The sequence below is a fragment of the Candidatus Thiothrix phosphatis genome, from assembly GCF_035668035.1.
GTDB lineage: Bacteria > Pseudomonadota > Gammaproteobacteria > Thiotrichales > Thiotrichaceae > Thiothrix > Thiothrix phosphatis.
This window is the reverse complement of record NZ_JAYMYJ010000129.1, coordinates 1-54,787: the sequence shown is the minus strand read 5'-3', so window position 1 is coordinate 54,787 and position 54,787 is coordinate 1. Positions and strand designations below refer to the sequence as shown.

49 protein-coding genes and 1 tRNA gene are annotated in these 54,787 nt (G+C 55.5%); 28 read left to right on the top strand and 22 right to left on the bottom strand.

Going from position 1 to position 54,787, the window contains the following annotated elements:
- The 4 genes from VSS37_RS15085 to VSS37_RS15070 form a co-directional block, all read left to right on the top strand.
- Positions 1-1,866: efflux RND transporter permease subunit (locus tag VSS37_RS15085; protein WP_324696535.1), on the top strand; the 1,866-nt coding region annotated here is incomplete at its 5' end.
- 61 nt (positions 1,867-1,927) lie between these two features.
- Positions 1,928-2,572: a TetR/AcrR family transcriptional regulator gene (locus VSS37_RS15080; RefSeq protein WP_324696533.1), complete on the top strand. Its 645-nt coding sequence runs from the start codon at positions 1,928-1,930 to the stop codon at positions 2,570-2,572.
- Positions 2,569-3,669: an efflux RND transporter periplasmic adaptor subunit gene (locus tag VSS37_RS15075; protein ID WP_324696531.1), complete on the top strand. Its 1,101-nt coding sequence runs from the start codon at positions 2,569-2,571 to the stop codon at positions 3,667-3,669. Before VSS37_RS15080 ends, VSS37_RS15075 begins: the two co-directional genes overlap by 4 nt.
- Complete coding sequence (locus VSS37_RS15070; RefSeq protein WP_324696529.1) at positions 3,666-6,809, top strand: efflux RND transporter permease subunit; 3,144 nt, start codon at positions 3,666-3,668, stop codon at positions 6,807-6,809. The genes VSS37_RS15075 and VSS37_RS15070 overlap by 4 nt, the downstream gene beginning before the upstream one ends.
- Here VSS37_RS15070 and folK read toward each other — a convergent pair.
- From folK to VSS37_RS15035, 7 genes are all read right to left on the bottom strand, one after another.
- Complete coding sequence (folK, locus tag VSS37_RS15065) at positions 6,794-7,285, bottom strand: 2-amino-4-hydroxy-6-hydroxymethyldihydropteridine diphosphokinase (protein WP_324696527.1); 492 nt, start codon at positions 7,283-7,285, stop codon at positions 6,794-6,796. The two genes, VSS37_RS15070 and folK, sit on opposite strands and share 16 nt — an antisense overlap.
- Complete coding sequence (gene pcnB, locus VSS37_RS15060; protein WP_324696526.1) at positions 7,282-8,604, bottom strand: polynucleotide adenylyltransferase PcnB; 1,323 nt, start codon at positions 8,602-8,604, stop codon at positions 7,282-7,284. Before pcnB ends, folK begins: the two co-directional genes overlap by 4 nt.
- A 124-nt stretch (positions 8,605-8,728) precedes the next feature.
- Positions 8,729-9,202, bottom strand: coding sequence for a ribosomal protein S18-alanine N-acetyltransferase (gene rimI / locus VSS37_RS15055; RefSeq protein WP_445971493.1), 474 nt, complete (start codon positions 9,200-9,202; stop codon positions 8,729-8,731).
- Positions 9,195-9,755 (bottom strand): uracil-DNA glycosylase, encoded by a 561-nt coding sequence (locus tag VSS37_RS15050; RefSeq protein ID WP_324696524.1) that lies wholly within the window; start codon positions 9,753-9,755, stop codon positions 9,195-9,197. The genes rimI and VSS37_RS15050 overlap by 8 nt, the downstream gene beginning before the upstream one ends.
- Before the next feature lie 228 nt (positions 9,756-9,983).
- Positions 9,984-11,534, bottom strand: coding sequence for a 2-isopropylmalate synthase (locus tag VSS37_RS15045; protein WP_324696522.1), 1,551 nt, complete (start codon positions 11,532-11,534; stop codon positions 9,984-9,986).
- Between the two features lie 203 nt (positions 11,535-11,737).
- A complete protein-coding gene (pssA, locus tag VSS37_RS15040; protein ID WP_324696521.1) occupies positions 11,738-12,523 on the bottom strand; it encodes a CDP-diacylglycerol--serine O-phosphatidyltransferase in 786 nt (261 codons plus the stop codon).
- Between the two features lie 82 nt (positions 12,524-12,605).
- Positions 12,606-12,722 carry a DUF3149 domain-containing protein gene (locus tag VSS37_RS15035; protein WP_324696520.1) on the bottom strand — a complete coding sequence of 39 codons (117 nt, stop codon included), beginning with the start codon at positions 12,720-12,722 and terminating at the stop codon, positions 12,606-12,608.
- 174 nt (positions 12,723-12,896) lie between these two features.
- Here VSS37_RS15035 and fnr point away from each other — a divergent pair, with 174 nt between their 5' ends.
- Positions 12,897-13,649 carry a fumarate/nitrate reduction transcriptional regulator Fnr gene (gene fnr, locus VSS37_RS15030; protein WP_324696519.1) on the top strand — a complete coding sequence of 251 codons (753 nt, stop codon included), beginning with the start codon at positions 12,897-12,899 and terminating at the stop codon, positions 13,647-13,649.
- Positions 13,650-13,658: 9 nt separating this feature from the next.
- Here the strand turns inward: fnr and hemN are convergent, their stop codons facing one another.
- The 7 genes from hemN to ccoN all read right to left on the bottom strand — a co-directional run bounded on the left by hemN (position 13,659) and on the right by ccoN (position 20,579).
- On the bottom strand, positions 13,659-15,044 hold the full coding sequence (hemN, locus tag VSS37_RS15025; RefSeq protein ID WP_324696518.1) for an oxygen-independent coproporphyrinogen III oxidase: 1,386 nt from the start codon (positions 15,042-15,044) through the stop codon (positions 13,659-13,661).
- A gap of 300 nt (positions 15,045-15,344) precedes the next feature.
- Entirely contained in the window at positions 15,345-15,851 is a 507-nt protein-coding gene (locus VSS37_RS15020; protein WP_324696517.1) for a FixH family protein, read from the bottom strand.
- A gap of 17 nt (positions 15,852-15,868) precedes the next feature.
- A complete protein-coding gene (gene ccoG / locus VSS37_RS15015; RefSeq protein WP_324696515.1) occupies positions 15,869-17,263 on the bottom strand; it encodes a cytochrome c oxidase accessory protein CcoG in 1,395 nt (464 codons plus the stop codon).
- Positions 17,264-17,429: 166 nt separating this feature from the next.
- Positions 17,430-18,335 (bottom strand): cytochrome-c oxidase, cbb3-type subunit III, encoded by a 906-nt coding sequence (ccoP, locus tag VSS37_RS15010; protein WP_324696514.1) that lies wholly within the window; start codon positions 18,333-18,335, stop codon positions 17,430-17,432.
- Entirely contained in the window at positions 18,332-18,514 is a 183-nt protein-coding gene (locus VSS37_RS15005) for a cbb3-type cytochrome oxidase subunit 3 (protein ID WP_375339148.1), read from the bottom strand. Before VSS37_RS15005 ends, ccoP begins: the two co-directional genes overlap by 4 nt.
- Before the next feature lie 3 nt (positions 18,515-18,517).
- A complete protein-coding gene (gene ccoO, locus VSS37_RS15000) occupies positions 18,518-19,132 on the bottom strand; it encodes a cytochrome-c oxidase, cbb3-type subunit II (RefSeq protein WP_324696513.1) in 615 nt (204 codons plus the stop codon).
- A 13-nt stretch (positions 19,133-19,145) separates the two neighbouring features.
- Positions 19,146-20,579: a cytochrome-c oxidase, cbb3-type subunit I gene (gene ccoN / locus VSS37_RS14995; RefSeq protein WP_324696512.1), complete on the bottom strand. Its 1,434-nt coding sequence runs from the start codon at positions 20,577-20,579 to the stop codon at positions 19,146-19,148.
- 387 nt (positions 20,580-20,966) lie between these two features.
- Between ccoN and VSS37_RS14990 the strand changes: the two genes are divergently transcribed.
- Positions 20,967-22,352, top strand: coding sequence for a pectate lyase family protein (locus VSS37_RS14990; RefSeq protein ID WP_324696511.1), 1,386 nt, complete (start codon positions 20,967-20,969; stop codon positions 22,350-22,352).
- Here the strand turns inward: VSS37_RS14990 and VSS37_RS14985 are convergent.
- Positions 22,324-23,145 carry a GNAT family N-acetyltransferase gene (locus VSS37_RS14985; protein ID WP_324696509.1) on the bottom strand — a complete coding sequence of 274 codons (822 nt, stop codon included), beginning with the start codon at positions 23,143-23,145 and terminating at the stop codon, positions 22,324-22,326. The genes VSS37_RS14990 and VSS37_RS14985 overlap by 29 nt on opposite strands.
- Positions 23,142-24,239: an acyltransferase family protein gene (locus VSS37_RS14980; protein ID WP_324696507.1), complete on the bottom strand. Its 1,098-nt coding sequence runs from the start codon at positions 24,237-24,239 to the stop codon at positions 23,142-23,144. Before VSS37_RS14980 ends, VSS37_RS14985 begins: the two co-directional genes overlap by 4 nt.
- 214 nt (positions 24,240-24,453) lie before the next feature.
- On the opposite strand from VSS37_RS14980, the gene VSS37_RS14975 reads away from it, so the two are divergent.
- The 8 genes from VSS37_RS14975 (at position 24,454) to VSS37_RS14940 (ending at position 35,811) form a co-directional block, all read left to right on the top strand.
- Positions 24,454-25,656, top strand: a complete 1,203-nt coding sequence (locus VSS37_RS14975; protein ID WP_324696505.1) for an O-antigen ligase family protein — start codon at positions 24,454-24,456, stop codon at positions 25,654-25,656.
- Positions 25,649-26,722 (top strand): glycosyltransferase family 4 protein, encoded by a 1,074-nt coding sequence (locus tag VSS37_RS14970; protein WP_324696504.1) that lies wholly within the window; start codon positions 25,649-25,651, stop codon positions 26,720-26,722. Before VSS37_RS14975 ends, VSS37_RS14970 begins: the two co-directional genes overlap by 8 nt.
- 21 nt (positions 26,723-26,743) lie before the next feature.
- The gene (locus VSS37_RS14965; protein WP_324696503.1) at positions 26,744-28,009 is read left to right on the top strand and encodes a glycosyltransferase; all 1,266 of its coding nucleotides are present in this window, start codon (positions 26,744-26,746) and stop codon (positions 28,007-28,009) included.
- A complete protein-coding gene (gene asnB, locus VSS37_RS14960) occupies positions 27,954-29,879 on the top strand; it encodes an asparagine synthase (glutamine-hydrolyzing) (RefSeq protein ID WP_324696502.1) in 1,926 nt (641 codons plus the stop codon). The genes VSS37_RS14965 and asnB overlap by 56 nt, the downstream gene beginning before the upstream one ends.
- Before the next feature lie 11 nt (positions 29,880-29,890).
- Positions 29,891-31,018, top strand: a complete 1,128-nt coding sequence (locus VSS37_RS14955; RefSeq protein WP_324696501.1) for a glycosyltransferase family 4 protein — start codon at positions 29,891-29,893, stop codon at positions 31,016-31,018.
- Positions 31,015-32,460 (top strand): lipopolysaccharide biosynthesis protein, encoded by a 1,446-nt coding sequence (locus VSS37_RS14950; RefSeq protein WP_324696499.1) that lies wholly within the window; start codon positions 31,015-31,017, stop codon positions 32,458-32,460. Before VSS37_RS14955 ends, VSS37_RS14950 begins: the two co-directional genes overlap by 4 nt.
- A 73-nt stretch (positions 32,461-32,533) precedes the next feature.
- Positions 32,534-33,598, top strand: a complete 1,065-nt coding sequence (locus VSS37_RS14945; protein WP_324696498.1) for a polysaccharide deacetylase family protein — start codon at positions 32,534-32,536, stop codon at positions 33,596-33,598.
- A complete protein-coding gene (locus tag VSS37_RS14940) occupies positions 33,595-35,811 on the top strand; it encodes a GumC family protein (protein ID WP_324696496.1) in 2,217 nt (738 codons plus the stop codon). Before VSS37_RS14945 ends, VSS37_RS14940 begins: the two co-directional genes overlap by 4 nt.
- A 6-nt stretch (positions 35,812-35,817) precedes the next feature.
- Here VSS37_RS14940 and VSS37_RS14935 read toward each other — a convergent pair whose 3' ends face one another.
- The gene (locus VSS37_RS14935; RefSeq protein WP_324696539.1) at positions 35,818-36,729 is read right to left on the bottom strand and encodes a LysR family transcriptional regulator; all 912 of its coding nucleotides are present in this window, start codon (positions 36,727-36,729) and stop codon (positions 35,818-35,820) included.
- Between the two features lie 274 nt (positions 36,730-37,003).
- Here VSS37_RS14935 and ppsA point away from each other — a divergent pair, with 274 nt between their 5' ends.
- From ppsA to folD, 3 genes are all read left to right on the top strand, one after another.
- On the top strand, positions 37,004-39,391 hold the full coding sequence (gene ppsA / locus VSS37_RS14930) for a phosphoenolpyruvate synthase (RefSeq protein WP_324696494.1): 2,388 nt from the start codon (positions 37,004-37,006) through the stop codon (positions 39,389-39,391).
- Entirely contained in the window at positions 39,388-40,230 is an 843-nt protein-coding gene (gene ppsR, locus VSS37_RS14925) for a posphoenolpyruvate synthetase regulatory kinase/phosphorylase PpsR (protein WP_324696492.1), read from the top strand. Before ppsA ends, ppsR begins: the two co-directional genes overlap by 4 nt.
- 66 nt (positions 40,231-40,296) lie before the next feature.
- Positions 40,297-41,154 (top strand): bifunctional methylenetetrahydrofolate dehydrogenase/methenyltetrahydrofolate cyclohydrolase FolD, encoded by an 858-nt coding sequence (folD, locus tag VSS37_RS14920; protein ID WP_324696490.1) that lies wholly within the window; start codon positions 40,297-40,299, stop codon positions 41,152-41,154.
- A gap of 80 nt (positions 41,155-41,234) precedes the next feature.
- Here folD and VSS37_RS14915 read toward each other — a convergent pair whose 3' ends face one another.
- The gene (locus VSS37_RS14915; RefSeq protein ID WP_324696489.1) at positions 41,235-42,062 is read right to left on the bottom strand and encodes a hypothetical protein; all 828 of its coding nucleotides are present in this window, start codon (positions 42,060-42,062) and stop codon (positions 41,235-41,237) included.
- 199 nt (positions 42,063-42,261) lie between these two features.
- Positions 42,262-43,299 (bottom strand): tRNA preQ1(34) S-adenosylmethionine ribosyltransferase-isomerase QueA, encoded by a 1,038-nt coding sequence (gene queA, locus VSS37_RS14910; protein WP_324696537.1) that lies wholly within the window; start codon positions 43,297-43,299, stop codon positions 42,262-42,264.
- Between the two features lie 82 nt (positions 43,300-43,381).
- Here queA and VSS37_RS14905 point away from each other — a divergent pair.
- From VSS37_RS14905 to rapZ, 10 genes are all read left to right on the top strand, one after another.
- Positions 43,382-43,468: transfer RNA gene (locus VSS37_RS14905), tRNA-Leu, on the top strand.
- An 86-nt stretch (positions 43,469-43,554) separates the two neighbouring features.
- Positions 43,555-44,529 carry a KpsF/GutQ family sugar-phosphate isomerase gene (locus VSS37_RS14900; protein ID WP_324696487.1) on the top strand — a complete coding sequence of 325 codons (975 nt, stop codon included), beginning with the start codon at positions 43,555-43,557 and terminating at the stop codon, positions 44,527-44,529.
- Positions 44,529-45,080: a 3-deoxy-manno-octulosonate-8-phosphatase KdsC gene (kdsC, locus tag VSS37_RS14895; protein WP_324696486.1), complete on the top strand. Its 552-nt coding sequence runs from the start codon at positions 44,529-44,531 to the stop codon at positions 45,078-45,080. Before VSS37_RS14900 ends, kdsC begins: the two co-directional genes overlap by 1 nt.
- Positions 45,077-45,640, top strand: a complete 564-nt coding sequence (gene lptC / locus VSS37_RS14890; protein WP_324696484.1) for an LPS export ABC transporter periplasmic protein LptC — start codon at positions 45,077-45,079, stop codon at positions 45,638-45,640. Before kdsC ends, lptC begins: the two co-directional genes overlap by 4 nt.
- A complete protein-coding gene (lptA, locus tag VSS37_RS14885) occupies positions 45,612-46,124 on the top strand; it encodes a lipopolysaccharide transport periplasmic protein LptA (RefSeq protein ID WP_324696482.1) in 513 nt (170 codons plus the stop codon). The genes lptC and lptA overlap by 29 nt, the downstream gene beginning before the upstream one ends.
- Positions 46,121-46,846, top strand: a complete 726-nt coding sequence (gene lptB, locus VSS37_RS14880) for an LPS export ABC transporter ATP-binding protein (RefSeq protein ID WP_324696480.1) — start codon at positions 46,121-46,123, stop codon at positions 46,844-46,846. Before lptA ends, lptB begins: the two co-directional genes overlap by 4 nt.
- A gap of 116 nt (positions 46,847-46,962) precedes the next feature.
- Positions 46,963-48,429: an RNA polymerase factor sigma-54 gene (locus tag VSS37_RS14875; protein ID WP_324696478.1), complete on the top strand. Its 1,467-nt coding sequence runs from the start codon at positions 46,963-46,965 to the stop codon at positions 48,427-48,429.
- 95 nt (positions 48,430-48,524) lie between these two features.
- Positions 48,525-48,860, top strand: coding sequence for a ribosome hibernation-promoting factor, HPF/YfiA family (hpf, locus tag VSS37_RS14870; protein ID WP_324696476.1), 336 nt, complete (start codon positions 48,525-48,527; stop codon positions 48,858-48,860).
- A gap of 6 nt (positions 48,861-48,866) precedes the next feature.
- Positions 48,867-49,355, top strand: coding sequence for a PTS sugar transporter subunit IIA (locus VSS37_RS14865; protein ID WP_324696475.1), 489 nt, complete (start codon positions 48,867-48,869; stop codon positions 49,353-49,355).
- 4 nt (positions 49,356-49,359) lie between these two features.
- Positions 49,360-50,223 (top strand): RNase adapter RapZ, encoded by an 864-nt coding sequence (gene rapZ / locus VSS37_RS14860; RefSeq protein WP_324696474.1) that lies wholly within the window; start codon positions 49,360-49,362, stop codon positions 50,221-50,223.
- A 35-nt stretch (positions 50,224-50,258) separates the two neighbouring features.
- Here rapZ and mltB read toward each other — a convergent pair whose 3' ends face one another.
- Positions 50,259-51,404: a lytic murein transglycosylase B gene (gene mltB / locus VSS37_RS14855; protein ID WP_324696473.1), complete on the bottom strand. Its 1,146-nt coding sequence runs from the start codon at positions 51,402-51,404 to the stop codon at positions 50,259-50,261.
- A 74-nt stretch (positions 51,405-51,478) separates the two neighbouring features.
- Positions 51,479-52,285, bottom strand: a complete 807-nt coding sequence (locus VSS37_RS14850; RefSeq protein WP_324696472.1) for a hypothetical protein — start codon at positions 52,283-52,285, stop codon at positions 51,479-51,481.
- Between VSS37_RS14850 and VSS37_RS14845 the strand changes: the two genes are divergently transcribed.
- The gene (locus tag VSS37_RS14845) at positions 52,254-53,432 is read left to right on the top strand and encodes a M20 aminoacylase family protein (RefSeq protein WP_324696470.1); all 1,179 of its coding nucleotides are present in this window, start codon (positions 52,254-52,256) and stop codon (positions 53,430-53,432) included. The two genes, VSS37_RS14850 and VSS37_RS14845, sit on opposite strands and share 32 nt — an antisense overlap.
- 18 nt (positions 53,433-53,450) lie before the next feature.
- Here the strand turns inward: VSS37_RS14845 and VSS37_RS14840 are convergent, their stop codons facing one another.
- Entirely contained in the window at positions 53,451-54,689 is a 1,239-nt protein-coding gene (locus VSS37_RS14840; protein ID WP_324696468.1) for a glycoside hydrolase family 18 protein, read from the bottom strand.
- Positions 54,690-54,787: the final 98 nt, after the last annotated feature.

Sequence of the window (54,787 nt, the reverse complement as noted above, 5' to 3'; positions counted from 1 at the left end):
GACGCCATCGTGGAAGTGGAAAACATCGAACGCCACCTGCGCATGGGCAAGACCCCGTACCAGGCGGCGATGGAGGCGGCGGATGAAATTGGCCTTGCCGTCATCGCCACCACCTTCACGCTGATAGCGGTCTTCCTGCCCACCGCCTTCATGGGCGGGATCGTCGGCAAATTCTTCGAGCCGTTTGGCATCACCGCCGCCGTCGCGGTGTTTTTCTCGCTGGTGGTGGCGCGGCTGCTGACGCCGATGATGGCGGCCTACCTGCTGAAAGCGCCCAAGCGCATCCATGCTGAGGACGGCCCGATCATGTCGCGCTACCTGCGGGCGGTGCAATGGTGCCTGAAGCACCGGCTCATCACCCTGGCAAGCGCCCTGGCGCTGTTTGTGGCGTCGCTGGCCATTGTCCCCTTGTTGCCCACGGGCTTCCTGCCGCCCGATGACAACACCCTCACGGCGGTCAAACTGGAGCTGGCCCCCGGCAGCAGCCTGGATGACGCCCAGCGCAGCGCCGAACAGGCACGCCACATCCTGCAAGGCATCCCGGAGATCACCCGCGTCTTCAGCACAGTCGGTTATGATGCGGGCGATGGCGGCCCCTTTGGCATGGGCATGGGCGTGGACGCCCGCAAGGCCACCCTCAGCATCGTGATCAAGCACCGCAAGCAGCGCCACCGCAGCCAGAGCGCGATTGAAACCGACATCCGCGACCGCCTGCAAAACCTGCCGGGTGCGCGGGTGACAGTGGGGCTGGGCGGCGAGAAGATGCAGATCGTGCTGTCCAGCGAAGACAGCGCCAGCCTGCAACGCGCCGCCAGCGCTGTGGTGCGCGACCTGCGCACCTTGCCGGGGCTGGGCAACATCAACTCCAGCGCCAGCCTGCAACGCCCGGAAATCCAGATCACACCGGATTTCGCCCGCGCCGCCGATGCCGGGGTGACCGCGCAGGCCTTGAGCAGCACCATCCAGATGGCCACCAGCGGCGACTTTGCCGCCCAATTGCCCAAGCTCAATTTGCCGCAGCGGCAGTTGCCGATCCGGGTGCGGCTGGACAAAAGCTTCCGTGAAGATCTGGCGCAGATACAGCAGCTCAATATTCCGGGCAACAATGGCATGGTCAGCCTCGCCAGCGTGGCGGACATCCACATGGGTGGCGGCCCGGCGCAAATTGCCCGCTTTGACCGCAGGCAAAATGTCACACTGGAGGTGGAGCTGAATGGGCGCAGCCTCGGCGAAGTGATGGCGTCGGCTGACCAGTTGCCCAGCCTGCAACACCTGCCTGCCGGGGTGAGCCGCCAGAATGTCGGCGACGCCGAAACCATGGGCGAACTGTTCGGCAGTTTCGGCACGGCCATGCTGATCGGGGTGATGTGCATCTACATCGTGCTGGTGCTGCTGTTCCACGATTTCCTGCAACCCCTGACCATCCTGGCGGCGCTGCCGCTATCGGTGGGCGGTGCCTTGCTGGCGCTGCTGGTGACAGGCAACAGTTTTTCCATGCCCTCGGTCATTGGCCTGCTGATGCTGATGGGGATTGTGACCAAGAACTCGATCCTGCTGGTGGATTACGCCATGCTGGGGCTGCATGAACACGGCTTGGGACGTTTTGAAGCGCTGGTCGACGCCTGCCACAAGCGGGCGCGCCCCATTGTGATGACCTCGATTGCGATGGGCGCGGGCATGCTGCCGACCGCGTTGGGGTTAGGTGCCGACCCCAGTTTCCGTGCACCGATGGCAATTGTGCTGATTGGCGGGCTGATCGCCTCCACTTTCCTCAGCCTGTTGGTGGTGCCGGTGGTGTTCACACTGGTGGATGATGGCTTGAAGAAATTTAAGGGAGTGTTTACGCGCCGTGCCCAAACCAGCTGACTGGACAACTGACTGACGGTCACCTAGAATCATTCCAAACAACTGACCATTGGTCATTTAGATGCAGATCAGAGCCACCAACCCCGAAGATAAAGAGTTGCGCCGCGAAGCCATCCTTGACGCCGCCGAGCAACTCTGGCTTTCGCAGCCGGAACGCATGTCCAACGTCGCCGACATCGCCAGCGCCGCCGGTGTTGCCAAAGGCACGGTCTACCTGTATTTCCGCAGCAAGGAAGAGCTGTTCCTCGCCATCCACGGGCGGCACGTCGACACGTTTTTCAACCGCCTGAAAGCCCGCGCCAACCAACCCAACCAGCCGATGGCGCTGGATGACCTGTTCGCCGTCAACCGTGCTTTTTTGCTGAACTTTCCTGCTTTCCTGCCGGTGGCGAGCCTGTGCCACGGCCTGCTGGAGCGGCAGATTCCACTGGAAACCGCGTTTGCCTTCAAGGAGCAAACCTACCGCCAGTTGGAGGATCTCGTGCTGGCGTTGAGCTGCCATTTCCCGCAGGCAACCCCGGCGCTGATGATGCAAAGCTACGCCCTGTTCCTGGGGTTGTGGCAACTGATGCGCCCTTCCCCCCTCAAGGAGCTGATGAAGGAACGCGCCCTTGCCCCGGCATGCACGGATGATTACCTGCAAATGCTGGAGGCCGCCCTGAAATCGCTTTGGAACGGCGCATTAATGACATCGGAGGTCACATGAAGCCCATCGCTTGCCTGCCTTTTTGCCTGTTGTTGGCGCTGGCCGCCTGCAAGGAACCCGCCACCGAAGCTGACATCATCCGCCCCGCCCAAGTCTGGACGGTCGACAACCAGCAAACCGCCGCCAGCGTCACCTATTCCGGCGAAATCAAGGCGCGTTACGAGGCTGACCTTTCCTTCCGGGTAGGCGGCAAACTCATTGCCCGCCGGGTTGACCTAGGCGACGCCGTCACCGCCGGGCAACCCCTGGCGCAACTCGACACCGCCGACCTCAGCCTCAGCCTCGCCAGCGCCAAAGCCGCCGTCGCCGCCGCTGAAGCCGATTACGGCAACGCCAAGGCCGAACTGGCGCGGGTCGCCGAATTACGCCGTAAACAGTTCATCGGCCAATCCTCCCTGGATGCCGCCCAAGCGGCTTATGACGCCGCCGCCGCACGGGTCGCCTCCGCCAAAGCCCAGCTCAAACTCAGCGGCAATCAGGCAGGTTACACGGAATTGGCCACCGACCAGCCGGGTGTCATCACCGCCGTCTACGCCGAAGCCGGGCAAGTGGTGGCCGCCGGGACGCCCATCGTCCATATCGCCTACGAGGGGGAGCGGGAAGCGCAAATCCATGTGGGCGAAAGCACTGCCCAGACGCTCAAGAGCGGAACACTGGTCGACATCAAACCCTGGTCGGGGCCGGACACCACCTTTCAGGGCAAAGTGCGCGAGGTGTCCCCATCTGCCGACGCCACCCGCAGTTTCCTGGTCAAGATCAGCCTGTTGAACCCACCCCAGGATTTGCGCCTAGGCGTGACGGCGGATGTCATCCTCACCAGCGCTAATAACGGCGAAACCAGTTGGCTGCCAGCATCCGCCCTGTTCCAGCAAGGCAAACAAACCGCCGTGTGGGTGCTGGGCGCGAACCATCAGGTCAGCCTCAAACCCATCAGCGTCAGCGCTTATCAGGAAGATGGCGTCACCGTCAGCGGCCTGCCTGCCGGAACCCAGGTCATCGCGGCGGGCGTACATAAACTAAGCGCAGGGCAAACCATCAACCCCGTCCCTTATGACGGCGCAGGCGCTGAACGCAGCCGCAGCGAGGCGGGTTCATGAGCGGCTTCAACTTGTCGGAATGGGCGCTGCGCCACCGCAATTTCGTCCTCTACCTGATGGTCATGACCTTGGCGTTGGGTGTGTTCGGCTACAACAAGCTGGGGCAATCGGAAGACCCACCCTTCACCTTCAAGGTCATGCTGGTGCAGGCTTACTGGCCGGGTGCGACCGCACGGGAAATGGAGACGCAAGTTACCGACCGCATCGAGAAAACCCTGCTGGAAACCGATTATGTCGACATAGTGCGCAGCTTTTCGCGCCCTGGAGCCGCCAACATTTTCGTCATCGCCAAGGACAATGCGCCTTCCAACGCAATGGATGACATGTTTTACGACATCCGCAAGCGTACCGAAAATATTGAAAACAACCTGCCGCAAGGCGTGCTTGGCCCTTTTTTTAACGATGAATTTGGCGAAACCTTCGGCAATATCTTCGCCCTGACCGGCGACGGCTTCAGCTACGCCCAATTGCGGGACGCCGCTGACCATATCCGCAAAGAATTGCTGCGCATTCCCGATGTGGCGAAGATTCTGCCGATTGGCGAGCAAGCTGAACGTGTTTACATCCAGCTTTCCAACAGCAAACTGGCCAACCTGGGGTTCAGCGTGCAGCAGTTGGTGAGCACCCTACAAGCGCAAAACGCCATCAGCGCCGTGGGAGCCTACAACACTAAGAGCGACCGTATTTACGTGCGCCCGGAAGGCGTCTTCACCAATTTGGAAGACATCCGCAACCTGCCGGTCACCATCGGCGACCGCACCATCCGCCTGCGGGAAGTCGCTGAAGTCAAACGCAGCTATGTCGACCCGCCCAACGCCACCTTCCGTTACATGGGGCAGGACGCATTGGGCATCGGCGTCTCCATGCGCAAGGGTGGCGACATTATCGCACTCGGCAAATCCCTGGACGCAGCCTTGGCGCGTATCGGCAACCAGTTGCCGGTGGGGATGGAGCTGCATCGGGTCAACGACCAGCCCACTGCGGTCAAGCGTTCGGTCGGCGAATTCCTGGAGGTGGTGTTCGAAGCCGTGGTGATTGTGCTGGCAGTCAGCTTTTTCAGCCTGGGTATGCGTGCTGGCACGGTGGTGGCGCTGTCCATCCCGCTGGTGCTGGCGGCAACATTTTTCAGCATGCACCTGTTCAACATCGGCCTCCACAAGATTTCCCTGGGGTCGCTGGTGCTGGCGCTGGGCCTGTTGGTGGATGACGCCATTATCGCCATTGAAATGATGGTGGTGAAAATGGAAGAAGGCTGGGAGCGCGTGAAAGCGGCCAGCTTCGCCTACACCACCACCGCATTCCCAATGCTGACCGGGACGCTGGTGACCGCATCCGGTTTCCTGCCGATTGCGACCGCGCAATCATCGGTGGGGGAATACACCCGTTCGATCTTCGAAGTGGTCACCATCGCCCTGGTGATTTCGTGGTTCGCCGCCGTTATCGTGATCCCGTACCTGGGCTACAAGCTGTTGCCGGAACATACGCCACACGATCCACAGTCGGCCGCGAGTGGGCGCATCGCCCGGTTGCTGAAACCGTTCCTGGACACCCAACACCATCTGGCGGATGGCTTTTACCGCTGGTTCCGCCGCCTGATCAAAACCTGCGTCCAATACCCACTCACCGTCATCTTGCTGACCATCGCGGCCTTTGCCGGGTCGTTGTTCCTGTTCCAGTTCGTCCAGCAACAGTTCTTTCCGGACGCCACCCGACTGGAGCTGATTGTGGATCTGAAGCTGCCGGAAGGTTCCTCCCTGCAAGCCACCAGCGCTGAAGCCAGCAAGCTGGAAAGCTTCCTCAAAACCCAGCAGGAACACATCGACAATTTTGTGGCGTACACTGGCGACGGTTCGCCGCGTTTCTACCTGCCGCTGGACCAGCAACTGCCTGCCGCCAGCTTTGCGCAGTTCGTCATCACCACCAAAAGCATCCCTGACCGGGAAGCCCTGCGCAGCAAACTGATAGAGCAGCTCGACGGCAATCCGGATTTCAGTCTGGCGCGCGGGCGCGTCATCCGCCTGGAAAACGGCCCGCCGGTTGGCTATCCGGTACAGTTTCGCGTCTCCGGCGACGACCTGTGGGAACTGCGCGCCTTGGCGGAACGTATCGCCACCGTCATGCGCGCCAACCCCAACCTGGTCAATGTGCATCTGGATTGGAACGAACGCAGCAAGGCCATCCGCCTCAAGCCGGATACGGCGAAAGCGATCAGCCTGGGCGTCACGCAATCCGCCCTGGCGCAACTGTTGCAAAGCTCGCTGGACGGCGCTCCCATCGGTGAGTTCCACGAACAGGATCAGACCATCCCCATCCTGCTGCGCGGCGATGAAAGCGAGCGCGACAAAATTTCCCGGCTGGCGGGGCTGAACGTGCCGACATCCACCGGCAAGACCGTACCCCTGTCACAACTGGCCAAAATCGAATATGGGCAGGAAGAAGGCATTATTTGGCACCGCAACCGCACCCCGACCATTACCGTGCGCGGCGACATTTACAGCAAGATTCAGGCACCGACCGTCACTGCGCAGGTGGAGGAAAAGCTGGCGGACATCCGCGCCAGCCTGCCGCTGGGCTATCGCCTGGAAACCGGCGGCGCGGTGGAGGAAAGCGCCAAGGGCAACACCTCCATCGGCGCTGGCTTCCCGCTGTTTATCGTGGCGGTGCTGACCTTGCTGATGATCCAGTTGCAGAGCTTCCAGCGCGTCATCATGGTGGTGCTGACCGCGCCGTTCGGCTTGATTGGCGTGACCCTGTTCCTGCTGTTGTTCGACAAGCCGTTCGGTTTCGTGGCGATGCTGGGAACCATTGCGCTCTCCGGCATGATCATGCGCAACTCGGTGATCCTGCTGGACCAAATCGAACGCAATATTGCCGAGGGGCATATCCCACATGAAGCGGTGGTGGAAGCCGCAGTGCGGCGCTTCCGCCCGATCATGCTGACGGCGCTGGCGGCGATCTTGGCGATGATCCCGCTTTCCGAAAGCGTATTCTTCGGGCCGATGGCGATCGCCATTATGGGTGGGCTGCTGGTGGCGACACTGCTGACATTGCTGTTCCTGCCTGCCGTTTACGCCGTCTGGTTCAAGCTGGCGAAAGGGCGGAAAGCGTTCGAACACGTCCCCGCTCAGGCCAATGGATGAAGGTCGTCACACGCCAATGCTTGCAGGCAGCCCTGCAAGCGGCGTCCGTCCGGCAAAATTAGCCGAGGTGCCAGCTCCGCCAGCGGCAACGCCACAAAGGAACGCTCACAGATGCCCGGATGCGGCACACGCAAATCCGGGGCGGCGACCGTTTCCATCCCATACAGCAACAAATCCAGATCCAACGTGCGTGGCCCCCAACGCAAACCGGGGCTACGCTCCCGGCCATGCTCCCGCTCCACTTCAAACAGGGTTTGCAGCAGCGCATGCGCCTCAAGCGTGGTTTTCACACAAATCACAGCGTTCACATAATCGGGCTGATCCTGTGGCCCCATCGGCTTGCTGAGGTAGAAACGGGAAACACCGCGCAATTCAATGCCCGCAACAGCCGCAATCCGGGCGATGGCCGAGTGCAAGTTGGCGACCGGATTGCCGAGATTGCCACCCAGGCCAATGTAGCAAATGACAGGCGTCATTCGGCGGACGACCCTCCAGCAGCATCGCCGTTGCTGCTTTTCTTGCGCCGTTTGCGCCGCCGCAAGCTGCCCTTTTTGTTGTGCGCCCCCTTGCAGAGTTCCTGACGCCCTTCAGGCGTGGCTTGCTGGAAATCACCCCACCAGTTGGCGTCATCCTGCACCGGTTCGCCCGCTTCAGCCCGCAGGCAGAGGAAATCGTAGGCGGCGCGGAAACGCGCATTTCCCAGCAGGGTACTGGCGCGGCGCAAATCCCGATGATGGAAACGTGACTGCAAGGCCCAGATTTCGCGGGTGATATTGCTGTAACGGCGTGGCACGGCGGTGAAATCCACCTGGTCGCGCAATGCATCGGTCGCCGCCAGATGCAGCGCCTGGATTTCCGGCGTCCCGCCCACTTTCAACGCCAGCGCCGCCATTTGCACCTTGTGCCACAGCAAAACTGCGTACAGGAATGCGGGCATCACCGATTTGCCTTCCGCAATCCGCTGGTCCGTATTGCCCAACGACAGCTCCACCATGCGGGCAAAATTGCCACTGGTGTCCTCTTCGAGGCTTTCCGCCGTCAAAGGCAGCAGGTGCTGCAATACGCCATACTCACACAACAGACGGTAAGTGGCCAAACCATCGCCACTGTGCAACAGCTTGATGATCTCATCGAACAGGCGGGCGGATGAAACAGCCTCCAGCAGGATTGCCATGGAAGCCATCGGCGCACGGGTATGCCCTTCAATTTCAAAACCGAGCTTGGCGGCAAACCGGATGGCACGCAGCAACCGCACCGGATCTTCACGGAAGCGTTTTTCCGGCTCACCAATCAGACGGATTTTGCCATGGCGCAAATCTTCCAAGCCGTTGACGAAATCCAGCAGCTCGCCATTACTGGGGTTATAAAACAAGGCGTTGATGGTGAAATCACGCCGCCAGACATCCTCTTCCAGCGTACCGTAGACGTTGTCGTTAATGATGCGGCCTTCGTCATTGACCTTGCCGCCATCCACCCCTTCGTCATGCGGAGCGCGGAAAGTCGCCACTTCCAGATAATCACGCCCGTAATAAATGTGGGCAAGCCGAAACCGCCGACCAATCAGGCGGCAGGAATTGAACAGTTTGCGGATTTCTTCCGGGCGGGCGCTGGTGGCGATGTCAAAATCCTTTGGCGTGCGCCCCAATAGCAGGTCGCGCACACAACCACCGACCAAATAAGCCTCATACCCCGCTTTCTGCAAGCGCCGGATCACATCCTTGGCACGCCCACAGACTTTATCGGCGGGAATGTGATGCACAGCGGAGGGCACATGCGCCGCTTCCCCTGTATTCACCAGCCTAACTGGCTCTGCAAATTCCGTTTTACACACAATATGGCAAGTTCTCCCACTCCAAAAGTGGTAATAATACTACTACAATGCGCCAATACCTACCCTGCCTGCAACATTCTTACAACACTTACAATAAGGTTTTCGCCATGACAATGGCGTCTTCACGTCCAAAAGCCGCAGGATAATAGGCTTTGCGCAACCCGATTTCGTTGAAACCGGCGTTCAGATAGAGGCGGATGGCGGGAAAATTGGACTGGCGCACTTCCAGAAAACAGGTTTCAGCTTTGGCCCCGCGCGCAATCCGTTCCAGCGTTTTCAGCAAACGGCCGCCTAAACCTTTGCCATGATCGTCGGGGCGGATACAAATATTCAGCAGATGCATTTCATCCAGCACAAACATGACCACAGCATACCCGATGATTGTCCCGTTCTGTTCATAAATCCAGCATGAATGGCCATGCCGGATACAGTCGCGGAAGATTCCCGCCGTCCAGGGATAGGGATAAGCGCGTTCCTCGACCTGCATCACGGCATCCACGTCCTCAGCGGTCATTGGGCGCAGCGGCAGGAAATCCGGTTTGGCGACAGAATAATCAGACACGGCGGCGATCGGTTATTTCACGAGCGAACAACAAGTCCTGCCATGCCTTGCGCTTGTCGGCAGGCTGGCGCAGCAGGTAGGCAGGGTGATAAGTGACAACCACCGGCGTCCCGGTCAGCGGGGCACGGTGCTCCCGCCCGCGCAAACGCGCCAATGGGGCGTCGGTTTGCAACAGGTTTTGGGCGGCGATACGCCCCACCACCAGGATCAGTGCGGGATTGACCAACTCAATTTGACGTTCCAGATAGCCCCGGCAATTGCTGACCTCATCCGGCTTGGGGTCGCGGTTATTGGGTGGGCGGCACTTAAGGACATTGGCGATGTACACGGTTTCACGCCGCATCCCGATCGCCAGCAGCATATTGGTGAGCAGTTGCCCTGCCTTGCCGACGAAAGGTTCGCCCTGCCGGTCTTCCTCTGCACCGGGCGCTTCGCCGATCACCATCCAGTCGGCTTGCCGGTCGCCAACGCCGAACACTGTTCGGGAGCGGGTCTGGCTAATGGCGCAGCGGGTACAGGCGACGACCATGGCACCCAGTTCTTCCCAATCCATTTGGGAACAGTTGGGGCATGGCTCCCCCCCCTTCCCTGACCCTTCCCCCACAAGGGGGGAAGGGAGTGATGAGGTAAAACCGATAGCTGGGAACAGTTCTTGTCCTTTCCCCCCTTGCGAGGGGAGGTCAGGATGGGAGGCAGGGGGCAGAGGCACATCCTTCGGCTTCCACACCGGAATCCCCATCGCCTGCATGTACCTGCTCCGCAATTGCGCATCCACGGGCGCTTACACCCCCTGGTGATGCTGCGGATGCTCGCGCATTGACTGGCTGGCCAGCTTGTTCCAGGCGTCCACGTAAGCCTTGGCGGAAGCAATCACGATGTCCGTGTCTGCACCGTGGCCGTGGATGATGCGCCCGCCTTTTTCCAGCCGCACCGTCACTTCACCCTGGGCGTCGGTGCCGCTGGTGATATTGTTGACGGAATACAGCGCAAGGTTGGCGCTTTCGCCGACAATGGCTTCAATCGCTTTGTAAACGGCGTCAACCGGGCCGCCACCCGCCGCCGTCGCCGCATGCTCCACCCCTTCCACTTTCAGGGTGACGCGGGCGTTGGGCGCTTCGCCGGTTTCCGAACAGACATGGGAAGAAACCAGTTCGTACACGGTGCGTTCCTGGGCGGCGCGCGCATCCATCATCAGCACCATCAGGTCTTCGTCGTAGATGTCATGCTTGCGGTCAGCCAGATCCTTGAAGCGGGAGAATGCCGCATTGAGCTCTTCTTCCGATTTCAGCTCAATATGCAATTCCTGCAAGCGGGTTTTGAATGCGTTGCGTCCGGAATGTTTGCCGAGCACGATTTTGTTGTCGCTCCAGCCAACATCCTGGGCGCGCATGATTTCGTAGGTTTCGCGGTGCTTGAGCACGCCGTCCTGATGGATGCCGGATTCATGCGCAAACGCATTGGCACCGACAATGGCTTTGTTCGGCTGCACCGGGAAGCCGGTCACACTGGAGACCAGACGCGAGGTCGGCACGATATGGGCGGTGTCAAGACGGGTTTCGACTGGGAACACGTCTGCGCGGGTGCGCACCGCCATGACGACTTCTTCCAGCGAGGCGTTGCCCGCGCGTTCCCCCAAGCCATTGATGGTGCATTCCACCTGACGCGCGCCATTCAGGACAGCGGACAGCGAGTTGCCCACCGCCAGCCCGAGGTCATTATGGCAATGCACAGAAAACACGGCTTGGTCAGCATTCGGAATGGTGCGGATCAGGTTGCCGACCATTTCGCCAAATACGGAGGGGATCTGATAGCCGACTGTATCCGGGATGTTAATGGTGCGGGCACCTGCGGCAATCGCCGCCTCGATCACCCGGCAGAGGAATTCGAACTCGGAACGGCCCGCATCCTCGCAGGAAAACTCGACGTCATCGGTATGGTTGCGCGCCCGTTTCACCGCAAAGACTGCTTGCTCGACCACTTGGTCTGGCGTCATCCGCAGTTTGTTCTGCATATGGATCGGCGAGGTGGCGATGAAGGTGTGGATACGCCCGGAATTGGCGGGCTTGATGGCGTCCGCCGCCCGGTCGATGTCTTTTTCCAAAGCGCGCGCCAAACCGCAAACCGTGCTGTCTTTCACAATACCGGCGATAGCCTTGACCGAATCGAAATCGCCAGGGCTGGCTATCGGGAAACCGGCCTCAATCACATCCACCCGCATTTTTTCCAGCATCAGGGCGATGCGGATTTTCTCTTCTTGCGTCATGGATGCGCCTGGGCTTTGTTCGCCATCACGCAAAGTGGTGTCAAAAATAATCAAACGCTCTTTAGACATGATTCTGCTCCAAAACACGGCTGCACGATCATCATAAAACAAGCAACCGGACTTTATTTTGTAAGGGGATGTAATGATAGCGCGTGTGGCCCCGCCGGGCGTAGGAACTTATACCGCCCAGCCGGGCAGTCGCAGAAACGACAGGAGCAGTGTATTGCGGTGAATTTTCATGAAACCAACGCTACAACAAAGCAAACGCGACTTCAAGCCTCCATGTCTTTCTTACGCCGTTGGACACGCCGGTAACGCCGCCACGCCCACAGCACCGGCCCCGACAAGGCGTACATCAGGAACACCCCAAACAGCACTTTCGGTGGGTCAATGGTCGTCAATGCAAATATCAGCAGCACAATCAGCACCGCCACAAATGGCACCCGGTTGCGCAGGTCAAAATCCTTGAAACTGTAAAAACTGATATTGCTGACCATCAACAACCCCACCACCAACGTCAGCGCCAAAGCGGGCAACTGCACATTCCGCCCGGTAATGTCCAGGTCGTGGAACACCCACACCATGCCCACCATCACCGCAGCCGCCGCAGGGCTGGGCAACCCGACAAAAAACCGCTTGTCCACTTTCCCGATCTGGGTATTGAAACGCGCCAGACGCAACGCCGCGCATGCAACATAAACAAAGGCCGCCAGCCAACCAGCCTTTCCCCAGGTCACGCCATACGACTGCAAATGCACCAACGCCCATTGGTACATCACCAGCCCCGGAGCCACGCCAAATGAAATCAGGTCAGCCATGCTGTCGTATTGCGCACCAAATTCTGACTGTGTATTGGTCATGCGCGCCACCCGCCCATCCAGGCCATCCAGCACCATGGCGACAAACACTGCAATTGCTGCGGCTTCAAACTTGCCCTGCATGGCCGCCACCACGGCATAAAAACCACCAAACATTGCCCCGGTGGTCAACAAATTAGGCAACAGGTAAATCCCTTTACGGGGAGGGGCCGCCTGGCATTCTGGTTGTTGGTCTTCCACTTTAATATTATTTCCTGTTCACAAACGTAACAGCATATTAGCCAGCCTCCTGGCAAAGTGGAATGAATTTTTGCGCCTGGACTTATTCGCCCGACTTCTTCACAAACACCCAACCCAGATAAACCATCATCACCACCATGAATAGAATGACAATAATGGTCAATATCCCCATCCAGCTTCCAAAGAGTAGTTCCGCCATGGTAGCCTATGCTCCTATACTAATAACACGAAACGTGTAAAATTGAAGTTTAGGCGAACCCACTCACAGCGCTTTGATTCACATCAAGAAAACGATTACTACAAGCGATTGGGAAAAATCGTGGAATGGGTTAGGAAATAACCATCCAATCATCCGCACAGCTTGGAATGAGGCATGAAGACAGTTCCTTTACACAGCACCAAGAAAGCCGCCATCGCTTGCCATAATTGCAGCTTGAGCGAGTTATGCCTGCCGCGCGGCCTGACACGGGAGGAACTGGACTTACTGGAAAACTCCATCAATAAAACCGTCAAGATCAAGAAAAAAGACTACCTTTTTCACCGCGATGACAACCAGCACGCCATCTTTGCCGTCAAGGCTGGCGCAGTCAAAACCTCCCTTTCCACCCCGGACGGCGAAGAACAAATCCTGGGGTTTTACCTGCCTGGCGATTTGCTGGGGTTTGATGCCTTCGCACACGACCGGCATACCTGCGACGCGCAAGCGCTGGACGATACCCTGGTGTGTGAGTTAAGCATGGAAAACTTCCAAGAATTGTGCGGCAAACTACCGGCCATGCGTGGGCAGATGATGCGCCAGATTGGCACGGAAATCGAACGTGAACAGATGTTGCTGCTGACTTTGGGGCAAATGCGCACCGAAGAACGCTTGGCCACCTTTCTTTCCAGCCTGTCAGAGCGCAACCGGGAGCGCGGCTTTTCCGCCAATGAATTCAACCTGCCGATGGCACGCCACGACCTCGCCAATTATTTGGGGATGGCGGTCGAAACCCTCAGCCGCATGTTTTCACGGCTACAGGAAGAAAACATCATTTCTGTCCAACACCGCTTGGTAAAAATTGCCGACATGAGCCGCCTCAAACAACTGGCCCACCATACCTGCCGTCCGGCCAGCGACGTGCTCTAAACAACAGTTTCAAATCACCCGCGAAAAACGCTGCTGCGCGCTTTGTTTGCGCAAGCTCACATCAAACACCATACAGATATTGCGAATTAAAAACCGTCCGCGCGGCGTAACTTCCAAGCCTGTTGGGGTAAATTGCAACAAGGCGTCCTCCGTCATGGTTTGCAGCACTTCCAGTTCACGCGTGAAATAATCCGCAAAATCCAGCGAGAAGAAACGCTCAACCTGCCCAAAGTCCAACCGGAAATGGCAGGCCAGTTGCTGAATAATATAACGGCGCAATATATCGTCCTCATCCAGGGTCAAGCCTTTGATGACCGGCAAATGCCCCGTATCGAGGGTGGCGTAGTATTCTTCCAGCGTCTTGGCGTTTTGGCTGTAGCACTCCGCCACACTGCTGATGGAGCTGACCCCCATGCCAATCAAATCGCAATCCGCATGGGTCGTGTACCCTTGGAAATTACGGTGCAACGTCCCCTGCCGTTGGGCCTGCGCCAGCTCATCGTCCGGCTTGGCGAAATGGTCCATGCCAATATACTCATAGCCTGCGGCGGTCAGATGCTCGACAGCCAATTGCATGATTTGCAACTTGGTGTCAGGTGACGGCAGGTCAGCCTCATTGATGCGCCGTTGCGGCTTGAACAAATTCGGCAAGTGCGCGTAGTTGAATACGGAAATACGGTCGGGCGAGATGCCAATCATCGTGTCCAGCGTCTGCCGGAAACTGTCGACAGTCTGGAACGGCAACCCATAAATCAAATCCACGCTGATGGACTTGGCACCCTGTGCGCGGCAGGCGTCGATAATGGAAACCGTCTGCCCAATGGGCTGGATGCGGTTGACGGCATCCTGCACCTTTGCGTCCACATCCTGCACCCCGAGGCTGAAACGGTTGAAACCGATTTCACGCAGCACCCCGATGGTTTCCACCGACACGGAACGGGGGTCAATCTCGATGGAGTAATCGCCATCATCGGTAATGTGCAGGGCGAAATGCTGACGGGTTTTTTCCATCAACGCCCGCATTTCATCATGGCTCAAAAAGGTGGGCGTGCCGCCCCCCCAATGCAGTTGCTCCACCACCCGGTCGCGGTCATACAGCTTGGACTGCATTTCGATTTCACGGAACAGGTATTGCAAATAGGCAGCCGCCTTGGCGTGGTCTTTGGTGACGATCTTGTTGCAGGCGCAATAAAAGCACACCGTGTCACAGAATGGGATATGGAAATACAGCGACAATGGCAACGGGATGGGGTCTTCATTGCTCATGTAAGCATGCGCTTTGTATTCATCTTCCGTAAAAGACCCAAACGCAACCGCCGTTGGATACGATGTATAACGCGGCCCCGCCGTGTCATAACGGCGGATCAACTCTGCATCGAATTGGACTATGCTCATAATGACCTCTTTTTCCACCCAAACCAAGGCAGTTTATAATACATGCTGCAACCTATATACAATTGCAAGCGCCTGAAATAAAACATCAAAGATAATTGATCTGCATCAAGAAACCAGATTTTGCCGGATTGTAAACCCTACTGAAAATAGGTCTAATGTGCCGTGGAGATTGCTGGTGCTGATGTTCGTTACCTCCTCTGAACCGGTGGTCTTCACAACGCTCTACATACCCTAAAGCACTTAGGCCCTCATTTGGAGGGCCTTCTTTTTACACGCATTATCCGCCTGGAAAAAGCATCCCTACAAAGCTGGCTGCAAATCGACAGTGGCGATCGGGCTGGAGGCAGGCAACACGCCCTCCAGCCGCCAACTTTCATCTTGCGGCAACAGATCCACATACCATCGGCCTGCCGCCAGATGCGCCACTTCGCCAGCCCATACGCCATTTCCCGCATTGTGCAACATGACCACTTGGTCATGATCCGCCAGCGTGGCGTGATAGAGCTTTAGCTCCAGCTGTTGCAGGGGTTGGACGCTGGGATTGTCAAGCAGCAACCGCGCCGCCTGCCCATTCAGGGACAGGTTGCCATGCAAGCCCAACGCTGCAGCCTTTCGCCCACGCTCCAGCGACTGGTTGATCGCCTTGCCTTCAGTGTAATAATCATCCACCACCATCGCGCTGCGGGTGGAAACAGCCAACGAATACGTATAAAGGCCAGCAACCACGGCTGTAGCTGGCATCACCATCAGTGCCCATGGCCAAAACTGCTTGTACCATGGTTTGACATCCTCAACTTGAACATACATGCGGTCATTCTCCTTGATCAATTCGGGCCGAGGAAACGGGCCTTTTGGGTTGCAACCAGCGCCGGACTGTCCGTTGCCTCAATATGGAAGATCACTTCCTGGCTATGGGAAGCCATCTTGTCAGGGTTGGCCACTGCCTTGACCGGCACTTCAGCCACCCTGCCGGACTGCACCACCACATTTTCTGCGCCTACCAGCTTCATTCCCTCAATGCCGGAAACGCTAATGGCGTAATGGTGCTCCTGCTCATCCATATTGATGACTTTCAGGGTGTAGATGTTTTCAATATTGCCATCCCCGCTATCCCGGTACAGGGCGTTGCGGTCACGGATGACATCCATTTCCAACGGCACGCGGTGCAAGACGGAATACAGCAAGGCCAACGCGATCGCCGCCAGCAACCCGCCATAAATGAAGGTGCGCACACGCATGACGTGGGTCACCCCACCCTTCAGGGCATGCTCGGTTGTATAGCGCACCAGACCGCGCGGATAACCCATTTTGTCCATAACGCCGTCACAAGCGTCGATGCAAGCGGCGCAACCAATGCATTGGTATTGCAGGCCATCACGGATATCGATGCCGGTCGGGCAAACCTGCACACACAGGGTGCAATCCACACAATCCCCCACGCTGGCAGGCTTGTCCGCCCCACGCTTGCGGGAGCCGCGCGGTTCGCCGCGTGCCTCATCGTAGGAAATGATCAGGGTGTCCTTGTCGAACATGGCGCTCTGGAAACGCGCATAAGGGCACATGTACAGGCAAACCTGCTCGCGCAGAAAGCCTGCGTTGCCATAGGTGGCGGCGCTGTAGAACAGGATCCAGAACAACGCCCAACCGCCAATCACACCGCTGGCGAGATCAGACCACAGCGTTTCCACCGGCACGAAAAAACCAACGAAGGTAAACCCTGTCCATAGTGAGAAGAATATCCACAACACCTGCTTGAGCGCCTTTTTGCCGATTTTGGCCCGATCCCATGGCCCTTTGTCGAGCTTGATCTGTTGCGGGCGGTCACCTTCCACCCATTGCTCAATCCAAATATAAACTTCGCTCCAAACCGTTTGCGGGCAGGCATAACCACACCAAACACGTCCGGCCAACGCCGTGACGAAAAACAGCAGCAACGCCGCCAGGATCAGCAACACCGCCAGATAGAAGAAATCCTGCGGCCAAAAAGTCATGCCGAAAATGTGAAATTTGCGCGCAGGCAGGTCAAACAGCACCAGTTGCTGGCCATCCCACCTGAGCCAGGGCAGCACGTAGTACAACCCCAGCAGACCCCATACTGAGAACTTACGCAGATTGGTGAACAACCCTTTCGTCTTGCGCGGATAAATCTTGTTGTGCTTTTGATAGAAGCTGCCGCCGTTGCCATCCCCGGCGTCAGTTTTGACAGGATTTTCAGACATTTCACCACCTTCAGCCAGACCAGTCACAAGGCTTGCAAGCTAGCACGCAAGAGGCCGGAATTATTTGACGAAAAGTGGTTTGCAAAACAGTTTGTTGTTTTATAAAACACTTTTACGACATTTATCAAGAAACAGGCCGCCCGTTGACGGCCTGTGGAAGTGAGGCTTATTTGCCCGCCGAATGGGATAACCCGTAGACATACGCTGCCAACAAATGGACTTTGTCCGCGCCGAGGAAATCGGCATGCGCTGGCATTGTGCCATTACGGCCTTTGGAGATGCTTTCCTTGATGGTGTCAAGGGAAGAGCCATACAACCAAGTGGTGTCGGTCAGGTTAGGCGCACCCATCGCCTGATTGCCTTTGGCATCCACGCCATGGCACGCAATGCAGTCCATGGTTGGATACAGCGCCTTGCCCGCCTCAGCCTTGGCCGTGTCAACGCCTTCGGTGCGCCCGCTCAAACTGGCGACGTAATTGGCCACCTTGTCAAGGTCATCGGCACTCAGCGCGGGGTGCGGCGGCATCACGCCTTGACGGCCATTCAGGATGGTCTGTTCAATCTGCTCAGGTGCCCCGCCATACAACCAGTCATTGTCTGTCAGGTTGGGGAAGCCTTTGGCACCGCCCGCGTCAGAACCATGGCACTGCGCACAGTAACTCAGGAACATGCGGCGGCCCATTCCCTTGGCGTCTTCATCCGTTGCGACCTGCTCAACCGGCATGGCCGCAAACTTCTTGAAGACCGGATCATAGGCTTCCGCCGCCTTCGCCATTTCAGCCTCATACTGGCTTTCGTGGGAACCCCAGCCCAATACGCCCTTGAAAGACCCCAGACCCGGAAACAGCACCAGATACACCAGGCCAAACACCAAGGTGATATAGAACAGCCACAACCACCAGCGTGGCAGCGGGTTGTTGTACTCTTCGAGGTCATCCCAGCGATGTCCGGTGACATCGCCCGTCGCCGCCTCACCCGGAGCCTTCTTCGAAGTCCAGCGAACCAGCCAGTAACAGGCAAAGATATTGCCCAATGTGATCAGAATGATCCAACCACTCCAGAATCCACTCATTTGTCTACCTCCTTAACTGACGCATCGTGCATTTTTTCTTCCTGCTCATCGAAAATGGAGTTGGCGTCATCCTCAAAGCGCTTTTTGCGCTTGCTGCTGTACGCCCACCACACGACGGCAAAGAAAGCAATCAGCACCATCAACGTCGTTATCCCACGGAAATCGTTGTAGTCCATCATCCATCACCGCTTGGTCTTGATGACAGTGCCCAGGTTTTGCAGATAAGCGACCAGCGCATCCAGCTCAGTCTTGCCTTTCACTTCGTCTGCACCTTTGGCGATTTCCTCATCCGTATAAGGCACGCCCAGCGTTTGCATGGCCTTCATCTTGGCGGCGGTGTCCGCGCCATCCAACGTGTTTTCAGCCAACCACGGGAACCCAGGCATATTGGATTCCGGCACCACGTCACGCGGGTTTTTCAGGTGCACGCGCTGCCAGTCATCACTGTAACGCCCACCGACACGCGCCAAGTCGGGGCCAGTGCGTTTGGAACCCCATTGGAACGGATGGTCGTAGACAAATTCACCCGCGACGGAATAGTGGCCATAACGCTCGGTTTCCGCACGGAATGGACGGATCATCTGGGAATGGCAGTTGTAACAGCCTTCCCGCAGATAGATGTCGCGCCCTTCCAGTTGCAGCGCCGAATAAGGCTTCAAACCCTCGACAGGCTCCGTGGTGTCTTTCAGGAAGTACAGCGGCACGATCTCCGCCAGCCCGCCGAAACTCACCACGACCAGGATCAAAATGGCCATCAGGCCCACGTTTTTCTCAACGACTGCATGTCCAGCACTCATGATTCAATCCTCCTTAGTGGGCCGGTGCAGGAATGGCGTCATCAACGGCTTGCGCCCCTGCGACAGTCTTCCAGACGTTGTACGCCATGATAAACATCCCGCCCAAGACCAGGACGCCACCTAGGAAACGTACAAAGTAGAACGGATAAACCATTTTCAACGACTCGACAAAGCTGTAGGTCAAGGTGCCGTCAGCATTCACTGCCCGCCACATCAAGCCTTCCATGACGCCCGCGATCCACATGGACGCGATATACAGCACGATGCCGACCGTCGCCACCCAGAAATGGACTTCGATCAGCTTGATGCTGTACATCTTTTCACGGCCAAACAATTTCGGGATCAGCGCATACAAGGAGCCAACGGAAACCAACGCCACCCAACCCAGCGCGCCGGAATGCACATGGCCGATAGTCCAGTCGGTGTAGTGGGAAAGCTCGTTGACTGTCTTGATGGACATCATCGGCCCTTCGAACGTGGACATGCCGTAGAAAGACAGGGAAACAATCAGGAAACGGAGGATCGGGTCTGTGCGCAGTTTGTGCCACGCGCCCGACAAGGTCATGATGCCGTTGATCATGCCGCCCCAGGAGGGAGCCAGCAGGATCAGGGAGAACACCATCCCCAGGGATTGGGTCCAGTCAGGCAGCGCCGTGTAATGCAGATGGTGCGGGCCGGCCCACATATAGGTGGAAATCAGCGCCCAGAAATGCACAACCGACAGGCGATAGGAATACACCGGGCGCCCAGCCTGTTTGGGGACGAAGTAATACATCATGCCCAGGAACGCCGCCGTCAGGAAGAAACCCACCGCGTTATGGCCATACCACCACTGCGTCATCGCATCCATGGCGCCTGGGTAAGCGGAATAGGACTTCAGCCAACTGCCGCCGAAGAAAGCGATCGGCAACTCAGCGCTGTTGACCACATGCAAAACAGCGATCGTGATGATATAAGCGCCATAAAACCAGTTCGCCACGTAAATATGCGGTGTTTTACGCTTCATGATCGTGCCGAAGAACAAAACCGCATACGCAACCCACACCACTGTGATCAGCAAATCAATCGGCCATTCCAGTTCCGCATATTCCTTGCCGGAGGTGAACCCCAAGGGCAAAGAAATCGCCGCCAGCAGGATAATCAGTTGCCAACCCCAGAACACAAATGAAGCCAAGCCATCAGAAATCAAACGGGTATGGCAGGTGCGCTGCACCACATACAACGATGTCGCAAAAAGCGCCGAACCGCCAAAGGCAAAGATAACCGCATTGGTATGCAGGGGGCGTAGACGGCTATACGTGAGCCACGGAACGTCGAAATTCAATTCCGGCCAACGTAACTGTGCAGCAATAAGAACGCCCACCAGCATGCCGACGATCCCCCAGATCACCGTCATGATGGCAAACTGCCGCACGACCTTGTAATTGTAGGTCTGCTGGTTTTGCATAAAGTCCCTCCGAACAGTAAGTTTCAAACTTCGCCACCTAGAACATTCCGTGTGGGAAGGCGCGGAACAACCCATCGAACAAACAGATAGTCCGGCTTATAGAGCATCTATCAGAGAGGACACCCCATGCTTGATTAAAATCAATATCAACTGTAGCGAATTAGAGACAAAACAAAGAAATACAAGTTTATTGATTTATATCAAACAAACTTACAAAAAGAGGTTCAACTATCAATCAGATGACAAATTAACACCAAGCAAAAACAGCACTTTTTCGCTAATTCTGGTTACAAGCCAGCATTATTTGTGTCTGATAAGCAACAGCATGCATGGACACCAGGGAATTTTTTATCTAGTCTTGACCTATATCAATAATCAGGCCGAGCAATGTTGCGCACCCTGCTGTTGTACTTCATCTGCATCACCTACGCCCATGCGCTGCCGGTTTTTCCGGGCGCGGAAGGTTTTGGATCACTGACATCCGGCGGACGCGGAGGCACCGTCTGTAAAGTCACCTCCCTGGAAGACACCGGGGAGGGCAGCTTGCGCAGTTGTGTGGAAAAAACCGGCCCGCGCATCATCGTCTTTGCCACCGGAGGCGTCATCCGGCTGGAAAGCAACTTGACCATTGACCATCCTTACGTATCCATTTTTGGCCAGACAGCGCCAGGCGATGGCGTCATGATCACCGGCGTGCCGGACATCAAACGGGAGCCTTTCACGGTTGCAAGCCATGATGTCCTGATCCAGCATGTCCGTTTCCGCGCCGGGGCTGCCGACAAACCCAACTGTTGCCGCGATGCGCTGACGATAGCCGGTGCTGAAGGCAAAACCGATGGCGCGCAAACCTACAATGTCGTGCTGGACCACTGCTCTTTCTCCTGGGGAACCGATGAGATCGTCTCCAGTTGGTACGATGCGCATGACATCACCATCAGCAACAGCGTTATCGGCCCCAGCCTGTACAATGGCTCCAACGACGAAGGCCCCGGCAGCCGGGGAATCCTGTTGGGGTCGGAAGGCTCCCATTCCATCAGCCTGCACCATAACCTGCTTGTCCACAGTGAGGAACGCAACCCCGGTGTCAAGACCGACACCGGCGTGGTGGATGTCGTCAACAACCTCGTTTACGACTGGGGATACAACGGGGCGGAAATCATGGGCGACATTGGCAATCCGCAGGTCAATCTTGTCCACAACCTTTACATCATGGGTTCCAGTTCCAACCGGAAGATGTCCGAAATCGTCGCCCGCAATTCCAGCAAAGGCTACAAGTTATTTCTGGAAGAAAACCTCAGCATCCGCGACCCTGAACAACCTGAACCTTTGCCCATTGACGCCAGCCTCAGCGGGTGGCCAACTGACGCATGGGAATCCAACCTCCGATTCCCCGCCCCGGCCATCACCACCTACAAGGCGCAGACACTCCCGGCAAAGCTGCTGCCGACCGTTGGCGCCACGCTGCCCAAACGCGATTCCGTTGACACCAAGGCCATTCAAGACACCCGCCAATACAGTGGCGATATTCCCCAATGCGTCACTGCCACAGACAAAGGCTGGGGACACGGCTGCAAACGCAATGCAGGCGGATGGCCCCACTACGCCAAAGGCGCGCCTGATGCAGACCAGGACAATGACGGCATACCTGACGCCTGGGAACGGAAAAACGGGCTCAACCCCGCCAAGCCTGATGCAACCGAAGATAAAAACGCCAATGGTTACAGCAATATAGAAGAATGGGTTTTTAGCCTGACACCCGTTGATAAGCCATAAAATCCCGTAACCAGGCAATGGGGCGCTGTAATTTCCGCTTAAGCGCCAATTGGTTCTGCAACCGTATCCTGAACCAGTAGTAAAGCACTTTTGGCCCATGCAGCAAGTGGCCGCCCAAGGTTTGCGGGGATGTGACACGCCACCGCACCACCCGTTGCTGGGAAGTCCACAACGACTTGTGCGCCCCCTTCCCCTGCATAAAATCAACCCGTTGCAAGCGCTGCGCAATGCACTGGCGAATGATGCGGTCAAACAGCAAACGGCCCAGCGCATAAGGCTTATACCGCTCATCCATCAAAATGGCATGATGGTAAATGTAGCAACAGCATCCATCCAGCAGGCTCAAGGCATAAGCTGCAACCACCCCATCCAACAGCAACAGCGTCAATTGCGCCTTACCGACGTCCGCCAGATTCGCCGCGCTTTGCAGATGCTCGGCAAACCCATCGTCATCAACCCACCGGCATGAGGTATAGCGCTTTTCCCAGCGTTGCAAAAATAACCGCCTGGCGCGCGGCAACCACTGCCTCATGCCGGGCGCGTCAGTGACAACCACCCATTCGACAGCCTGTTTCTGCCGCTCCAGCATCCGGTAACGGCGGCGTATTTCCTTCCAAAAACGTTGCGGATACAGCGCCTCAAATTCTGCAAGGCTGCCCGGCAAATCCAGATACGGCGCGGGCATGAAAGGAAGATCCGTGCATAAACGACCGTCTGGGCGCGGATGCCCCGGCAACACAATCTGGTCGGGCGCATTGAAGTCGGACGGGATATAGGCGTAAAGCGCAGTCATGCCCTTTCCTCCAGGTTGTATGCCTGTGCTTCACGGTTTGGCAACCCCCATCGGAGAATTTTCCGGCGGGCGACTGGATAGAACTTCCGCTCCAGCCACCAGCTGAACGCCAGCAGGATTGCCAGATAGCCCAACCATTCCAGATAGGGGTTACCCAAAAAAGACAACCAGGTCGCTTTTTGCATCAAATGTATATGGCTGATATACAAGGCATAAGAAATCGGCGCAAACGCCACGAATGGCCACACTAGCCAGTCAAAACCTATCCAATCAAGTTTCCCCCAAGCAATGGCGGCCACCATCAGCAACAAGGCGAAACTGACATGGCGCAACTCCAGAAACGGGTGGAACCCCACCTCCAATGCATTGCCCTGCTTCAACCAACCAGCCAGATTGATCAGCAAGATCAAAGAAACGCCACCCAAGCCAATGATGGCGGGCAATGCGTCCCTGAAGCCAATCCGTTGCTTCACTAGCCATGTTTCCGCCAGACATACACCAGACCACCAAATAGCGAAATACATCAACAGGCGCAATACATAGGCAGGCTCCAGCGTATAGACGATAGCCGCTGCCAGCGAGGTGCCGAACACCAACAGGGTGCCCCAACCAAAATCCCGCACCCAGGTCACCAGCGGAAAATACAGCATATAAAACCACCACTCATAAGACAGCGACCACAAAGGCAAATTGCCCATATAAGGCTCAACCAACGCGCCAGGCCGGGTTCCATCCCGCAAGTCCTGCAACATCAGCAGGTTTCCCAACAGGGTGGGAAAATCCGGTGAAAGCCATCTGCCCTGAAGCCATGAACTGATCAGCCAGGTCAGCGGCAACACCACCAATAAGGGCGCATACAGACGGGCAAACCGTTTCAGGAAATAAACCCGGAACCGCTGGTCACTGGAAAGGCTCCACGAATAATGGATGACGAAACCTGACAGCAAGAAAAAAGTGATCACCGATTCCTGCCCAAACCGCAGAAAAATCCCAATATTGACGCCCCATAACCAGATTTCATGGGGCAACGTATGGTGCAGCACCAAATAAAATGCAGCCGCGCCACGCACGGCCTCCAGCCTGTAAAGTTTCATCGCCGTTCCTTAGCGTGAAGATTTGGATTCCAGACAACTTACCCAGCGTTCAATCGGAACACCCCAGCGGTTCGCGCAGGCGGACGAAAGCAACCGATTAACGCAGCACGCCCTGCATTCATCTGGCAAATGACCGCCTCCATCCAAGCCCCGCTTCATCCAAGAAGCCATCTGTAACAGGATGATTCACAACCTATTTAGAGGAATGGCTTGCATGCAACGCCTAGTCAATGTCTTCATCGTCATCTTCATTTTTTCAGTTCCCTGGCAGGACATGGTGAAGCTCCCCGGCATGGGAACACTCTCGCGCCTAACCGGCCTGCTGGCGTTCGCCGCAGGTATTGGTGCCATTGTCATGGCTAACCGCGTGCGTCCCCTGAAGACCATCCACCTGTGGGCAGGCCTGTTCACCCTCTGGGTCAGCATCACATACTTTTGGTCAGTATGGCCGGAAAAGACGGAAGAATTTGCTTTCAGCATGCTGCAATTGCTGCTCTTCAACTTACTGATGTGGCAATTCGTCCGCACCCGTGAAGATATACAGGAAGCCTTGCAGTCCTTGGTTCTGGGTGGGTATGTGCTTATTTTCTTTACATTGCAGGCATGGTTAAGCGGTGAACAACACAGTTACAACCGTTACACCGCCGAAGGCGTCAATGAAAACGAACTGGCGGCCATGTTGGGGCTAGGCGTTCCCATCGCGCTTTACCTGCTAATGGAAAGCCGCCATTGGTTGCTGCGGATCATCAACATCCTCTACATTCCAGCGGCCTTCACCGCCATCACACTGGCGGCGTCCCGCACCGGCTTTATCGTCGCCAGTGCCGGTTTCCTGTACGCCATCGTGGTGTTACGGCGCACCCCTCCATTCTGGCGCACAGTCAGCATCGCATTCCTGCTGACCGCCGTCATCGCGGCCCTGCCATTGATCCCACAAACATCCATCGACCGCCTCTCCACCATCGAGCAGGAAGCCTCATCCGGCACCTTGACGGGCCGCACCACCATCTGGAAATACGGGATGCTGGCCTGGCAAGAACACCCTGTCCTGGGTAATGGGCTAGGCTCATTCCGCAAGGTCGTCAACCCGTTTTCCATCTCCGAAAGTGCGCATAACAGCTTCATTTCACTGCTGGTGGAAACGGGCGTAATCGGCTTGCTGACCTTCAGCAGCTTCCTGTTGTTCCTGTTCAAGCTGATGCCCCAGGTTCCCCGACAGGACAGAAGCTTTCAGATTGCCTTGATGGGTTGTCTCCTGCTGGCGCAGATGTCCACCGAGTGGAGCATGGAAAAAATTGCCTGGGTCCTTTACAGCCTGCTCATTAGCCATGCATGGCTGGAGAGCAACCAAACGATCCATTGGCGAATCAAGCCGATGACCAACCTGACCGCAGGAGCAAAAGCAGCCCATGCCTGACACGCCCTTGCCAGCCAACCAGCGTATCGCCATCGTCATCCACAGCCTGACCAAAGGCGGCGCAGAGCGGGTGGCGGCATCATTGTCCGAACATTTCGCCCGCACACATACTGTCGACCTGATTGTGTTTGACGGCAGGCTGACCGCCTACCCCTATGGCGGCACATTGGTTGACCTGAACTGCCCGGCCACCACCAACATCCTGGGCAAGCTCACCAACTTGGCGCGCCGATTCTGGAAACTGCACAAACAATTTCGCCAACACCACTACGCCCACATATTTTCTTTCATGGAAAGCGCCAACTTTCCCACCTTGTTGGCCAGCCCTGCGGCAATCGTTTCAGTGCGCAACAACCCACACAAGTTCAGCCCGGCTACCCGCTGGATGATGCGCATTTTATATCCACGCGCGCGTAAGGTCGTTGCTGTCTCCAATGCAATTGCCGACATCTTACGCCAGGAATTGGCCATAAATAATGCACTCAGCATTCCAAACCCACTGAATTTTACTGACATAGACATACTGAAACGCCAGCCTGTCGGGCATCCACGCCCCTATTTGCTGGCGATCGGACGCTTGCATCCGCAAAAAGGTTTCGACCTGTTGATCACCGCCTTCGCCCGCAGCAAGGCGTCACAGACCACCGACCTGCTGATCCTTGGCGAAGGCCCGCAACGGGACAGGTTGCAACGCCAGATTTCAGGCCTTGGCCTGACGGAAAAAGTCTGGCTCAAGGGCGCGGCCAACAACCCTTACGGCTACCTGGCCAACGCCCAATTATTTGTTCTTTCAAGCCGTTATGAAGGTTATCCCAATGTATTAATAGAAGCGTTGGCCTGCCAGTGCCCAGTTGTCGCCACAAACTGCCCGACTGGCCCGAATGAAATTCTCACCCACGGCGTGAATGGTATTCTCGTAGAGAATGAAAATGCCGATGAACTCTCAAAGGCTATTGATTATATGATGGAAAATCCATCCTTGCGAGAATCATTCCGCCAACAGGGCAGAGCCGCAATCCAGCACCTCAAGCTCAGCACCATCGCCGGGCAGTGGCTTGAAATTTAAATCGATATAGGGTCATTTCTAATGGATAACACAGCCCGTAAAATCCGTGTGGCGCATGTCATCACCTGCCTGACAACAGGCGGGGCGGAAATGATGTTGTACAAACTGTTGGCGCACACCGACCTCACCCATTTCGAGCCGGTTGTCATATCGTTGCGTGGGGAAGCGGATCTCAGCAGGCGGATCAGGTCACACGGGATCAGCGTTTACTCCCTCAACATGAGCCTGAACCTTTGGGCAGGCTGGCGCATCCTGGAACTGGTGCGGCTGCTACGCGAACTACAGCCGGACATTGTGCAGGGCTGGATGTATCACGGCAACCTGGCGGCTTCGCTGGCGAATATGGCGCTTGGCGACCGCTACCCACTGCTGTGGAACATCCGCCAAACCCTTTATGATATCCGCCATGAGCCGCTCGCCACCCGTGGGGTAATCCGCATGGGGGCAAAACTCAGCAAGCGCCCCGAACACATCCTTTACAATTCATACCTCAGCGCTGACCAGCATGCGGCGTTTGGCTATCCCGCGCAGAAAACCCAAATAGTGCCCAACGGTTTTGACATCCAGCGGTTTTCCCCCAATGCCTATTACCGTGAAGACATCCGGGAGAGCCTTGGCATACCGTCTGATGCGTTGGTGATCGGCATGATTGCGCGCTACCACCCCATGAAAAACCATGCCCTGTTCCTGGAAGCCGCCAGCCTATTGATGCAGCACCAGAAAAATGTCCATTTCATTCTGGCTGGCCGGGAGGTGACGGCGGAAAACCCCGAACTTATTCCCCTACTGCAACGTTTTCCTGACAGGAGCCACCTGCACCTGCTGGGCGAACGCCAGGATGTTTATTGCGTCCTAAACGCCTTGGACATTTTCTCCCTGACTTCATCCCGTGGCGAAGGCTTCCCCAACGCCATTGGCGAAGCCATGGCCTGCGGCGTGCCCTGCATCGCCACCGATGTGGGCGACATTCCCCTCATTATCGGCAAAACCGGCCGGGTCTTGCAGGTGCCTGAAGCCACGCCCTCCGCCCTGGCCTTCGCTTGGCTGGAATGGATCAATGCAGGTGAAGTGTGGCGCAAGGAATTGGGGTTGCGCGCACTTCAGCGCATCCGCAAACACTACAACATCCAGAACATCACCACACAGTATCAAAATATATACAAGGAGTTAGTGAATCATGTGCGGACTGACGGGCTTCTACTCCCTCTCAATCAGACGAAATTCGACCGACATGCAAAGCAATCTGCGCCGGATGACATCCACCCTCGCACACAGGGGGCCGGATGACGGCGGCTTGTGGCTGGATCATGACGTTGGCATTGCGCTAGGACACCGGCGGCTTTCGATCCTAGATCTCTCTCCGGAAGGGCATCAGCCGATGGCGTCACAATCAGGGCGCTACACACTGGTGTTCAACGGTGAAATCTACAATCACCAGGAGTTGCGCAAACGCCTCGGCCAGGAATGCCCCGTTCATTGGCGCGGCATGTCCGACACCGAAACCCTGCTGGCTGCATTTTCAGTCTGGGGTATCCGGCGCACCCTGAAAGCCTGTATCGGCATGTTCGCTATCGCCGTGTGGGACAGCGCGACCCGTTGCCTTACCCTCGCCCGCGACCGCCTAGGCGAAAAGCCCCTGTATTATGGTTGGGCAGGCCAACATTTCCTGTTCGGTTCCGAATTGAAAGCCCTGCGCGCCCACCCCGAATGGCATGCAGCCATCAACCGTGAAGCCATCGCCAGCCAGTTGCGCCTGAGCTACATCCCTGCCCCCCATACCATTTACCAAAACATTTTCAAACTTGAACCGGGACATTTGTTACAGATCACGCCACAGACTGCCCCGGGCAGCGCAATGCCAACCGAGCCATACTGGTCATTGCCTGCATACATCGCCAACCGCCAAAATGCCCCCGCACCCAAAAATGTGCGTGAACAAACCGACGCGCTGGAGCATTTGCTGGCTGACGCAGTACGCCAACAAATGCTGGCGGACGTGCCGCTGGGCGCATTCCTGTCCGGAGGCGTCGACTCCTCCCTGGTGGTTGCGCTGATGCAAGCCCAGTCCAACCGCCCCGTCAAAACCTTCACGATCGGCTACGAAGAAGAAAGCTTCAACGAAGCCAACTATGCCCGCGAAGTTGCGCGCCATTTGGGTACTGAGCATACCGAGTACATCGCAAGCCCTTCGGACGCGCTGGACATCATCCCCCGGCTCCCCGTCCTGTTTGATGAGCCATTTTCGGACATGTCGCAGATCCCCACCCTGCTGGTCGCCCAATTGGCCAAGACGCGGGTGACGGTCAGCCTTTCCGGAGATGGCGCGGATGAGCTGTTTGGCGGCTACAACCGCTATTTCTATGCCCAGCAAATCTGGCGGCGCTTGCAACATCTGCCAGGGTTCCTGCGTAGCGGCATCGCAGGGACATTGGGGCATCTGGACGCCCGCCAATGGGACAAACTGCTGACACCCTTCTCCTCGTCCCTCCCCCAACGGCTGCGTTTCAATGAACCAGGGGAAAAACTGCGCAAAGCGACTGAAGCCTTGAACGCCCGCACGCCTGAAGACATTTACCGCAGGCTCATTTCCCATTGGAAAACCCCGGAAGAAATTGTCCTGGGCCTGCATAGCGCCCCTGACCCTATCCCAACCAACATTCCGGCTGGGCTGAACTTCCCCGAACGGATGATGTACATGGACACGCTTGGCTATCTGCCCGGCGATATTCTGGCCAAAGTCGACCGGACTGCCATGGGCGTCAGCCTGGAAACCCGTGCACCATTTCTCGATCACCGGGTCGTTGAGTTTGCCTGGCAACTGCCCTTGCACATGAAAATCCACGACGGCCAGGGCAAGTGGATTCTCCGGCGGATACTGGACCGGCATGTGCCGCGCCACCTGATTGAGCGCCCCAAAAAAGGCTTCGGTGTCCCATTGGACAATTGGTTGCGCACCCGCTTGCGCGATTGGGCAGAACACCTGCTGGATCCGGTGCGTTTGCGCCAGGAAGGCTTTTTCGACCCTGACCCTATTCAGGAAAAATGGCGGCAACACTTGGCTGGCACCCATAACTGGCAATACCTGTTGTGGGATGTCCTGATGTTCCAGGCGTGGCATGAGCAACAAAACCCGGTAATCCGGGCGATGGCGGCATAAAGGAGCAGTTAGTGAAAAAAATCCTGTTTGTTGGCAACGACGCCGCGTTTTTCCTATCCCATCGCATACCGCTGGCGGAGCATGTCAGCAACTGCGGCTATGATGTGCATGTCGCCATGCCCGAACCAGCCGATAGCCCGGAAGCGCATGACATCCAAACCCGCGGGATGTGCTACCACAGTTTTTCCATGGACCGCATGAGCCGCAACCCCTTGCGGGAGCTTGGCGCCATTTGGAGCTTGTACCGCCTGTACAAGCAGGTGCAACCAGACCTGATCCATCACATTGCAGTCAAGGCCATCCTCTATGGCGGCATCGCCGCCCTGCTGTCGGGGCATACCCGCTCCATTTACGCCTTCACTGGCCTGGGTTCACTGTTTACCCATCAGGACATTGCCACCAAAACCCTGCGCACCTTCATCACCCCGGTATACAAGGCGATCTTTTTTCCATCACGCGCATGGGCCATTTTCCAGAATCCTGATGATCTTGGCCTGTTTACCCAGGCTGGCATCACCCGCAAGCAACGCTCAGTCCTGATCCGCAGTTCTGGGGTCAATTTACGGGAATTCCGCTACCGTCCCGAACCCGAAGGCGACCCGGTTGTCCTGCTCGCAGCGCGCATGCTCAAAAGCAAAGGCGTGTGTGAATTTGCTGGCGCCGCCCGCAAAATACATGCGAAAGGCTTGGCTGCGCGTTTTGTGCTGGTTGGTGATGTCCCCAACAATCATGACGCAATCCCCCTTGAGGAACTGCGCAGCTGGCAACAGGAAGGCTGCGTCGAATGGTGGGGGCACCGCAGCGACATGCCAGACATCCTTCCCCAGGCGCATATCATCTGCCTGCCATCCTACCGGGAAGGTGTGCCCAAAGTGCTGCTGGAAGCCGCCGCCTGCGGACGGGCCATTGTCGCCAGCGATGTGCCAGGCTGCCGTGAAATCACCTTGCACCAACAAAATGGCCTGCTGGTGGAACCGCAAAGCAGCACGGCGCTGGCGGCTGGCATCGAAATCCTGCTACGTAACCCACACAAGCGCAAACGGCTCGGACTTGCTGGACGGCGACTGGTTGAGGAGGAATTCAGCGTCGAACAAGTCGTGCATCAGACACTCCAGGTTTACCAGAAGTTATTCACATGATTATCCGGCACAGCTTCCTGTACTTGCTCGCCCGGGGATTGCCTGGCTTGGTCAATTTCGCAGCCCTGGCTTTGTACACCCGGCTACTAAGCCCAAATGAGTACGGCCAATACTCCTTGGCGACAGCAACCGTCAGTTTTCTGCAAATGCTGCTGTTTGGCTGGCTGAACCTGGGGATATTGCGGTTTCTGCCACGCTTTGCCAATCAGCGGGAAATGTTCTTCCCAACCATACTGGCGGCTTACGGCGGCATTGCGGCAACAGGGCTTGGCCTTTGCCTGCTGGTTTGGCTATTCACGCCTGATCCAACGGTGGCGCAACTGGCACTGGCGGGCGGCCTGCTGCTGGCGGCATGGGCTTTTTTCGAGCTTAACCTGCAACTCCAGAACTCACAGCTCAACCCTTATCGCTATGGCGGCATGATGCTGGGCAAAACCCTGCTGGCGCTTGCCATCGGCGGATGGCTGGCGTGGGCGGGCTGGGGGGCGGAAGGCATTTTATGGGGGCTGCTGATTGGCAACCTGTTGCCCGTGCTGCTGTTTTGCCGGGACGAATGGCGACACATCCATTGGAGCCAAATAGATACGGGAATCCTCCGGCAAATGCTTATTTACGGGCTGCCATTGACCGCCTCCGCGCTCCTGAACGAAGTGATCAACAGCGCTGACCGCATGTTGTTGGCCTGGCTGGATGGCGCGGACAGCGCTGGGCAATATGCAGTCGCTTATGACTTGCCCCGTTTTACGCTGGTCATGCTGATGATGAGCATAAACCTCGCCATCTATCCCATGCTGGTCAACGCCCTTGAAACACAGGGGGTTGAGGCCGCCAAGCAGCACAGCCGTCAACACGCCCTGTTGCTGTTTGGTATTGGCTTTCCCGCCACTGCCGGATTGGTCTTGATTACCCCCAATCTCGCCAGCCTGTTGCTTGGCACCGAATTCAGGGCGACCGTAGTGGCACTGACCCCCCTGATTGCGACTGCCATTTTGCTGTCAGGGGCAAAATCTTACTTTTTCGACTTGGCATTCCAATTGGGAAAGCATACCCAGGGACAGGTCTGGATCTTGCTGATCGCCGCCGGTCTCAACCTTGCCCTGAACCTGTTGCTCATACCGCATTGGGGCATGTATGGGGCTGCCTGGGCAACCCTTGCCGCTTACGCCGCCGGTTTGCTTCTCAGCGCATGGCGGGGAATGCGCTGGTTCCCATTGCAACTTCCCGGCAAGGAGCTGTCTGGCGTGGTGCTGGCCACCGTGCTCATGTCGCTGGCGCTATTTCAACTCCACCATAAAATCGGTGTTGGTTGGTTGGCGATCCAACTGTTGACTGGCTTTCTGGTTTACAGCGTGACGTTGTTGCTGATGGACACTGGCGGCATACGCACACAAACCAAACGTCATTTTCCATTTATCCAGAGATCGCAACAGTTAGAACCCTAGACATCACCCCTGATTCCTGACCCGTTATACAACACCATCATTGACTAACCATTTCCAGGAACAACCAATAAACATGTCATTGCAGCACGGTGCCTTTGTCATTTCACTTGATTTCGAGCTTTACTGGGGAATGCGCGATGAAACCCGGCTGGATGCCTATAAAGCCAATCTGGCTGGGGTGCGCCAAGCCATTCCTATGATGCTGGAAAACTTTAGCCGCTATGGGATTCACGCCACTTGGGCGATTGTTGGGTTTATTTTTTTTCAGGATACCCATGACCTGCTGCAACATCTTCCCACCCTTAAACCGGACTACCGTGACATACGCCTAGATCCCTATAGGCACCTGCCAGATACTGATAAGAACCCTAGCCTTATACCCTACTACTACGCCCCTGAGTTAGTGGAAATGGTTAGGGATTATGCGGGACAGGAAATCGCTTCACATTCTTTTTCACACTATTACCCGGATGAACCTGGTTCCAGTCTGAAAAGCTTTTCCGCAGATTTGGATGCAGCCAAAGAAATTGCCAAGCGCTACTGCATCAACTTTGAAACCTATGTTTTCCCCCGCCAACAGTACACCTCACAATATATTGAAATACTGGCGAAAAACGGCATTCGGTCTTTCCGGGGAGACGCCCGCTCCGGCTTTTATCACTGCCCAGAAAAACATGACGGATTCTATACGCTTAAACGCGGGATGCGCCTAATCGACTCGGCTTTCAACCTCACTGGGCATCAATCCTTTACCCCTGGGATATATAAGACGCCCAATCATGCATTGATCAACATTCCCGCCAGTCGGTTTTTCTATCCGCACTGTCCATGCCCAGCCCTCAACCAATTACGCCTTGAACGTATCATGCGTGGCATGACGCATGCCGCCCGAAAAAACGAAGTTTTTCACTTGTGGTGGCATCCACATAATTTTGGTGCCCATACCCTGGAAAACATTCAGCGGCTGGAACGGGTGCTTGAGCATTACCACTCCTTGCAAGCGCGCTATGGAATGCAAAGCATGAGCATGCAGGAACTTGCCAAAACCTACCCCATACCTGTTATCCGTCAAGCCAGTAACGCAACCACAATAAACTGCCCCCAACATACGTGCGAAACAAATTGGACCAGCATATGAAACAAAGCAATGAAATACTCATTCCAGCCAATGAATATCATTACTCATTGCGCCAGGGAAACGAAATACCGCTTATTTTAAGCCCAGAACTTGCGACTAGGGCCACTGAACGTGACCTTTCCCTGCAACATGTCTGGGACATTCTCAAAAAACACAAATGGCTTATTCTTAGTGCCCTGCTTCTAGGCATATTGCTGGCCTTTCTGGTGACAAAACTAACCCCTCCCAGCTATCAGGCCAATGCCACCATCAAGATTGAACGGGAGCCAACCCGCGTAGTTGAATTCGGCCAAATCCACAATACCGACCAAAAAGACAGCATCGACATCCTGCAGACCGAATATGAGCTGTTGAAGAGCCGTGCCCTAGCGGAACGGGTTATTAAGCAGATGGGGCTTGCGGATGAATTGCTAACCGCCGATAAACCCGTCTTTAGCCTGTCCGGTTTGTTTGGCGGAGAAAATAAGGCTGTTACAGATGATGCGAGCAAATTACGTGAAGCAGCCGAAAAGTTCTCCAAAAAACTCTTTGTCCAGCCATTGGAACAATCCAGATTAGTCAAAATTTATTTTGAAGCGCCTGCCGCCGCCCAATCCGCCAACATTACCAACACATTGATCAACACCTATGTTGGCATGCGTAACGAAGCCTATACAGAAACTGGCGATTACGCGAAAGGCTATCTGGATCAACAAATCGAAAAAACCCGTAACGACCTCACGCAATCTGAACAACGCCTGTTCGACTACGCCAAAAAGAAAAACATCCTGAATATCGATGACACCCAGACGGTAAATGTTGAAAAACTGACCGACATGAATAAGGCTTTGGCGGATGCTGAACGCCGCCGCATCCAGACAGAAAGCAAATACAACCAACTGAAGGCCACCGGCGGCAATCGGGACGCCCTCGACAACCTGGCCATTCAGAACATGAAAAATACCCTGGCCAATCTTGAAGCCGAATATCAGGAAAAATCCCGCCTGTTCAAACCGGACTACCCTGACATGCAACGCCTCAGCAGCCAAATCGCTGACATGCGCAACACCATCAACACTGAAACAGCCAGCGTCACCAGCGCCATCAAGGCAGAATACCTCGCCGCCAAAGAAGAAGAAAATAAGCTGCAAGGGCGGCTGGGCAAACTGAACAATGAGCTCATGCAGATTCAGGACAAAAGCATCGAATACAACGCGCTCAAACGTGAAGTGGAAACCAACCGCCAGCTTTATGACGAATTGCTGCAACGGATGCGGGAAGTGAATGTTGCTTCCGGTGCCAATCCCAGCATTGTCCGGATTATTGATGAAGCGCAAACACCGTTGCAACGTTATCGTCCCAACACATCACTTAACCTGCTGATTGGCTTGCTGGGCGGTTTGTTGGGCGGTATTGCCTTGGCGTTCCTGCGTGAAGGCATGGATGACAACATCCATAGTGACGAAGACATGGAAAAATTCACGGCCCTGCCCGTACTTGGCGCCATTCCTGACGCCAGTAAATTGCCAGAAACCACGCTTGCCCTAAAAACCCTGAATGAGCCGCGCTCAGAAGTGGCGGAAGCCTACCGTATCGTGGTCACCAATCTGGGCGCATCGTTAAAAAAGGAAAAAGGCAACTCCGTCCTGATTACCAGTATCGAACCTGGTGAAGGCAAAAGCACTACCGCCATCAACATTGCCTACGCTTATGCGCGCATGCGATACAAAGTATTGCTGGTTGACGCTGATATGCGGTGCCCCACCTTGCATCACAAACTTGGCCTCACTAATAATGTGGGACTAAGCGACTATCTGGACAACTCCATCGATCTGCCCAACATACACTCTATTGGTTCAGATACCGGCCTGCACATCCTTACTGCCGGAACTGAAACCAGCGATCCAGTAGGCCTGCTCTCCTCTAACCACATGCTGGCGTTAATGGGCATCGCTGCGCGCCGCTATCACTACATCATCATTGATGCGCCGCCATTAAAAGGTTTTGCCGATCCATTGGTGCTGTCGGCAATGAGCACCGCAACGGTACTGTTGGTTAGCCCCAAAACTAGCAATCGTCGGATAATCAATGCCGCCCTTAAGCAGCTGAAACGTGCTGGCGGCAACCTAACGGGCTTTTTACGTATGAAAGTCCGGCGCACAACCATTGGGCAACACTACTATGACCACTATTACCAACAACGTTCCCGCCAATTGGTTCCGGTTAACAGCTGACCATAATCAGCAATCGTCTGCAAAAAAGTTTTCATCAAACATTTCGATAAAACGTTTGGCCTGAGGGGTAAAGAACTTGCCCCTCCGGACAATCAGGCCATAGCTCCTGGCAGGAAAGTAATCATGCAAAGGTATGGCGGTGATTTTTTCATCGCCCGTCAAACATACTTCAGTGACAATCGATACCCCCAGCCCCATCTCCACGTAACGTTTGACGATCTCCCAACCACCTGCCTCCATCGCCACTGAATATTGCAATTCATGCTGGCGAAATACGGTGTCCACCATTCGCCAAGTGCTCATATTGCGAGGCGGCAAAATAAGCCCATAGGGTGTAATGTCTTCCAGGGTCACTTTCCGGTTCAGGCTGGCCAAAGGATGGTTCCGCGCCGTAATCAAGATTGAGCCAAATGACACAAACGGTTTGTAAATGATGCTATCAGGAATTTGCAACAACGGCCCCACTGCCAAATCCACCTGATCATCCAACAGCATTTTCATGCCGCTTTGCCCCGCCACATTGTGCAGGTTGATCCGGATGCCTGGGTATACGCAATTGAAACGTCGGAGGTAGTCTGGTAACACATACAATGCTGTTGATTGCCCGGCGGCAATGTTCAACTCCCCTTTTTCCATTTTGCCCAAGCTGGCAGCAAACGTTTCTTTCAGGGAATCAATTCCCGCCGCAATCGGCTGCACCAGTTGATAGAGAATTTTTCCTTCCGGGGTCAAGCGCACGCTAGGGCCACGCCGCTCCAGCAACTTCTCCCCCATCTCGCGTTCAAGTGCTTGAATTTGCAGTGAAACAGTGGGCTGGCTAATATGTAACTGCTCGGCGGCGTGAGTAATGTTCTCCTTTTGCGCCACCACGCAAAAAGTCCGCAACAATTTATAACGCGTCTGCTTGTAGTAATGCATCGCCACGATCGATTCATCCTCCTGAATATTTCATTATTGTGCATTACAATAGTAATAATTGAAACAATTGATTTTTTTGCAATCATCAATTTCGGTATCTTATGCGCCAGTTAAACATTCATATATTGGGTGTTTATCTCATGCTAACTGTGGTGCTTGCGGCGTCGCCTATGGACGCCGCTCTTTTCTCCTACCTCCCCCCTATGAAACAATGGCGTTGCACCAATAAAAAGGATTACGCATTTCCAAATTTTTCGATTCAGGAGTATTCACGATGGCAGATTACATTCTTTGGTTTGATCAATTGGGAATGCACGATGTGAACATCGTCGGTGGTAAAAACGCCTCCCTTGGGGAAATGATCAGCAACTTGGCCAATGTCGGCGTCACCGTCCCGAATGGATTTGCCACCACCACCCATGCCTACCAAGATTTTATCCGCGCTGACGGCCTAGCGGATCGCATTAACACATTGCTGAACTCATTAGATGTCGACGACATCCACGCACTGACCAACGCAGGCAAGACCATTCGCAGCTGGGTTATGGAGACACCATTACCGCCGCGCCTGCTGGAAGACGTCACCGCCGCCTATCTAAAACTGTCGGAAGGCTCCGGCGCAACCGCCTCTTTTGCAGTGCGCTCATCTGCAACGGCTGAAGACTTGCCCGATGCATCCTTTGCAGGCCAACAGGAAACTTTCCTCAACGTGCGTGGACTCGATAATGTCATCGCCGCCATCAAGGAAGTGTTCGCCTCCCTGTACAATGACCGCGCCATCGCCTACCGCGTCCACCAGCATTTTGAGCATGACAAAGTGTTCCTGTCCGCTGGCATCCAGAAAATGGTGCGTAGCGACATTGGTGCCAGTGGCGTCATGTTCACGCTTGACACTGAATCTGGTTTCCGTGACGCCGTATTCGTCACTGGCGCTTATGGCCTGGGCGAAACCGTTGTGCAGGGTGCCGTCAACCCAGATGAATTCTACGTCTACAAACCGAACATTGAAGCAGGCCGCCCGGCTATCCTGTCCCGTCGCCTGGGCGCAAAAGCCATTGAAATGGTGTATGCCGATAGCGCAGGCGAAGCCCACAACAAAGCCACCCTCACCCGCGATGTTGAAGCCGCCCGCAGCATGCGTTTCTGCCTGACGGACGCACAGGTTGCGTCTCTCGCCCGACAGGCCATCACTATCGAAAAGCACTATGGCCGCCCGATGGACATCGAATGGGCTTTAGATGGTGGCGATGGCAAACTGTATATCGTACAAGCACGCCCAGAAACGGTTGAAAGCCGCGCTTCTGCAACCATCATTGAGCGCTACCAGCTTCAGCAAAAAGGCTCCATTATCGCGGAAGGCCGCGCTATCGGGCAAAAAATCGGCCAAGGGCCTGCCCGCATCATCAGCAGCATCAAGCAGATGCACGAAGTCAAAGAAGGTGATGTGCTCGTTACCGACATGACCGACCCTGACTGGGAGCCGATCATGAAGCGCGCTTCCGCCATTGTGACCAATCGTGGTGGCCGCACCTGTCACGCCGCCATTATTGCGCGCGAAATGGGCATTCCGGCGGTAGTCGGCTGTGGCGACGCCACCGACCGCATCGAAAACGGCGCGGCGATTACCGTTTCCTGCGCAGAAGGCGACACCGGTTTCATTTACAACGGCCTGCTGCCATTTGAAGTGCGCAAAGCCGACACCGGCAACCTGCCTGAACTGTCGGTCAAGATCATGATGAACGTGGGCAACCCATCCCGCGCCTTCGCCTTTTCCCGCCTTCCCAATGCAGGCATCGGGCTGGCGCGCTTGGAGTTCATCATCAACAACACCATCGGCATCCATCCGAAAGCCCTGCTGGAATTCGACAAGCTGCCAGTGGAGTTGATGAACAGGATCGGCAAGAAAATTGCGGGTTACGCCAGCCCAATCGATTTCTATGTGGAAAAACTGGTGGAAGGCATCGCCACATTGGCGGCCGCCTACCATCCGCACAAAGTTATCGTGCGCATGTCCGACTTCAAGTCGAACGAATACGCCAACCTGTTGGCAGGTGACCGTTACGAACCGCATGAAGAAAACCCGATGATCGGCTACCGGGGCGTTTCCCGCTACCTGTCCGAATCCTTCCGCGACTGCTTCGAACTGGAATGCCGTGCCCTGCGCAAAGTCCGTAATGAAATGGGGCTGACCAATGTTGAGGTCATGATCCCATTCTGCCGCACCTTGGAAGAAGCCCAACAAGTCAGCGAATTGTTGGAAAACCAAGGGCTGAAGCGCGGTGAAAACGACCTACGCCTAATTATGATGTGCGAAATTCCTTCCAACGCGGTGCTGGCGGAAGAGTTCCTCGAATATTTTGACGGCTTCTCCATCGGTTCCAACGATATGACGCAATTGTCATTGGGTCTTGACCGCGATTCCGGCCTGATTGCGCACCTGTTTGACGAACGCAACCCGGCAGTAAAAAAACTGCTGAAAATGGCGATTGAAGCCTGCAAAAAACAAGGCAAGTACGTTGGTATTTGCGGCCAAGGCCCATCCGACTACCCAGATTTTGCCGCATGGCTGCATGAACAAGGCATCAGCAGCATCTCGCTCAACCCGGACACTGTGGTCGATACCTGGCTGCATTTGGCCAGCCTCGATGCAGCCAACGCATGATCAAGGATTGCAAAAAGCGGCGGACAGTCTTTTATCTGTCCGACCGCACCGGCATCACCGTCGAAACGCTAGGCCATAGCCTGCTGACCCAGTTCGATGGCATCCAATGGCGAAAAGTTAGTATCCCGTTCTTGGATTCAGAGGACAAGGCCAAAGAAACTGCCGAACAAATCAATATGATGGCGGAGTTGGATGGGTGCCGCCCGCTGGTTTTCAGCACCTTGGTCAACCCGGAAGTGCGCCAGTATATCGAAAGCGCCGACTGCGCCATTTACGACTTCTTCAACAACTTCATCGACTCAATGGAAAAGGAGCTGGGGCAACCCTCCTCCCACGCCATCGGACGCTCGCACGGCCTGCACAATGACGCCTCTTACTCCAAACGCATTTCCGCCATCAACTTTGCCCAAGCCAGTGATGATGGGATCAGTGCAAAAAGTTTCGCCGAAGCCGACATTATCCTGATCGGGGTGTCACGCTCCGGCAAAACGCCAACCTGCCTCTATCTGGCGATGCAATATGGCATTTACGCCGCCAATTACCCGCTGACAGAAGAGGACATGCAGGAAAATAAGCTGCCGGAACTCCTCAAACCATTCCGCCCCAAACTGTTTGGCTTGACCATAGAAGCCGAACAATTGCAGCGCATCCGCCAAGAACGCAAGCCCAACAGCCGTTATGCATCGTTTAACCAATGCGAACAGGAACTGGAATGGCAACAAAACCTGTACCGGCGTGAAAATATCCCCTGCATCAACACCACTGCAATTTCCATTGAAGAAATCGCCACAACCATACTCAACCGTAGCGGCCTGAAGCGCCAGTTATACGGGGAGTGAGCAGCGCATGACAGATGTCTGGGGAAGTGCGACAATACGCGCTTTTCCTTGCCTGCAGGAAACACCATGACAGCCCAAATCATTGATGGCAAAAAGGTCTCTGCCGAAGTCCGCGCCGAAGTCAAGCTGCGTATTGACGGGCGCTTGCAACAGGGCAAACGCCGCCCAGGTCTAGCTGTCATTTTGATCGGCTCCAATCCGGCATCACAGGTGTACGTCAGCCACAAACGCAAAGCTTGCGATGAAGTCGGTGTCATGTCCCGTTCCTATGACCTGCCAGAAGAAACGACCCAGTATGAACTGGTGCAATTGATCAATGAACTTAACCGTGACCCACTGATTGACGGCATATTGGTGCAACTGCCCTTGCCTGCCCACATTGAACCTTCCCTGATTATCGAGCAAATTGACCCACGCAAGGATGTGGATGGCTTCCACCCCGCGAATATCGGCAAACTGACGTTGCGCATCCCTGGGCTGCGCCCTTGCACACCGTATGGTGTCATGCGGCTGCTGGACAGCACCGCCGAAGTCTACAAAGGCCGCCATGCCGTCATTATCGGTGCCTCCAACATTGTAGGCCGCCCAATGGCGTTGGAATTGCTGTTGGCCGGAGCAACCGTCAGCGTCACGCACCGGTTTAGTGGTGACGCCACCGCCGCATTGACGCGCCAAGCCGATATCGTGGTCGCAGCCGTAGGCAAACAAGGGCTAATCAAAGGCGACTGGATCAAGCCAGGGGCAACGGTTATCGACGTAGGCATGAATCGCTTGGAAAATGGCAAATTGACAGGCGATGTGGACTTTGCGGCGGCCGCCGAGCGCGCGGCCTGGATTACGCCTGTTCCTGGCGGCGTCGGCCCCATGACGGTTGCCATGTTGATGAAGAACACGCTGGAAGCATGCGAAAAGCATTCCTTCTAACCAGCTAGAAGAACGCTGGCTTCTTTGTTTTGCAATGGCTTGATGGGCAGGCACACAACCTGCCCAGCAGACTCGAAAACCTACTTGTCCTTCTGCTGCCCCATCAACTGCTTGACAGTTTCAGCATCCAATGCGCCAGACTCCTGCAAACGGCGGATGACTGGCGCAGGCAAGCAAACAACCTCTGACGACTGGAAGTCAACCCCGCCAGACACCCCACCGCACATCTGCCGCTTGGCGTCGCCGTCCTTGGTCTTCGCTTCGTCATATTCCAGCTTGCTGTCATCCACCCAGCCATTCTGACCCGCCCAGCGTACCCGCTCCATGGCGAAGTTGCCTGCTTCGGCGCGCTGACCCAGCTTAACGATGTTCGTGCCATTATGCGGAATCTCGACCGCTATGGCGTCATCACCATGATCCACATACATCATTAAACTTTCACCCGCAGACAAATCCTTCACCGCATAAACAGGGATAGATTTGAAGATGCCGCCTTTGGCCGCTTCCGGATAACCGCAACAGTCTTTTTCCGTGACCGCAGGATCAGCAAGGCACTGGCGGCGAGCATTGGCGGTTTCGGTCGCGTCCTTGTCTTCCTCCAAGGCATCGGACAAAACCCAACCGGTCTGGTCATCCCAAGAAACCTTTTCCCAAACCTTGTCTTCGGCATTCATCTGCGCATTCCGGCGCGAGATCCAGGTCGCGTTATGAGGGATGTTGACAATGACATCCCTGCCAGGCTCTTTGTACATTTTAAGGACATTACCCGCATCCATATCCTTGACGCGGTAAACCAATGAAGTGTCAGCAGGCATCGGCAAGGCCGACACACCCAGCAAGGGCGCGCCTAACAACACCAATCCGGTCAGCAATGGCAAAGCAGTTTTATTCAGGACACCCTTTTGCATAATTAACCTCCACCACGCTCCCACTATTGCGGCAGCGCCATCTCACAAGTTGGCAGGCAAACGGACATGGGGCTGTGACCGTCTGCCCGATTATTACCAATCAAAAAATAAACTTTATTAATCAAACAATAAGCACGAACATCCATCGTTTGATTATGATCTTACAGTTGCAGAAAAGTCACAACCTTGACTGACAAAATCACGATTTATTCTGCTTATATGAAATAAACATGGCGTCACCGTAACTAAAGAAACGATATTTCTGATGAACGGCATGCCGATAAGCTTCCATGACGTTTTGATAGCCAGCAAACGCTGACACCAACATCAACAGGGTTGACTCAGGCAGATGGAAATTGGTGATCATGGCATCAACCACATTAAACCTATAACCCGGCGTGATAAACAGTTGCGTATCCCCTTGCAAAGGCTGCAACACCCCACCTTGGGCAGCGCTTTCCAGGCTACGCACTGACGTTGTGCCCACCGCCACCACCTTGCCCCCGCGTTGGCGACAAGCCGCCACGGCGTCACAGACTTGTCGGGAAACGTCCACGTACTCGGCATGCATGACATGCTGCGACAAATCTTGCACCCGCACAGGCTGGAAAGTGCCAGCGCCGACATGCAGGGTAACCGCCGCAGTATGCACACCTTTTTGCGCCAATGCGGCCAATATTGCGGCGTCGAAATGCAGGCCAGCCGTTGGCGCAGCGATGGCCCCCGGCTTTTGCGCATACACGGTCTGATAACGCTCACGATCAGCCGCAGTATCTTCCCGCTCAATATAAGGTGGCAATGGAATATGCCCGTAACGTTCCAGTAATGCCAATGGCGGGTCTTCATGCAGAAAACGCACCTCGAACAAATCGCCCTGCCTCCCAACGACCTCTGCTTCCAGCATATCTTCCAGATACAGGCGCACACCCGACCTGGGTGCTTTGCTCGCACGAATATGGGCAAGCACGGCATGTGCGTCGGTGATGCGCTCCACCAGCACCTCCACTTTGCCACCCGACGCTTTCCGGCCCAACAGGCGGGCGGGGATCACACGGGCATCATTGAACACCAGCAAATCTTCTGGCTGAAGCAACGTCAGTAGGTCGGTAAAGCGTCCGTCGCGATATTCACCTGTTGACCCGTTGAGGACTAGCAAGCGGCTGGCGCTCCGCTCCGCCAAGGGTTCAGAAGCAATCAGCTCAGGGGGAAGGTCGTAATGGAAGTCGCTCAGTTGCATCATGGGCGCGAATCATAACAGTTTGCAAAATTTCTTTCGACAAAAGCTAAAAATCAGGTAGAATCTGCATCCTTCACCACGTGCCGGAATGGCGGAATTGGTAGACGCAGCGGATTCAAAATCCGCCGGTGGTGACACTGTGCGAGTTCGAGTCTCGCTTCCGGCACCATTTGTGAACCAGACACCAAATAGACTATCTAAACCCGCAATAGCGGGTTTTTTTATGCCTGTGAAATAGGTTGAGAATTGACACCAATGCCACACCACGCCAAAGATTTGCTGGCTCTGGCCAAAGCCGTGATCGACACTGAAATTGCCGCCCTCGCTGCCCTACCCGCACGACTGGACAACGGTTTCCTGCATGCCTGTGAAGCCATCCTTGCCTGTCGGGGACGGGTGATTGTCACCGGCATGGGAAAATCTGGCCATATCGGCAACAAAATTGCCGCCACCTTAGCCAGCACCGGCACACCGGCTTTTTTCCTGCACCCAGGCGAGGCCAGCCATGGCGACCTCGGCATGATTGTCAGTGGGGATGTCATCATTGCCTTATCCAACTCCGGCACAAGTGAGGAAATCCTCTCCATCTTACCGGCTATCCGGCGACTGGATGTGCGTATTATCGCCATGACCGGCAACTCTGGCTCCCCATTGGCGAAAGCCGCCGATTTCCACATCCACACTGGCGTGGACAGGGAAGCCTGCCCGTTGGGGCTGGCACCGACCTCCAGCACCACCGCCACGCTGGTGATGGGCGATGCGCTGGCGATTGCATTGCTGGAGGCGCGCGGCTTCACTGTGGAAGACTTCGCCCGCTCCCACCCTGGCGGACGTTTGGGCAAACGCCTGTTGGTGCATGTGCGCGACATCATGCATACCGGCGAGGAAATCCCACAGGTGCGCCCGGATGTCAACCTGCAACAAGCAATCCTGGAAATGACCCGCAAGAAGCTGGGCATGACCGCCATTACCGATACGGCAGGAACATTGCTGGGCATTTTTACCGATGGCGACTTGCGGCGCTCGTTCGAAAAAGGCCGCAAGGTGCAGGAACAACCCATCGCCGCGCTGATGACCCACAATTGCCGCAGCATCGACGGCGACAGTCTGGCGGTCGAGGCGCTCAACCTCATGCAGAAACACGCCATCACGGTGCTCCCGGTCGTGCAGGACAACCGCGTTATCGGTATCATCCACATGCATGACCTTTTACGCGCAGGAATCACCTGATGTACCAGTTTGACAAGCTCCCGGCGGCGGTTCTGGAGCGCGCCCGCAACACCCGCCTAGTTATTTTCGATATTGACGGCGTGCTGACGGATGGCAGCCTTTTTTACGACAATCAGGGGCAGGAATACAAAGCCTTCAATTCCAAGGATGGCCATGGCATCCGCATGTTGCTGGAAAGCGGGTTGGAAATGGCCCTGATCACCGGGCGCAAGTCCGAGTTGGTGCTGCACCGCGCTGACAACCTGAAAGTGCCGCACGACCGTATTTGGCAGGGTTACCGGGACAAACGCCCTGCCTTCGCCGACCTGCTGGCCAAAACCGGCCTCAACGCAGAAAACATCGCCTATGTTGGCGATGATGTCGTGGACTTGCCAGTCATGACGCAGGTCGGCTTTGCTGTTGCCGTCCAGGACGCCCATTACTTTGTCCGGCAGCATGCGCACTGGGTTACGGAAGCAACCGGCGGGCGCGGCGCGGCGCGTGAGGTGTGCGAGCTTCTATTGCATACGCAAGGCAAACTACAGGCAAAACTGGAAAGTTATCTGGCATGAAGCGCCTGAGCATCCTGATCATCGTCCTGTTAATGATCTTGCTGATCACCCAGGTGGAGGATTATCTGGGAAAAACTGACCTTGGCCGCCTGACCGTGAACAAAGAGCAGATTGACTACTATTTGTCAGACTTTTCCATCATGGCGATCGCCAGCGATGGCAAGGTCAGTTACGAACTGTCCGGACGGCACCTGTCCCACTGGCCAAGCAAAAAACAGAGCCAAATCATTGCGCCGGTGTTGCTGGGCAAGGGGGAAGCCGGTAAACGCATCCGGGCCAGTGCAACTGAAGGCTGGTTCGACCAAGCCAGCCAATTGGCGAAGCTGGCGGGCAATGTGGAGGTCATCAAACCACCGACGACCACCACAGTGCAGGACGGATTCACCCTGCGTACTGATTATCTGACCTACGATGCACAAAACGATGAAATTTCGACCGATGCAAAGGTATCCATTACCGGCCCTTCTGGTACGATGCAATCCACCGGCCTGACCGCCAGGCTTAACCAGGATTTACTGAGATTTGATTCCAATGTCCGCTCAATCTACCACGTTAAATAAATGGCTGTTATGCTTGCTGCTGGCGGGCATGGTCCCCACCGCCCATGCCCTGAAATCGGATGTGGAAGAGCCGGTGCAGATTGAAGCCGACTCGGCGGTCTTTGACAAAATCGCCGGAACTGCCACCTATGACGGCCACGTCAACATCCGCCAGGGCACTTTGCAAATCCTCGCCAGCCATATTGAAATCAATGCCCCTGGCAACGAAATCCAGAGCATTATTGCCACCGGTTCCCCAGTCAGCCTCCAGCAAAAAATGGACAATGGCAAACAGGTGCAAGGCAAGGCGCAGGAAGTCCGCTACCTGGTCAAGGACAAACGCCTGCTGCTGGATGGCAACGCCGAACTGATGCAGGACAAAGACCGCTTCGTCAGCAACCATATCGAATACCTCCCCGACAGCGGCCAGCTCAAGGCAGGCGGAACCGGCAAGTCCGGGCGGGTTTCCGCTGTTTTCTACCCAACCAACAAAGCCGCCAAATGAATACGCTGGCAGCGCGCAACCTGCAAAAAAGCTATAAGAAGCGCCAGATCCTCAAGGGGGTCGACCTTTCCGTCAACAATGCGGAAGTGGTCGGCCTGCTGGGGCCGAATGGGGCGGGCAAAACCACCTGCTTTTACATGATAGTCGGCCTGATCGGGGCAGACGCAGGGCAAGTCCTGCTCAACGGTAAGGACATTACAGCCGCCCCCATGCATGAACGCGCGCGTGAAGGCATTGGCTACCTGGCGCAGGAAGCCAGCATCTTCCGCAAGCTGACGGTAGTGCAAAACATCATGGCGGTGCTGGAAATGCGCAAGGATCTCAACCGCACACAGCGGCAGGACAAGGCCGACAGCCTGCTGGAGGAATTCCAGCTTACCCACTTGCGCGACAGCCTTGGCGTGAGCCTGTCCGGCGGGGAACGGCGGCGTGCCGAAATCGCCCGCGCCTTGGCCACTGAGCCTGCCTTCATCCTGCTGGATGAGCCGTTCGCCGGGGTCGACCCGATCTCCGTGCTGGAAATCCAAAAAATCATCCGCCATCTGGTCGGGCGCAACATTGGCGTCCTCATCACCGACCACAATGTGCGCGAGACCCTCGGCATCTGCCACCGCGCTTACATACTGAGCGAAGGCAAAATTTTGGTCGAAGGCGCGCCCGACGACATCCTGAAAAATGAGCAGGCGCGGCGCGTTTATCTGGGTGAGAACTTCACGCTGTAAACACTCAGCCGCCATTCATCCTGGCTATCGCATCTTTGCACCGTCAAATGATTGGAGTAGTATGAAAGCCATGAAAGACAGGACATCGGCCATAGGTAAAAGGAATAACAAGAACAATGCTTAAACAGGGATTCGATCTCAAATTAGGTCAAACCTTATCCATGACACCACAGTTGCAACAGGCCATCCGCCTGTTGCAGCTCTCATCACTTGAATTGCAAAATGAAATCCAGCAGGCTCTGGAAGAAAACCCGCTGTTACAACTTGCCGATGACCTTGAAGACAATGCGGTTGATTCCAGCAATGACACCAAAGCCGACCCAGAACCGGAAACCCTTGAGGCCAGCGGCGATAGCCCCTCCCTTGACGAAAACATTCCCAGCGAACTGAGCATCGACGCAGACTGGGAAGATGTCTACGACACCCGCAGCAGCAACAGCGATAACGACGGCGACGCCAACGGCTTCCTGGAAAATCAGTGCGACAGCGGCGGCGAAGGGTTGCAGGAGCATTTGTTGTGGCAAATCCGCATGAGCAACCTCACCAGCATCGACAAGCAAATTGCGGAAGCCCTGATCCGCTCTTTGGATGAAGCTGGCTATTTGTGCGATTCCCTGGAAGAGATTTACGAAGCACTCAGCCATGAATTGCTGATCGATTTGGAAGATGTGGAAGTTGTCCTCAAATACATCCAGCAGCTTGACCCCATCGGGGTAGGTTCGCGCGATCTGCGCGAATGTTTACTGATTCAACTGCATCACTTGCCGGAAAGCCGCATCCAGGTCAAAGCGCGCCAACTGGTGGAAAAACATCTGGATCTATTGGAACGGCGCGATTATAAAGAAATCAAAAAGAGAATAAAAATAGAACAGGGCGAGCTGGAAGACATCGTCCTGTTATTGCGCAGCCTGCAACCGCGCCCTGGAAGTGCCTATTCCACCTCTTCCGCAGACTACATCGTGCCTGACGTATTTGTCCGTAAAATCAAAGACAGATGGATCGTAGCCCTGAACGCGCAGGTTACCCCCAACCTACAGGTCAACCAGTTCTACGCCGATATGCTGGGGCAGGTCAAAACCGAACACGACGCCAGTTATTTCAAGACCAACCTGCAACAGGCGCGCTGGTTGATCCGCAGCGTGGAAAGCCGCAACTCAACCCTCCTGAACGTCGCCAAAGCAATTGTTGAACGCCAGAGCGCTTTCATGCAATATGGGGAACAGGCGATGAAGCCATTGATACTCCGAGATATTGCAGAAGAACTGGAAATGCACGAATCAACCATCTCCCGTGTCACCACCAACAAATACATGCATACCCCGCGCGGTATCTTTGAATTCAAGTATTTCTTCTCCAGTCAGGTTGAAACAGACACAGGGTCAAGCTGTTCATCAACCGCCATCCGGGCCATGCTCAAAAAACTGATTACCGAGGAAGACCAGAACTCACCCCTGAGTGACAACCAATTGACTCACCTGCTCAACCAGCAGGGCATCAATGTGGCGCGCCGAACCGTCGCCAAGTACCGTGAAGCAATGTCAATTCCTTCATCCCATGAACGGAAGGCATTGGTTCCGACTTGAACCACGTTTCCTGTGTTGGCATACCCGACCCGAGAGGAAGAGCGCCAACCACAGGACGTGGCTTCTTCCATGACCTGAAAAAAGGAGCTTGCATTATGCAATTAGAAATCACTGGTCATCATCTTGAAGTGACAGACTCCATGAACAATTATGTGCGTGAAAAGGCAGAACGCCTCAAACGCCACTTTGACCAGGTAATGAAGATCCACTTCATTCTGGAGGTCGAAAAACAACGCCACAAGGCGGAAGCGACTTTCCACGCCAATGGCAACCACATGTTTGCAGACGCCTACGCTGATGACATGTATGCGGCCATTGATGCATTGGTTGACAAGTTGGATCGGCAAATTCTCAAGCTCAAGGAAAAGCTGAAAAGCCATCATCGCCAGGAAGCTGCCCAACTGGTAGCGACAACTGAGCCTACGGATTAAAGCCCCATGGACATCGCTGCCCTGCTTTCACCCGAACGGATCAAATGCGAAACGGAAATCTCCAGTAAGAAGCGGGCTTTTGAGCTGCTGTCGGCCTTGTTGGCCACTGGCAGTGAAGGGCTGGACGCAGACGCCATTTTCGACGCGCTGATCAATCGGGAAAAGCTGGGCAGCACAACCATCGGCAACGGCGTGGCGATACCGCACGCCTGCTTGCCCATCTCCCAAGCCACTGGAGCCTTGTTGCTACTGGAGGATGGAGTCAAAATGGATGCGCCGGACAAAAAACCCGTCCAACTATTCATGGCGATTCTGGCCCCAAGCAACCAGGCTCCTGATTATTCTGACCTTATCACCCACCTAACCAGTGCCTTACTACAAAAATCGCTGATTGAACACCTTTGCCAATACCGTGATGCCAAGCTCGTGCAGGAATACTTCTGCTCCCTAATCAACACAGCCAACCACCCGCTTGAGGGTGTAATGGCGGCCTAAACGCATGCATCTGGTCATCATCAGTGGCATGTCGGGCGCAGGTAAGACTTACGCCCTTCACACACTCGAAGACAATGGTTACTACTGCATTGACAACTTGCCATCCCAATTGCTGGAAGCCTTGCTTGGCACCCCCCAAATCGCCAAGCAACCCTACCTCGCCGTTGGCATTGACATCAGGGGCGGACGCGACAGCCTGCTGGACACGCCAGCCATCATCAAACGTATTCGCCAGCGCATATCCAACACACAACTTGTTTACCTGTATGCAGAGCAAGAAATCTTGCGTAAACGCTACAATGAGACCCGCCGTCGGCACCCACTAACGAGCGAAACCCAAGAGCTGGACAAAGCGATCCTGCTGGAATCCACATTGCTGGAACCGCTGGCGGTTGATGCCGACCTACGTCTGGATACGTCACACATCGGCGTTTATGAATTGGGGCGGATATTGAAAGCACGCATCTGCCAAAGTGAATCCAAGCATTTGTCGCTGATGATCCAGTCCTTTGGCTTCAAGCATGGGGCACCTTCCGATTCCGATTTTCTGTTTGATGTGCGCTGCCTGCCCAACCCCTATTGGGAACCCGACCTGCGCACCCTGACTGGCCGTGATGCAGGCATCATCAATTGGCTGGAGGAACATGATGACGTGCAGCGAATGTATGCAGACATTGAAGGGTTCCTCAGCCACTGGCTGCCTAACCTGGATGCCAGTTGCCAACGTGCTTACCTGACCGTTTCCATTGGCTGCACCGGCGGGCGTCACCGCTCCGTCTACTTGGCGGAACGCTTATACCAACACTTCCGCCGCAATATGGGTGAAAACGTCATCCTACGTCACCGCGAACTCAATTATGTCCGCTGACAAACCGGGCGGCTTGGTTAGCCGCCCCTAATGAATCAACCTCCCCTAACCCTTCCACGCACGGCTTCGGCCAACTGATGCACCGCCATGGCGTAATAGTTGCTGTGGTTATAACGGGTAATCACATAGAAATTCTGGTAGCCAATCCAGGGCTCCTTGTAACCATTGGGCACAGTGCTCAACGCGAGCAAATAAGCTGGCCCGTTTGAACCCCTTCCATAACGCGGCGCAATCCCCCTGCTGGCCAGACTGGCAAGCGAATACTTGACCTTGTACCCATCTGGCATGCTGGCGTAGGCAGATGACGTCACTGCCGCCGGAACCGCCACTTCGCCGCCTGCCTGCCACCCATGCTTGGCAAAGTAATTGGCGATGCTGCCAATGGCATCCACAGGGTTCCACAAATCACGCACGCCATCACCATCAAAGTCCACGGCATAAGAATGGAAACTGCTGGGCATGAATTGGCCATAACCCATGGCACCCGCAAATGAACCCATCGGGGCTAGCGGATCCATCCGTTCAGTTTGGGTCATCGACAGGTAGTACTTCAACTCATCAAAGAAAAACTGGCTGCGACGCTGATTGGTCAGCGCGGATGTCGTCAAGGCGTCAATCACACGATGCTTGCCGAAAATCCGCCCCCAACGGGTTTCCACCCCCATAATGCCGACAATGTATTCAGCCGGGACGCCATATTGCTGTTCGGCGCGCTGCAACTGCCCCGCATACTGTTGCCAGAACTGGGAGCCTCGCTGGATATTGGCCGCATTGACGAAACGGGCGCGATAAGCGCTCCAGCCAAGCGGGCTGCCCGCAGATGGCTTTGCCCATTGCGCCGAAATGTCATCGCGGTTGCGCACTTGAGAAAAGACGCCATACAAATAATTGCGGTCAAACCCCTGGCTTCTCACCATATTGTCAATAAAGGCCAGCAGTTGGGGATTGCCAGCAAAATCCCCCCCCAGACCAGTGGCGGAATAATTACCGACGCCTTTGCCGCCGTAATTGACCACCTTGGGGACATCAACCTGTGTTTGTGTTGGTTGTTCCTGAGCGACCTGTTGTTGTGCACTGTTGTCAGTAACATCCTGCTTTTCAGGCGCTGAACTACATGCCCCCAAACCCAGCGCCAATAACGCAACGGCGCTGAGAGCAAAGGAATTCCTTGGCGAATACATGCAAGCCTCCGACATAACTTAATATTATTTTTAACCCAAAGATGAGCTGATAGTCTAACACGGCTGCAACAAGATTAAAAAGGCACCATGTGTCCCGCATCATCAAAAGGTATCATCTTGCCTGCCTCATCAGCGAATGGCGGCACTTGATTGGCAATGGCGTCAGTGACCGTCACAGGATCAGGGGAACTGAATGAGGGGAACCGCCACCCGCCTGGCATCTCCCCCAAATCATAGGGGGCATTGATCATTTTATCCCAAAAGTCATTGGTAAAATCCGTATAAAAATCAGGCCATATGTAACGGGTGTCACCCCAGGGATGGGTTTCCTTCTCCTTTGGTGCCTGCGGAACCGGCATGTTTTGCGGCACTGGCGGCCTTAAGGCATAAGGCGTCATACGCGGAAGCATGGCGTAGGGGGAATAGGGCTGTGCATAAGGATTATAATATTGCGCGTAAGGGCTGTAGGTTTGCCTCTGCCCATAATAGTACGGGTTGTAAGTTTGCCCATAGGCATAGGGGGAATAGCCCGGATAGGCGTAACCGGCATAAGGGGACGCGGTTTGTTGCGGGAAATATGTTTGGCTGGGGAATTGCCCACCCTGCTGCCCTACCCCCGGATATTGCACTTGATTCCCGGCAACCTGCTGGGGTGGGAAAGTCAATGTTTGCTGTGGAACCTCCTGCGGCCCTTGCGCCATCAGGGTGTTTGCGGCCAAAAGCGTTATCAATAACGCCATTCCTTGTTGTGTTTTCATACGAGCACTACCTGCCAAGTGTAATATCTGGAAGAATACCAGACATACCCTGGAAAATCGCGGCAACGCGCCAAAAGAAAGGATGAAGAAAATGACAGCAAAAGCAGAACTGATTGCCGCCAACAGCACCCTGCACCTGCAAATGCAGGAATGGCGCCGCGACATTCACCAGCATCCGGAAACAGCTTATGAAGAATTACGCACCAGCAACGTGGTGGCGGAACGTTTGCAGGCACTGGGGTTGGAAGTCCACACCCAGATCGGTGGCACCGGCGTGGTCGGCGTCCTACGTGGCCGACACCCTGGCGACAAACATATTGGCCTGCGCGCAGACATGGACGCACTCCCGCTAACGGAACTGAACACATTCGCCCATGCGTCCCGCCACCCCGGAAAAATGCATGGCTGCGGGCATGACGGCCACACCACCATGCTGTTGGGTGCCGCCGCTGTTTTGGCCCACTCCCCGGATTTTGCGGGCACCATTTATTTCATTTTCCAACCGGCTGAAGAAATGCAGGCAGGTGCCAAGCGCATGATTGATGATGGTTTGTTCGAGCGCTTCCCGATCGCCGAAGTCTACGGCATGCACAACTGGCCCGGCATTCCAGAAGGGCATTTTGCCGTGCACCCTGGCGCGGTCATGGCGTCCACCGACGGTTTCGACATTGAAATCCACGGCCAGGGCGGCCATGCGGCGATGCCCGACATGCTGACCGACCCGGTGCTGGTGGCTGGCCACATCATCACCGCCACACAAAGCATCATTGCCCGCAACCTGAAACCCACCAGCAGCGGCGTCATCAGCATCACCCGCATGGTGGGCGGCAGCGCCTATAATGTCATCCCGGAACACGTCAGCCTGCATGGCACCATCCGCACGCTGGAGGAAAGCCAGCGCCAACTGATCAAGCAACGCCTGCAACAACTGGTGGAACATACCGCCAGCGCTTTTGGCGCTTCCGCCAGCATCCGCTTCAACCCTGGCTACCCAGCCACCATCAACCGGCAGGCCAACGCCGAAACCTGTTATCAGGTCGCCTCCGAGCTGGTCGGCGAAGGCTGTGTGCAGTGGAACCCACCCCCCAGCATGGGTGCGGAAGATTTTGCCTACATGCTGCAACAACGGCCTGGTGCCTATATCTGGATCGGCAACGGCGCTGCGGGTGAAAGCCATGCCCTGCATAACCCCCATTACGATTTCAATGACCAGATACTGCCGCTGGGGGCAAACTACTGGGTACAGTTGGCGCAACGCCTGTGCCGCTAAGACGTTGCGCCGCAGTGGTTATTGGCCGGTGCCTGTATGCAATGCCTGACGTATCGCTTTCATGATTGGCCTTTTTTGGCCTGCGGGTTTCTCCGGCTGGTAATCCAGCCGCAAGTGCCAGATCATCAACCCCCCCAATCCAGTTTGCTTAACAAAGTCGACTTTTTCCGCCAATGAACGCGGGTCATTGAATGAAATGAACTTGTCATCAGCAGACCCGGTATTGTTGATGCTGAGGTAAGGCATCCGTGCACCTGCATCCCAATGGTAATACTCAGGCTTCGTATAATAGTTCTGCATCAGTTGCGCCACGCTATCCAGGGGTGTCCCGCTAGTCCAGTCCTTGGGTGTTGTCGTCCACGTCTGCATAGGGGCCGTTACGCCATCTGTGGAGCCTGTCACTTTTCCCCCTTGCCAAATGCGGATTTCCAGACTGACCCCAAGCCCCAATTTGCTGGCGGGAATGCCTGCCGCCAAATATTTTTTGACGTATCCGTCAATGGAGGCGACCTTCCCGCCGGTGGAGGGATAAACCTTGCCACCATCATACAAGGCTGAGTCGTGCCAAGTGACGCCCTCCCAAATGGTGGCCTGGTTGTAAAACATGACATTGAGCTGGTCAATCATGTCGATGTGCCGAGCCAACAGCTTGGCGTCCCGGCCATCCGGCCCTGCCGCCACCGCCAGTAACGGACGATCCAGTAGCGGCGTTTTTTTAATCTTATCAGGGTATTCCTGCTTCATGCGTGCATGCAGCTCAGTCAGGAATGTTTCATAGTTGGCGTTGACCTCGGACCCATAGGGCGTAACTGGCTCCAGATCCAGATCCAGCCCGTCATAGCCCTCATTCAAAACACCGATCAGCGCATTGATCAGGGTTTGCCGTTTGGTGGCGTCCGCCAGAATGGGGTTATAGGTATCCTGCCAAGAATTGACGCTGAACAGTATCGGTATATTGTGCTGATGGGCAAGGCTGATGGCCTTTGTCCGCTTGGTGGAATCAATCTGCTCAGAGGCGAAATCCAGTGAACCGTCAGACCCGATATGCGCCGCAAAATGCACAATATGCGTAAGCATCGACCAATCGTCGGCATCCATGAAGGACACATTGCCACTAGCGTCCTGCTCATAGCCAGGCAAATAACCTGTCACCCATGGTTTGGCAATGTTCCCACACGCACAAGCCAGTTGGGACCAAAACACAGCGACAGCCAAAACCAATGACGCGGTAAGCTTACCAGTTATCTTTACACCCATGGGTTATCTCCCTGATTCTTCAAGCCCTAAAAGCCTGCATATTAACTTAATCTATTGGGAAATCCCCCGGCTTTGCCGGGGAGACGTGCATAGTTTGA

Bases quoted from the DNA above. Each gene is read 5' to 3' on its own strand.
- lptB (WP_324696480.1), top strand. From the start codon at position 46,121: ATGAATACGCTGGCAGCGCGCAACCTGCAAAAAAGCTATAAGAAGCGC.
- fnr (WP_324696519.1), top strand. From the start codon at position 12,897: ATGAAGACAGTTCCTTTACACAGCACCAAGAAAGCCGCCATCGCTTGC.
- VSS37_RS14945 (WP_324696498.1), top strand. From the start codon at position 32,534: ATGTCATTGCAGCACGGTGCCTTTGTCATTTCACTTGATTTCGAGCTT.
- VSS37_RS14875 (WP_324696478.1), top strand. From the start codon at position 46,963: ATGCTTAAACAGGGATTCGATCTCAAATTAGGTCAAACCTTATCCATG.
- VSS37_RS14900 (WP_324696487.1), top strand. From the start codon at position 43,555: ATGCCACACCACGCCAAAGATTTGCTGGCTCTGGCCAAAGCCGTGATC.
- VSS37_RS15070 (WP_324696529.1), top strand. From the start codon at position 3,666: ATGAGCGGCTTCAACTTGTCGGAATGGGCGCTGCGCCACCGCAATTTC.
- rapZ (WP_324696474.1), top strand. From the start codon at position 49,360: ATGCATCTGGTCATCATCAGTGGCATGTCGGGCGCAGGTAAGACTTAC.
- VSS37_RS14950 (WP_324696499.1), top strand. From the start codon at position 31,015: ATGATTATCCGGCACAGCTTCCTGTACTTGCTCGCCCGGGGATTGCCT.
- VSS37_RS15035 (WP_324696520.1), bottom strand. From the start codon at position 12,722: ATGGCGGAACTACTCTTTGGAAGCTGGATGGGGATATTGACCATTATT.
- VSS37_RS15050 (WP_324696524.1), bottom strand. From the start codon at position 9,755: ATGGATTGGGAAGAACTGGGTGCCATGGTCGTCGCCTGTACCCGCTGC.
- ccoG (WP_324696515.1), bottom strand. From the start codon at position 17,263: ATGTCTGAAAATCCTGTCAAAACTGACGCCGGGGATGGCAACGGCGGC.
- lptA (WP_324696482.1), top strand. From the start codon at position 45,612: ATGTCCGCTCAATCTACCACGTTAAATAAATGGCTGTTATGCTTGCTG.
- VSS37_RS15005 (WP_375339148.1), bottom strand. From the start codon at position 18,514: ATGATGGACTACAACGATTTCCGTGGGATAACGACGTTGATGGTGCTG.
- queA (WP_324696537.1), bottom strand. From the start codon at position 43,299: ATGCAACTGAGCGACTTCCATTACGACCTTCCCCCTGAGCTGATTGCT.
- VSS37_RS14865 (WP_324696475.1), top strand. From the start codon at position 48,867: ATGGACATCGCTGCCCTGCTTTCACCCGAACGGATCAAATGCGAAACG.
- VSS37_RS14980 (WP_324696507.1), bottom strand. From the start codon at position 24,239: ATGAAACTTTACAGGCTGGAGGCCGTGCGTGGCGCGGCTGCATTTTAT.
- mltB (WP_324696473.1), bottom strand. From the start codon at position 51,404: ATGTATTCGCCAAGGAATTCCTTTGCTCTCAGCGCCGTTGCGTTATTG.
- VSS37_RS14990 (WP_324696511.1), top strand. From the start codon at position 20,967: ATGTTGCGCACCCTGCTGTTGTACTTCATCTGCATCACCTACGCCCAT.
- VSS37_RS14985 (WP_324696509.1), bottom strand. From the start codon at position 23,145: ATGACTGCGCTTTACGCCTATATCCCGTCCGACTTCAATGCGCCCGAC.
- ccoO (WP_324696513.1), bottom strand. From the start codon at position 19,132: ATGAGTGCTGGACATGCAGTCGTTGAGAAAAACGTGGGCCTGATGGCC.
- asnB (WP_324696502.1), top strand. From the start codon at position 27,954: ATGCAAAGCAATCTGCGCCGGATGACATCCACCCTCGCACACAGGGGG.
- lptC (WP_324696484.1), top strand. From the start codon at position 45,077: ATGAAGCGCCTGAGCATCCTGATCATCGTCCTGTTAATGATCTTGCTG.
- VSS37_RS15080 (WP_324696533.1), top strand. From the start codon at position 1,928: ATGCAGATCAGAGCCACCAACCCCGAAGATAAAGAGTTGCGCCGCGAA.
- VSS37_RS15020 (WP_324696517.1), bottom strand. From the start codon at position 15,851: ATGTATGTTCAAGTTGAGGATGTCAAACCATGGTACAAGCAGTTTTGG.
- kdsC (WP_324696486.1), top strand. From the start codon at position 44,529: ATGTACCAGTTTGACAAGCTCCCGGCGGCGGTTCTGGAGCGCGCCCGC.
- VSS37_RS14845 (WP_324696470.1), top strand. From the start codon at position 52,254: ATGACAGCAAAAGCAGAACTGATTGCCGCCAACAGCACCCTGCACCTG.
- ppsR (WP_324696492.1), top strand. From the start codon at position 39,388: ATGATCAAGGATTGCAAAAAGCGGCGGACAGTCTTTTATCTGTCCGAC.
- VSS37_RS14915 (WP_324696489.1), bottom strand. From the start codon at position 42,062: ATGCAAAAGGGTGTCCTGAATAAAACTGCTTTGCCATTGCTGACCGGA.
- VSS37_RS14940 (WP_324696496.1), top strand. From the start codon at position 33,595: ATGAAACAAAGCAATGAAATACTCATTCCAGCCAATGAATATCATTAC.
- VSS37_RS14965 (WP_324696503.1), top strand. From the start codon at position 26,744: ATGGATAACACAGCCCGTAAAATCCGTGTGGCGCATGTCATCACCTGC.
- VSS37_RS15045 (WP_324696522.1), bottom strand. From the start codon at position 11,534: ATGTCTAAAGAGCGTTTGATTATTTTTGACACCACTTTGCGTGATGGC.
- VSS37_RS14840 (WP_324696468.1), bottom strand. From the start codon at position 54,689: ATGGGTGTAAAGATAACTGGTAAGCTTACCGCGTCATTGGTTTTGGCT.
- VSS37_RS14970 (WP_324696504.1), top strand. From the start codon at position 25,649: ATGCCTGACACGCCCTTGCCAGCCAACCAGCGTATCGCCATCGTCATC.
- VSS37_RS15075 (WP_324696531.1), top strand. From the start codon at position 2,569: ATGAAGCCCATCGCTTGCCTGCCTTTTTGCCTGTTGTTGGCGCTGGCC.
- ccoN (WP_324696512.1), bottom strand. From the start codon at position 20,579: ATGCAAAACCAGCAGACCTACAATTACAAGGTCGTGCGGCAGTTTGCC.
- folD (WP_324696490.1), top strand. From the start codon at position 40,297: ATGACAGCCCAAATCATTGATGGCAAAAAGGTCTCTGCCGAAGTCCGC.
- ccoP (WP_324696514.1), bottom strand. From the start codon at position 18,335: ATGAGTGGATTCTGGAGTGGTTGGATCATTCTGATCACATTGGGCAAT.
- folK (WP_324696527.1), bottom strand. From the start codon at position 7,285: ATGACGCCTGTCATTTGCTACATTGGCCTGGGTGGCAATCTCGGCAAT.
- hpf (WP_324696476.1), top strand. From the start codon at position 48,525: ATGCAATTAGAAATCACTGGTCATCATCTTGAAGTGACAGACTCCATG.
- VSS37_RS14935 (WP_324696539.1), bottom strand. From the start codon at position 36,729: ATGCATTACTACAAGCAGACGCGTTATAAATTGTTGCGGACTTTTTGC.
- VSS37_RS14975 (WP_324696505.1), top strand. From the start codon at position 24,454: ATGCAACGCCTAGTCAATGTCTTCATCGTCATCTTCATTTTTTCAGTT.
- ppsA (WP_324696494.1), top strand. From the start codon at position 37,004: ATGGCAGATTACATTCTTTGGTTTGATCAATTGGGAATGCACGATGTG.
- hemN (WP_324696518.1), bottom strand. From the start codon at position 15,044: ATGAGCATAGTCCAATTCGATGCAGAGTTGATCCGCCGTTATGACACG.